The organism is Nonomuraea sp. NPDC003804 (assembly GCF_040610675.1).
Taxonomy (GTDB): Bacteria; Actinomycetota; Actinomycetes; order Streptosporangiales; family Streptosporangiaceae; genus Nonomuraea.
On sequence record NZ_JBEXMT010000004.1, the window covers coordinates 84916 to 141737 of the forward strand.

The 56822-nt window shown below is 71.4% G+C and carries 53 protein-coding genes (1 of these 53 running past the window's edge); 23 read left to right on the forward strand and 30 right to left on the reverse strand.

The features are described 5' to 3' along the window. Positions 1-149: 149 nt before the first annotated feature. The 4 genes from ABZX22_RS06615 to ABZX22_RS06630 all read right to left on the reverse strand — a co-directional run bounded on the left by ABZX22_RS06615 (position 150) and on the right by ABZX22_RS06630 (position 3381). Positions 150-1442 carry a hemolysin family protein gene (locus ABZX22_RS06615; RefSeq protein WP_354906585.1) on the reverse strand — a complete coding sequence of 431 codons (1293 nt, stop codon included), beginning with the start codon at positions 1440-1442 and terminating at the stop codon, positions 150-152. Further along, positions 1439-1915 carry an rRNA maturation RNase YbeY gene (ybeY, locus tag ABZX22_RS06620; protein ID WP_354906586.1) on the reverse strand — a complete coding sequence of 159 codons (477 nt, stop codon included), beginning with the start codon at positions 1913-1915 and terminating at the stop codon, positions 1439-1441. Before ybeY ends, ABZX22_RS06615 begins: the two co-directional genes overlap by 4 nt. After that, the gene (locus ABZX22_RS06625) at positions 1912-2946 is read right to left on the reverse strand and encodes a PhoH family protein (protein ID WP_354906587.1); all 1035 of its coding nucleotides are present in this window, start codon (positions 2944-2946) and stop codon (positions 1912-1914) included. The genes ybeY and ABZX22_RS06625 overlap by 4 nt, the downstream gene beginning before the upstream one ends. A gap of 90 nt (positions 2947-3036) precedes the next feature. Continuing rightward, entirely contained in the window at positions 3037-3381 is a 345-nt protein-coding gene (locus ABZX22_RS06630; protein ID WP_354906588.1) for a histidine triad nucleotide-binding protein, read from the reverse strand. 300 nt (positions 3382-3681) lie between these two features. Between ABZX22_RS06630 and ABZX22_RS06635 the strand changes: the two genes are divergently transcribed. Both ABZX22_RS06635 and ABZX22_RS06640 read left to right on the forward strand, forming a co-directional pair. Then, positions 3682-4161 carry a SigE family RNA polymerase sigma factor gene (locus ABZX22_RS06635; protein WP_183660508.1) on the forward strand — a complete coding sequence of 160 codons (480 nt, stop codon included), beginning with the start codon at positions 3682-3684 and terminating at the stop codon, positions 4159-4161. Then, positions 4158-4778, forward strand: a complete 621-nt coding sequence (locus ABZX22_RS06640; protein ID WP_354906589.1) for a hypothetical protein — start codon at positions 4158-4160, stop codon at positions 4776-4778. The genes ABZX22_RS06635 and ABZX22_RS06640 overlap by 4 nt, the downstream gene beginning before the upstream one ends. A gap of 2 nt (positions 4779-4780) precedes the next feature. Here ABZX22_RS06640 and ABZX22_RS06645 read toward each other — a convergent pair whose 3' ends face one another. From ABZX22_RS06645 to hrcA, 3 genes are all read right to left on the reverse strand, one after another. Further along, the gene (locus ABZX22_RS06645) at positions 4781-5512 is read right to left on the reverse strand and encodes a 16S rRNA (uracil(1498)-N(3))-methyltransferase (protein WP_354906590.1); all 732 of its coding nucleotides are present in this window, start codon (positions 5510-5512) and stop codon (positions 4781-4783) included. A 126-nt stretch (positions 5513-5638) separates the two neighbouring features. Next, a complete protein-coding gene (gene dnaJ, locus ABZX22_RS06650; RefSeq protein ID WP_354906591.1) occupies positions 5639-6775 on the reverse strand; it encodes a molecular chaperone DnaJ in 1137 nt (378 codons plus the stop codon). A gap of 11 nt (positions 6776-6786) precedes the next feature. Beyond that, positions 6787-7791, reverse strand: a complete 1005-nt coding sequence (hrcA, locus tag ABZX22_RS06655; protein WP_354906592.1) for a heat-inducible transcriptional repressor HrcA — start codon at positions 7789-7791, stop codon at positions 6787-6789. 243 nt (positions 7792-8034) lie between these two features. Here hrcA and ABZX22_RS06660 point away from each other — a divergent pair, with 243 nt between their 5' ends. Together ABZX22_RS06660 and ABZX22_RS06665 are read left to right on the forward strand one after the other, a co-directional pair. After that, positions 8035-8841: a DUF3097 domain-containing protein gene (locus tag ABZX22_RS06660; RefSeq protein WP_354906593.1), complete on the forward strand. Its 807-nt coding sequence runs from the start codon at positions 8035-8037 to the stop codon at positions 8839-8841. Then, positions 8838-9653: a DUF4870 domain-containing protein gene (locus tag ABZX22_RS06665; RefSeq protein ID WP_354906594.1), complete on the forward strand. Its 816-nt coding sequence runs from the start codon at positions 8838-8840 to the stop codon at positions 9651-9653. Before ABZX22_RS06660 ends, ABZX22_RS06665 begins: the two co-directional genes overlap by 4 nt. A 327-nt stretch (positions 9654-9980) precedes the next feature. On the opposite strand, the gene hemW is transcribed toward ABZX22_RS06665, so the two are convergent. After that, complete coding sequence (gene hemW, locus ABZX22_RS06670; protein WP_354906595.1) at positions 9981-11201, reverse strand: radical SAM family heme chaperone HemW; 1221 nt, start codon at positions 11199-11201, stop codon at positions 9981-9983. A gap of 125 nt (positions 11202-11326) precedes the next feature. On the opposite strand from hemW, the gene ABZX22_RS06675 reads away from it, so the two are divergent. Continuing rightward, positions 11327-12574, forward strand: coding sequence for a glycoside hydrolase family 18 protein (locus ABZX22_RS06675; protein ID WP_354906596.1), 1248 nt, complete (start codon positions 11327-11329; stop codon positions 12572-12574). Positions 12575-12962: 388 nt separating this feature from the next. Here the strand turns inward: ABZX22_RS06675 and ABZX22_RS06680 are convergent, their stop codons facing one another. Further along, positions 12963-13271 carry a hypothetical protein gene (locus tag ABZX22_RS06680; RefSeq protein WP_354906597.1) on the reverse strand — a complete coding sequence of 103 codons (309 nt, stop codon included), beginning with the start codon at positions 13269-13271 and terminating at the stop codon, positions 12963-12965. 485 nt (positions 13272-13756) lie between these two features. After that, a complete protein-coding gene (gene lepA / locus ABZX22_RS06685; RefSeq protein ID WP_354906598.1) occupies positions 13757-15586 on the reverse strand; it encodes a translation elongation factor 4 in 1830 nt (609 codons plus the stop codon). Between the two features lie 56 nt (positions 15587-15642). On the opposite strand from lepA, the gene ABZX22_RS06690 reads away from it, so the two are divergent. The 4 genes from ABZX22_RS06690 (at position 15643) to ABZX22_RS06705 (ending at position 19158) form a co-directional block, all read left to right on the forward strand. Continuing rightward, on the forward strand, positions 15643-16683 hold the full coding sequence (locus ABZX22_RS06690) for a hypothetical protein (protein WP_354906599.1): 1041 nt from the start codon (positions 15643-15645) through the stop codon (positions 16681-16683). A gap of 160 nt (positions 16684-16843) precedes the next feature. After that, entirely contained in the window at positions 16844-17116 is a 273-nt protein-coding gene (rpsT, locus tag ABZX22_RS06695; protein ID WP_354906600.1) for a 30S ribosomal protein S20, read from the forward strand. Positions 17117-17540: 424 nt separating this feature from the next. Further along, positions 17541-18470: an ABC transporter ATP-binding protein gene (locus tag ABZX22_RS06700; protein WP_354906601.1), complete on the forward strand. Its 930-nt coding sequence runs from the start codon at positions 17541-17543 to the stop codon at positions 18468-18470. Beyond that, on the forward strand, positions 18460-19158 hold the full coding sequence (locus ABZX22_RS06705; RefSeq protein ID WP_354906602.1) for an ABC transporter ATP-binding protein: 699 nt from the start codon (positions 18460-18462) through the stop codon (positions 19156-19158). The genes ABZX22_RS06700 and ABZX22_RS06705 overlap by 11 nt, the downstream gene beginning before the upstream one ends. Here ABZX22_RS06705 and ABZX22_RS06710 read toward each other — a convergent pair. Next, the gene (locus ABZX22_RS06710) at positions 19115-20287 is read right to left on the reverse strand and encodes an MFS transporter (protein ID WP_354906603.1); all 1173 of its coding nucleotides are present in this window, start codon (positions 20285-20287) and stop codon (positions 19115-19117) included. The two genes, ABZX22_RS06705 and ABZX22_RS06710, sit on opposite strands and share 44 nt — an antisense overlap. 121 nt (positions 20288-20408) lie before the next feature. Between ABZX22_RS06710 and ABZX22_RS06715 the strand changes: the two genes are divergently transcribed. Beyond that, complete coding sequence (locus tag ABZX22_RS06715) at positions 20409-20816, forward strand: MarR family transcriptional regulator (RefSeq protein ID WP_354906604.1); 408 nt, start codon at positions 20409-20411, stop codon at positions 20814-20816. Positions 20817-21296: 480 nt separating this feature from the next. On the opposite strand, the gene holA is transcribed toward ABZX22_RS06715, so the two are convergent. Then, the gene (holA, locus tag ABZX22_RS06720) at positions 21297-22235 is read right to left on the reverse strand and encodes a DNA polymerase III subunit delta (RefSeq protein ID WP_354906605.1); all 939 of its coding nucleotides are present in this window, start codon (positions 22233-22235) and stop codon (positions 21297-21299) included. A 466-nt stretch (positions 22236-22701) separates the two neighbouring features. Next, positions 22702-23640 carry an AraC family transcriptional regulator gene (locus ABZX22_RS06725; protein ID WP_354906606.1) on the reverse strand — a complete coding sequence of 313 codons (939 nt, stop codon included), beginning with the start codon at positions 23638-23640 and terminating at the stop codon, positions 22702-22704. A 70-nt stretch (positions 23641-23710) separates the two neighbouring features. Here ABZX22_RS06725 and ABZX22_RS06730 point away from each other — a divergent pair, with 70 nt between their 5' ends. Further along, positions 23711-24595: an NmrA family NAD(P)-binding protein gene (locus tag ABZX22_RS06730; protein WP_354906607.1), complete on the forward strand. Its 885-nt coding sequence runs from the start codon at positions 23711-23713 to the stop codon at positions 24593-24595. Between the two features lie 497 nt (positions 24596-25092). Next, a complete protein-coding gene (locus ABZX22_RS06735; protein WP_354906608.1) occupies positions 25093-25533 on the forward strand; it encodes a nuclear transport factor 2 family protein in 441 nt (146 codons plus the stop codon). A gap of 13 nt (positions 25534-25546) precedes the next feature. Here the strand turns inward: ABZX22_RS06735 and ABZX22_RS06740 are convergent, their stop codons facing one another. Next, entirely contained in the window at positions 25547-27712 is a 2166-nt protein-coding gene (locus ABZX22_RS06740; protein WP_354906609.1) for a ComEC/Rec2 family competence protein, read from the reverse strand. A gap of 24 nt (positions 27713-27736) precedes the next feature. Here ABZX22_RS06740 and ABZX22_RS06745 point away from each other — a divergent pair, with 24 nt between their 5' ends. Continuing rightward, on the forward strand, positions 27737-27934 hold the full coding sequence (locus tag ABZX22_RS06745; protein WP_354906610.1) for a hypothetical protein: 198 nt from the start codon (positions 27737-27739) through the stop codon (positions 27932-27934). Between the two features lie 508 nt (positions 27935-28442). Here the strand turns inward: ABZX22_RS06745 and ABZX22_RS06750 are convergent. After that, positions 28443-29126 (reverse strand): ComEA family DNA-binding protein, encoded by a 684-nt coding sequence (locus ABZX22_RS06750; protein WP_354906611.1) that lies wholly within the window; start codon positions 29124-29126, stop codon positions 28443-28445. Between the two features lie 495 nt (positions 29127-29621). Here ABZX22_RS06750 and ABZX22_RS06755 point away from each other — a divergent pair, with 495 nt between their 5' ends. Further along, positions 29622-29876 carry a hypothetical protein gene (locus ABZX22_RS06755; protein ID WP_354906612.1) on the forward strand — a complete coding sequence of 85 codons (255 nt, stop codon included), beginning with the start codon at positions 29622-29624 and terminating at the stop codon, positions 29874-29876. A 750-nt stretch (positions 29877-30626) separates the two neighbouring features. Here ABZX22_RS06755 and ABZX22_RS06760 read toward each other — a convergent pair. The 4 genes from ABZX22_RS06760 to ABZX22_RS06775 form a co-directional block, all read right to left on the reverse strand. After that, a complete protein-coding gene (locus ABZX22_RS06760) occupies positions 30627-31445 on the reverse strand; it encodes a DegV family protein (RefSeq protein WP_354906613.1) in 819 nt (272 codons plus the stop codon). Between the two features lie 13 nt (positions 31446-31458). Then, positions 31459-32667, reverse strand: a complete 1209-nt coding sequence (gene hutI / locus ABZX22_RS06765) for an imidazolonepropionase (protein ID WP_354906614.1) — start codon at positions 32665-32667, stop codon at positions 31459-31461. A gap of 430 nt (positions 32668-33097) precedes the next feature. Further along, positions 33098-34543 carry a GTPase HflX gene (gene hflX / locus ABZX22_RS06770; protein WP_354906841.1) on the reverse strand — a complete coding sequence of 482 codons (1446 nt, stop codon included), beginning with the start codon at positions 34541-34543 and terminating at the stop codon, positions 33098-33100. A gap of 117 nt (positions 34544-34660) precedes the next feature. Further along, complete coding sequence (locus ABZX22_RS06775) at positions 34661-35359, reverse strand: DUF4097 family beta strand repeat-containing protein (protein ID WP_354906615.1); 699 nt, start codon at positions 35357-35359, stop codon at positions 34661-34663. Positions 35360-35491: 132 nt separating this feature from the next. Between ABZX22_RS06775 and aceB the strand changes: the two genes are divergently transcribed. Genes aceB through ABZX22_RS06800 form a run of 5 tightly spaced genes read left to right on the forward strand, consistent with a single transcriptional unit; the run spans position 35492 to position 41757 of the window. Next, a complete protein-coding gene (gene aceB, locus ABZX22_RS06780; protein WP_354906616.1) occupies positions 35492-37069 on the forward strand; it encodes a malate synthase A in 1578 nt (525 codons plus the stop codon). 48 nt (positions 37070-37117) lie between these two features. Further along, a complete protein-coding gene (locus tag ABZX22_RS06785) occupies positions 37118-38560 on the forward strand; it encodes an FAD-linked oxidase C-terminal domain-containing protein (RefSeq protein ID WP_354906617.1) in 1443 nt (480 codons plus the stop codon). Then, positions 38560-39750, forward strand: a complete 1191-nt coding sequence (locus tag ABZX22_RS06790; RefSeq protein WP_354906618.1) for an FAD-binding oxidoreductase — start codon at positions 38560-38562, stop codon at positions 39748-39750. The genes ABZX22_RS06785 and ABZX22_RS06790 overlap by 1 nt, the downstream gene beginning before the upstream one ends. A 4-nt stretch (positions 39751-39754) precedes the next feature. Beyond that, positions 39755-41011, forward strand: a complete 1257-nt coding sequence (locus ABZX22_RS06795) for a heterodisulfide reductase-related iron-sulfur binding cluster (RefSeq protein WP_354906619.1) — start codon at positions 39755-39757, stop codon at positions 41009-41011. Next, the gene (locus tag ABZX22_RS06800) at positions 41008-41757 is read left to right on the forward strand and encodes an IclR family transcriptional regulator (RefSeq protein ID WP_354906620.1); all 750 of its coding nucleotides are present in this window, start codon (positions 41008-41010) and stop codon (positions 41755-41757) included. Before ABZX22_RS06795 ends, ABZX22_RS06800 begins: the two co-directional genes overlap by 4 nt. Before the next feature lie 9 nt (positions 41758-41766). On the opposite strand, the gene ABZX22_RS06805 is transcribed toward ABZX22_RS06800, so the two are convergent. Further along, positions 41767-42660, reverse strand: a complete 894-nt coding sequence (locus ABZX22_RS06805; RefSeq protein ID WP_354906621.1) for an SPFH domain-containing protein — start codon at positions 42658-42660, stop codon at positions 41767-41769. Positions 42661-42734: 74 nt separating this feature from the next. On the opposite strand from ABZX22_RS06805, the gene ABZX22_RS06810 reads away from it, so the two are divergent. Beyond that, on the forward strand, positions 42735-42947 hold the full coding sequence (locus tag ABZX22_RS06810) for a DUF2277 family protein (protein WP_354906622.1): 213 nt from the start codon (positions 42735-42737) through the stop codon (positions 42945-42947). A 31-nt stretch (positions 42948-42978) separates the two neighbouring features. Next, positions 42979-44883, forward strand: coding sequence for a hypothetical protein (locus tag ABZX22_RS06815; RefSeq protein WP_354906623.1), 1905 nt, complete (start codon positions 42979-42981; stop codon positions 44881-44883). A 93-nt stretch (positions 44884-44976) separates the two neighbouring features. Here the strand turns inward: ABZX22_RS06815 and ABZX22_RS06820 are convergent, their stop codons facing one another. From ABZX22_RS06820 to ABZX22_RS06850, 7 genes are all read right to left on the reverse strand, one after another. Next, positions 44977-45636 carry an HNH endonuclease family protein gene (locus ABZX22_RS06820; protein WP_354906624.1) on the reverse strand — a complete coding sequence of 220 codons (660 nt, stop codon included), beginning with the start codon at positions 45634-45636 and terminating at the stop codon, positions 44977-44979. Between the two features lie 366 nt (positions 45637-46002). Beyond that, complete coding sequence (locus ABZX22_RS06825) at positions 46003-46761, reverse strand: glucose 1-dehydrogenase (RefSeq protein WP_354906625.1); 759 nt, start codon at positions 46759-46761, stop codon at positions 46003-46005. Continuing rightward, on the reverse strand, positions 46762-49044 hold the full coding sequence (locus ABZX22_RS06830) for a tetratricopeptide repeat protein (protein ID WP_354906626.1): 2283 nt from the start codon (positions 49042-49044) through the stop codon (positions 46762-46764). A gap of 19 nt (positions 49045-49063) precedes the next feature. Next, positions 49064-49819 carry a hypothetical protein gene (locus ABZX22_RS06835; protein WP_354906627.1) on the reverse strand — a complete coding sequence of 252 codons (756 nt, stop codon included), beginning with the start codon at positions 49817-49819 and terminating at the stop codon, positions 49064-49066. A 55-nt stretch (positions 49820-49874) separates the two neighbouring features. After that, on the reverse strand, positions 49875-50681 hold the full coding sequence (gene dapF, locus ABZX22_RS06840) for a diaminopimelate epimerase (protein ID WP_354906628.1): 807 nt from the start codon (positions 50679-50681) through the stop codon (positions 49875-49877). Next, positions 50678-51571: a tRNA (adenosine(37)-N6)-dimethylallyltransferase MiaA gene (gene miaA, locus ABZX22_RS06845; protein ID WP_354906629.1), complete on the reverse strand. Its 894-nt coding sequence runs from the start codon at positions 51569-51571 to the stop codon at positions 50678-50680. The genes dapF and miaA overlap by 4 nt, the downstream gene beginning before the upstream one ends. A 65-nt stretch (positions 51572-51636) precedes the next feature. Beyond that, positions 51637-52161, reverse strand: a complete 525-nt coding sequence (locus ABZX22_RS06850; RefSeq protein WP_354906630.1) for a methylated-DNA--[protein]-cysteine S-methyltransferase — start codon at positions 52159-52161, stop codon at positions 51637-51639. 148 nt (positions 52162-52309) lie between these two features. On the opposite strand from ABZX22_RS06850, the gene ABZX22_RS06855 reads away from it, so the two are divergent. Both ABZX22_RS06855 and ABZX22_RS06860 read left to right on the forward strand, forming a co-directional pair. Next, on the forward strand, positions 52310-52618 hold the full coding sequence (locus ABZX22_RS06855) for a hypothetical protein (RefSeq protein ID WP_354906631.1): 309 nt from the start codon (positions 52310-52312) through the stop codon (positions 52616-52618). Between the two features lie 352 nt (positions 52619-52970). After that, on the forward strand, positions 52971-53867 hold the full coding sequence (locus ABZX22_RS06860) for a ribonuclease Z (protein ID WP_354906632.1): 897 nt from the start codon (positions 52971-52973) through the stop codon (positions 53865-53867). Between the two features lie 237 nt (positions 53868-54104). Here ABZX22_RS06860 and ABZX22_RS06865 read toward each other — a convergent pair whose 3' ends face one another. From ABZX22_RS06865 to ABZX22_RS06875, 3 genes are all read right to left on the reverse strand, one after another. Next, complete coding sequence (locus ABZX22_RS06865; RefSeq protein ID WP_354906633.1) at positions 54105-54785, reverse strand: hypothetical protein; 681 nt, start codon at positions 54783-54785, stop codon at positions 54105-54107. Positions 54786-55220: 435 nt separating this feature from the next. Continuing rightward, positions 55221-55955, reverse strand: a complete 735-nt coding sequence (locus ABZX22_RS06870; RefSeq protein ID WP_354906634.1) for an isocitrate lyase/phosphoenolpyruvate mutase family protein — start codon at positions 55953-55955, stop codon at positions 55221-55223. A 299-nt stretch (positions 55956-56254) separates the two neighbouring features. Continuing rightward, on the reverse strand, positions 56255-56822 hold the 3' portion of the coding sequence (locus tag ABZX22_RS06875) for a hypothetical protein (RefSeq protein WP_354906635.1). Its footprint extends 26 nt past the window's final position; 568 of the gene's 594 nt are visible here — the last part of the coding sequence; its start codon lies off the right edge, out of view; the stop codon is at positions 56255-56257.

Genomic DNA, 56822 nt, shown 5'->3' on the forward strand with positions numbered 1-56822 from the left:
GGGTCCGCGCAGTGTCGGTGATGCGCCGGGTCCGCGCAGTGTCGGTGATGCGCCGGGTCCGCGCAGTGTCGGTGATGCGCCGGGTCCGCGCAGTGTCGGTGATGCGCCGGGTCCGCGCAGTGTTTCATGCGCCGGGTCCGCGCGGTGGGTCAGTCGTGTTCGGCGGCCGCGACGACGGCCTCGTCCTCGGGCGGCGCCACCCGCCGGACGACCACCGTGCTGATCCGGTTGCGCCGCCCCGCCAGGCTCTCGGCGGTCAGCCGCAGCCCGGCCACCACCGCCTGCGACCCCGCGATCGGCACCCGTCCCAGCGCGTGCGCCAGCAGCCCGCCCACCGTCTCGACGTCGTCGACGTCGATCTCGGCGTGGAACAGCTCGGCCAGCTCGTCGACCGGCATCCGCGCGGTCACCCGCATGCCCCCGTCGGGCTGCGCCTCGACGCGGGGCGCCTCCTGGTCGTACTCGTCGGTGATCTCGCCGACGATCTCCTCGAGGATGTCCTCGATGGTGACGAGCCCGGCGGTGCCGCCGTACTCGTCGATGACGATGGCCAGGTGGATCTGGCGCGCCTGCATCTCGCGCAGGAGCTGGTCGATCGGCTTGCTCTCGGGCACGTACGTGGCCGGACGCATGATCGACTCGACCTTCGCGCCCGCGTCGCCGGACGACTCCTGCACCCGCCGCGCGATGTCCTTGAGGTAGGCGATGCCGATGACGTCGTCCTCGTTCTCGCCGACCACCGGCACCCGGGAGAAGCCGCTGCGCAGCGCGAGCGAGAGCGCCTGGTTGAGCGTCTTGCCGCGCTCGATGAAGACCATGTCGGTACGGGGCACCATGACCTCGCGCACCAGGGTGTCGCCGAGCTCGAACACCGAGTGGATCATCTCGCGCTCGTCCGGCTCGATCACCCTGCGCTCCTCGGCCAGGTCGACCAGGTCGCGCAGCTCGGCCTCCGAGGTGAACGGCCCGTCGCGGAAGCCCTTGCCGGGGGTCAGCGCGTTGCCCAGCAGGATCAGCAGCTTGGGCAGCGGCCCGAAGATCCTGGTCAGGCCGTAGACGAGGGGGGCGGCGGCCAGCGCGATCGGTTCGGCGTGCTGGCGGCCGAGGGTGCGCGGGGAGACGCCGACGATGACGTAGCTGACCACGATCATGACGGCGGCCGCGGCGGCATAGGCCCACCCCTGGTCGCCGAGCAGGTCGATGAACAGCAACGTGGCGATCACCGTGGCGACCAGCTCGCAGCTCAGCCGGAGCAGCAGCAGGAGGTTGAGGTAGCGGGGCGGGTCGGCGACGATGGCCTGCAGCCGCTCGGCTCCTCTCCGCCCCTCACGCACGAACTCCTCGGCGCGCACCCGGGAAATGCGGGACAAGGCCGTCTCGGCACTGGCGATCAGGCCTCCGATCACCACGAGACCGACGGCCGACAGCAGCCACGCGTTCACCGCTGGGTGCGCACCTCCCGCCACGACTCCAGGAGCTGGGCCTGCAGGCCGAACATCTCCTTGTGCTCCTCCGGTTCGGCGTGGTCGTAGCCGAGCAGGTGAAGGATGCCGTGCGTGAGCAGCAGGTCGAGCTCGTCGGCCGTGCTGTGGCCGGCGGTGGTGGCCTGCTTGGCCGCCACGTGCGGGCACAGCACCACGTCGCCGAGGAGCGCGGGATCGGGGCCGTTGTCGGCGTCGCCCCGCGCCCCGCCGCCGGGGCGCAGCTCGTCCATCGGGAAGGACAGCACGTCGGTGGGGCCGGGCTCGCCCATCCACTTCTCGTGCAGCTCGGCCATGACCCCCTCGTCGACCACGAGGATCGACAGCTCGGCGAGGGGGTTGACGCCCATCTCCTGCAGCACGTGCCCGGCGAGGGCGGCGAAACCCTGCTCGTCGACCTCGACGCCGGACTCGTTGTTGACCTCGATGCTCACGGTCGCTTCCCTCGTCGCTGCTGGTGGATCTGCTTCGGCTCCTGGAGCGCGTCGTAGCGCCCGTAGGCGTCGACGATGTCGCTGACCAGCTTGTGGCGCACCACGTCGGAGCTGCTCAGCCGCGCGAAGTGGATGTCGGGGATGCCGTCGAGGATCTCCTGCACCACGCGTAGACCGCTGACCGTGCCGGTGGGCAGGTCGACCTGGGTGACGTCACCGGTCACGACGATCTTGGAGTTGAAGCCCAGTCGCGTGAGGAACATCTTCATCTGCTCGGCCGAGGAGTTCTGCGCCTCGTCGAGGATGATGAAGGCGTCGTTGAGCGTGCGACCGCGCATGTACGCCAGCGGCGCGACCTCGATCGTGCCCGCGGCCATCAGCTTGGGGATGGACTCGGGGTCGACCATGTCGTGCAGCGCGTCGTAGAGCGGGCGCAGGTAGGGGTCGATCTTCTCGTAGAGCGTGCCGGGCAGGAAGCCGAGCCGCTCCCCCGCCTCGACCGCGGGCCTGGTCAGGATGATCCGGTTGACCTTCTTCTCCTGGAGCGCGCGTACGGCCTTCGCCATGGCGAGATAGGTCTTGCCGGTGCCGGCGGGGCCGATGCCGAACACGACCGTGTGCTTGTCGATCGCGTCGACGTAGCGCTTCTGGTTGACGGTCTTGGGCCGGATGGTGCGCCCGCGCGAGGAGAGGATGTCGAGGGACAGCACCTCGGCGGGGCGCTCGGAGGTCATCTTCAGCATGGCGATGCTGCGCTCGACGGCGTCGGCGGTCAGCTCGCCGCCGCTGCGCAGCACCTCGACCAGCTCCTCGAACAGGCGCACGACGGCGCCGCTCTCGTCGGGGCTGCCGGTGACGGTGATCTCGTTGCCGCGCACGTGGATGTCGGCGCGGAACGCGCCCTCGATGACGCGCAGCAACTCGTCGCGGGAGCCAAGGAGGGTGACCATCGGATATTCGTCCGGAATCAGCACCTTTGCCTGAGTGCGCGAGGGTGGTGCTGTTCTACGGGATTCGTTTAGCTCAGACATGGGCAGGCCTGTCGGCCTGATGCCTCCCGGTCTCGGTAGGGTGTTCTCACTTCATGGTAGCCGGGCACCCCCACCCGGCTCGCGTCAATATCAGCCGGGCGGCCAGGACAGCGCGCGCCCACCCAGAACATGCGCGTGCACGTGGAAAACGGTCTGGCCCGCGCCCGGTCCGGTGTTGAAGACCACGCGATAGCCACCCTCGGCCACACCCTCCTGCGTCGCCACGGCGTGCGCGCTCTTGAGCACGTCGTCGGCCAGGCCGTCGTCGGCCTGGGCCAGCGCGGCGGCGTCGGCGTGGTGAGCCTTGGGGATCACCAGCACATGCATGGGCGCCTGCGGATTGATGTCGCGAAAGGCCAGCGTCCTGTCGGTCTCGTAAACGATCTCGGCAGGAATCTCCTTCACCACGATCTTGCAGAAGAGACAGTCGGTCACGGTGGAACCCTATCGTCACTCGAGAGAAAGGAGGGGACCCGCTGTTGCCAATCGGTAATCCGTCATACCGTGCGCACAAAGATCCCCGCGGTTAGGGTGTGTGTGCGACAATCCACCGAAAACTAAGACGATTCAGGGTCGGGCGAGGCCACCTGGCGAGGACACGACTGGGTCATGCCCCCTAAGGAACCGCAAGAGCGTAAACCGCCCGGGAAGGCTGAGCGTCCCACTGATGTGACCACCGAAACCCTTCTGGCCGACAGGTCGTTAGGGGCGGTGCCGGTCGGGTGGGATGCCGACATGGCCGTGACTGCGCTCTACAGCGCCCACTTTCGGTCATTGGTGCGTCTCGCTGTGTTGCTGGTACGCGACATAGCAACCGCGGAGGAAGTCGTGCAGGACGCGTTCGTCGCCATCCATGGCGCCTGGCGCAGACTTCGCGACCCCGACAAAGCACTCGCCTACCTACGTCAGTCTGTCGTCAACCGGTCCCGTTCCGTGCTGCGTCACCGCGCGGTCGTCGAAAAGTACGCTCCCAAAGGCCTGCCCGACGCCCCGAGCGCCGAGAACGGCGCGATCGGCGAGCTTGAACGCTCGGCCGTCATCGAGGCACTGCGGGCCCTGCCCGCGCGACAGAGAGAGGCGCTCGTTCTTCGTTATTACGGTGACCTGTCCGAGGCCGAGATCGCCCATGCCATGGGCATCAGCAAGGGCGCCGTCAAGAGCCACACGGCTCGCGGCATGGCGGCCCTGCGTTCCGTTCTGGAGAAGATGTCATGACCCTGCCACCCGACGAGCACGGCGAGATCCTGCGCCGGGTGCTGCGCGCGGAGGCGGACGCGGTCGTGCCGTCTCCCGAGGGCTTGGAGATCATCCGCGCCCGCATCGAAAGGCGCGGGCTGCGGGGACTGTTCTGGTGGCGGGCGGGCGCCGCGGCGGCGGGCGCGGTTCTCGTGGCGGGGACGATCGTGATGGTCGTCCCCGACCTCCGCAACATGGTGATCGTCCCCGCGGTCCCCGTCGACAACGGCACCGAGCTGCCCCCCGACAACTCCTCGACCACCCGCCCGCCGGCCAAGCTGCCGCCGACGCGGCGCACCCAGCCCGCCGTCCCGCCGCCTCCCGTGACCCACTCACCGGCCACCGAGACCTCCGCGACGCACGCCCCGGTCAAGAAGACCCCGACGCCGACCCCCACCCCGACGCCGTGCGCCAAGGAAAGCGCGCAGCCGCGTGCGGAGGAGTGTCTCGACGCCACCCCGACGCCGACCCCGTCGGCCACGCCGTCCGAGACGACCCAGAACCCCGACAACCCCGACTGCAGCGCCGAGCAGTGCTCGCCCGAGGACCCCGCGCCCTCACCGAGCGAGATCGCCACCCCGCTGTCCAGCCCCTAGCGTCACCAGCGCCCCGTACGCGCCTGCACGACGGCGGCCGCCGCGACCCCCGCCGTGGAGGTGCGCAGCACCGTCGGCCCGAGCAGCACCGGCACGGCCTTCGCCGCCGTGAACCTGTCGAGCTCGTCCTCTGAGATCCCGCCCTCGGGCCCCACCACGAGCACGATGTCGCCCGCCACCGGCAGCTCGACGCTCGCCAGCCCCTCCTCCGCCTCCTCGTGCAGCACCAGCGCCAGCGCGGCCCCGGCCAGCAGCTCGGCCACCTGGGCCGTCGAGTGCTGCGGCGTCACCTGGGCGGCGTGGAACCTGCGGGCCTGCTTGCCCGCCTCCCTGGCCGTCGCCTGCCACTTCGCCAGCGACCTGGCCGCCCGCTCGCCCTTCCACTGCGTGACGCTGCGCGCCGCCGACCAGGGGACAATCACGTCGACGCCCGCCTCGGTCATCATCTCCACGGCCAGCTCGCCCCTGTCGCCCTTCGGCAGCCCCTGCACCACGACCAGCCGCGGCGACGGCGCGGGAACCTCGAAACGGCGCAGGACCTCCACCCGCAGGCCGTCCTTGAGCACTTCGACGGCCACACACTCGGCGACCGCGCCCGCCCCGTCGGTCAGGTCGATCCGCTCGCCCGCCCGGATACGCCGCACGGCCGCCGCGTGCCGCCCTTCGGGGCCGCCGAGAACGAACTGCGCACGGCCGAGATCAGCCGCGTCGGCGAGGAACACGGGCACGGTCACAGGAGCCTCCCCTGGGCGGGCGACGTAACGGCGGCCGGCCGGAGTCCCGCTGGAGCAGCGTGATGGACGGGCCCCGGCCGCGTGACCGCGGTAGGGCCGAGCCGGCCTGCCGTACCGGACGGTGGACTAACGGCCGTTGAAGGCGTCTCTCAGCCGGGAGAAGAACCCCTGCTGGCCGGGGGCGAACTTGCCCGGCGGACGCTCCTCACCGCGCAGCTTGGACAGCTCGCGCAGCAGGTCCTCCTGCGCCTGGTCGAGGCGGGTGGGCGTCTCCACGTTGACGTGGATCAGCAGGTCGCCGCGGCCCGTCTCGTTCAGGCGCTGGACGCCCCTGCCGTACATGGTGATGACCTGGCCCGACTGGGTGCCCGGCCGGACGTCGATCTCCTCGGCGCCGTCGAGCGTCTCCACCGTCAGCGACGTGCCGAGGGCCGCCGCTGTCATCGGGATCTGCACGGTGCAGTGGAGGTCGTCGCCGCGCCGCTCGAAGATCTCGTGCGGCTTCTCGACGATCTCCAGGAACAGGTCTCCGGGAGGGCCGCCGCCGGGGCCGACCTCGCCCTCGCCGGCCAGCTGGATGTGGGTGCCGTCCTCGACGCCCGCGGGGATGCGCACCTTGATCGTACGGCGGGTGCGGACCCGGCCGTCGCCCGAGCACTCCTGGCAGGGGTGGCGGATGATCGAGCCGAAGCCGCCGCACTGGGGGCACGGCCGCGAGGTCATGACCTGGCCCAGGAACGACCTGGTGACCTGGGAGATCTCACCGCGCCCCTGACACATGTCACAGGTGTCGGGGTGCGTGCCGGGAGCGGCGCCCGAACCGGAGCACACCTCGCACAGCACGGCCGTGTCGACGTTGAGCTCCCTGGTGGTGCCGAACGCCGACTCGCGCAGGTCGAGCTCGACCCTGATGGTCGCGTTGCGCCCTCTCCTGGCGCGCGAGCGGGGGCCTCGGGCGCCGCCCGCCGTGCCGAAGAAGGCGTCCATGATGTCGCTGAAGGGGAAGCCTGCGCCGAATCCGCCGGCTCCGGCACCCGCGCCCGCGCTCGCGAAGGGGTCGGCGCCCAGGTCGTACATCTGGCGCTTGTTGGGATCGGACAGGACCTCGTAGGCCTGCGTGATCTCCTTGAAGCGCTCCTGCGTCGCCGGATCGGGGTTCACATCGGGGTGCAGCTCGCGCGCCAGCCGACGATACGCCTTCTTGATCTCGTCCTGACTGGCGTCACGGCGCACCCCGAGGGTGCCGTAGTAGTCGTTTGCCACTTATCGACCTCTTATGATGCAGCCAGGATCTGGCTGACGTAGCGGGCCACCGCGCGTACAGCGCCCATCGTCACGGGGTAGTCCATCCGGGTGGGACCGAGCACGCCGAGGCGGGCCCCGGAACCGTACCCGGTGGCGACGAGGGAGGTGCCACGCAGTCCTGTGTAGGGGTTCTCCGAGCCGATCCTGACGGTGAGCGTGGTCGGCATGTCGGAAGTCTCGCCGAGCAGGCGCATGAGCACGACCTGCTCCTCCAGCGCCTCGAGCACGTCGCGCAGGCCCGTGGTGAAGTCGGCGCCCGCCAGGTTGGCCGCCCCGGCGAAGACGATCTTCTCGTCGTGGCGGTCGACCAGGGTCTCCAGCAGCACCGACAGGATCGTCGCCGCCGCCGGCCGGTCCTCGACCGGCAGCCGCTCGGGCAGGTCGGCTACCTGCTCGGGCACCTTGTTGAGCCCGCAGCCGTCGAGGCACGCGTTGAGCACCGCGCGCAGGTGCGCGACCCTCGACTCCTCGATCGGCTCGGGTAGCTCGATGACGCGCTGCTCGACCCGGCCGGTGTTCGTGATCAGCACGAACATCACCCGCCTGTCGCTCAGCGGGACCAGCTCCAGATGACGGACCGTCGACTGCGACAGCGTCGGGTACTGCACCACCGCCACCTGCCTGGTCAGCTGCGCCAGCAACCGAACCGTGCGGGTGACCACGTCGTCGAGGTCGACCGCACCGGCGAGGAACGTCTCGATCGCCCTGCGCTCGGCGGCCGAGAGCGGCTTGATCTGCGACAGCCTGTCCACGAAGAGCCGGTAGCCCTTGTCCGTCGGCACCCGTCCGGCGCTGGTGTGGGGCTGGGCGATGTAGCCCTGCTCCTCCAGCGCCGCCATGTCGTTCCTGACCGTGGCCGGGGAGACGTTCAGGTTGTGGCGCTCGGCCAGCGCCTTCGAGCCCACCGGTTCGTTGGTGGACACGTAGTCCTCGACAATGGCGCGGAGCACCGCAAGCTTCCGATCATCGAGCACGTGCTCACCTCCCTGCCTGTTGAGGAACGACAGGTCTAGCACTCTGTGTTCCCGAGTGCCAAGTGTACGGCTCTCGCCCACAAGGTGCGATGACACGCGGAGTCAAGCCGGCCGCAAGCCGTACGCCGACAATACTGTCCATGACCGACGTTCCACCGCCCCCCTGGCGGTACCCCGAAGAGGGGCCCTGGCGTCCTTCTCGTCGCGCGCCGCTGCCACACGACGATTTGCTACGGTCCCCCCATGTACGAGCGTGACGTCCTTGCGGGGAACTGGCGGCGCCCCGGCAAGGGGAAGATCCCGGTCGTGCCGGCCGAACGCGACCTGGTCGTGGAGGACGCCGACAGCGGGTTCTGCGGCGCGGTGGTGGCCTGCGACAAGGAGGCGGTCACGCTCGAGGACCGCTTCGGCAAGCGGCGGCTGTTCCCGCTGGCGCCCGCCGCGTTCCTGCTGGAAGGCAGGCCCGTGACCCTGGTACGGCCCGCCGCCGCCCCCGCCGGTCCCCGGCGCAGCGCCTCCGGCTCGATCGCCGTCGAGGGGCTGCGGGCCAGGGTCGCGCGGGAGAGCCGCATCTACGTCGAGGGCGTGCACGACGCCGCGCTCGTGGAGAAGATCTGGGGCCACGACCTGCGGGTCGAGGGCGTGGTCGTGGAGTACCTCGAGGGCGTGGACGACCTGCCCGCCATCGTGGCCGAGTTCGCGCCGGAACCGGGGCGCAGGCTCGGCGTGCTGGTCGACCACCTGGTTCCCGGCTCGAAGGAGAGCCGCATCGCCGCCCAGGTCACCTCCCCGCACGTGCTGGTCGTCGGGCACCCCTTCGTCGACATCTGGCAGGCGGTCAAGCCGTCCGTGCTGCGCATCCCCGCGTGGCCGGAGGTGCCGCGCGGACTACCGTGGAAGGAGGGCGTGATCGCCGCGCTGGGCTGGGGACTCGAACCGGCCGACGCGTGGCGCAGGATCCTCGGCGCCGTGTCCACCTATGCCGACCTCGAGCCGTCCCTGCTCGGCCGGGTCGAAGAGCTGATCGACTTCGTGACGGAGACATCATGAGCGAGAACCACCCGCAGCCGGACGGCGACGCCACCAGACGCGTCGAACGTTCCGACCTGCCGGGCTCCGGCCCGCAGCCCGGCGGCCCGCCCTCGGAGGGTCACGGCCTTCCCCAGGGTCACGACCAGGCGGGCGGCTACGGCCAGCCCTCCGGCGGGTATGGCCGGCCCTCCGGCGGGCACGCCCAGCCGCCCGGCGCTTACGGCCAGCCTTCCGGTGGGTACGGCCCGCCGCCCGGCGGTCACAGCGCACCCCAGGGTCACGGCACCCCCTCAGGCGGTTACGACCCCTCCCAGGGTTACGGCTCCGCCCAGAATTACGGCCCGCCCCAGGGTTACGGCCCTTCGCCCGGCCACGGCCCGTCCCAGGGTTACGGTCAGCCCTACGGCGCGCCCCAGGGCTACGGCCAGCCGCCCGGCTACGGCTCGCCCGGATACGGCCCTCCCGGCTACCCGCGCCCGCCGCATGTGCCCGGCCAGTTCGGCCCGCGGCCCGGCAGCGACGACACCAGCATGGCGATGCTCGCCCACCTGCTCGGCATCCTCACCGGCTTCGTCGGTCCGCTGATCCTCTACTTGGTCAAGCGTGACGAGTCCCCCTACGTCCGCGACCAGTCGGCGCAGGCGCTCAACTTCCAGATCACCGTGTTCATCGGGTACATCGTCTCCATCGTGCTGGCGTTCCTGCTGATCGGCTTCCTGCTGATGTTCGTGCTGTGGATCGCCTCGCTGATCTTCGCGATCATGGCGGCCATGGCGGCGAACCGGGGCGACAAGTACCGCTATCCCATCAACATCAACTTCGTCAGCTGACGCCGCGCCGGGCCCCTCGGCGACCGGGTGGGCAGGCATCGGTGTCCAGTGGGGCCTTCTCGTCCTCACACGGGCTTCCGAGCCTGCTCCACGGGCCGGTCGCAACCGGCCCGAACCGGCGCGCGGCATCCGACCGGCATCGACCACCCGGCACCGCCCGCACCAGACCGGCCTCGACGACCCGCACCTGACCGACCGACCTGGACCGCGCAGACCCGGCCCTCCCCCGCCGGCACGCAAGGCACGCGGCGCAGACCCGGCCCTCCCCGCCGGCACGGAGGGCATGCGACGCGGGGGATGGCGTGTGACGCGGGCTCGCCGCGCGGATCACATGGTCAGGTCGCGGATCAGGGCGTCGGCCAGCAGCCGGCCCCGCAGGGTGAGCACCATGCGCCCCGCCTTGAAGGGCTCGGTCTCCAGCAGCCCGTCACCCATCGCCCTGGCCACGGCCGTACGGGTGTTCGCGGCCACGTCGGCCAGCGGATAGCCGGAGGCCAGCCGCAACTCCAGCATCAGCCGCTCCACCTCGCGGTCGTCGGCGCCGAGCACCTCCCGCGCGTGCGCCGGTGAGGTGCCCGCGGCCAGGCGCTGGGCGTAGGCGGCCGGGTGCTTGACGTTCCACCAGCGGGTGCCGCCCACGTGGCTGTGCGCGCCGGGCCCGACCGCCCACCAGTCGCCGCCGGTCCAGTAGAGCAGGTTGTGCCGGCACCGGCCCGCGTCGGAGGTGGCCCAGTTCGACACCTCGTACCAGGCGAAGCCCGCCTCCGACAGCATCTCGTCGGCGATGACGTAGCGGTCGGCGGCCACGTCGTCGTCGGGCATCGGCAGCTCGCCGCGCCTGATCCTGGCCGCCAGCCTGGTGCCCTCCTCGACGATGAGCGAGTAGGCCGACACGTGGTCGGGCTCGGCCTCGATCGCCGCCCGCAGCGAGGCCCGCCAGTCGTCGTCGCTCTCTCCGGGGGTGCTGTAGATCAGGTCCAAGTTCACGTGGTCGAACCCGGCCCGCTTCGCCTCCTGAACGGCCTGCGCCGCCCGTCCGGGGGTGTGGTGCCGGTCGAGGACCTTCAGCACGTGATCCCTGGCGCTCTGCATGCCGAAGCTGACCCGGTTGAAGCCGCCCTCGCGCAGCCGTTCCAGGTAGGCGGGGTCGACGGACTCGGGGTTGGCCTCGGTCGTCACCTCGGCGCCTGCGGCCAGGCCGAACTCCTCGTCGATCGCGCGCAGGATCCTGGCCAGGTCCGCCGCGGGGAGCAGGGTGGGCGTGCCGCCGCCGAAGAAGACGGTCTCGACGGGCAGGTCGGCGTCGCCGAGGACGCGGCGGGCCAGCCGTACCTCCTCGATGGCGGTGTCGGCGTAGTCGCGGTGGGAGGCACCCGGGCCCAGTTCGGCGGCGGTGTAGGTGTTGAAGTCGCAGTAGCCGCAGCGCGTCACGCAGAAGGGGACGTGGACGTAGAAGCCGAAGGGGCGCTCGCCCAGGCCGTTCAGCGCGCTCGCGGGCAGTTCGCCTGACGCGGGCGCGGGGTCGCCGTCGGGAAGGGTGGATGGCACGCTTCCAGTCTGCCGTGCCCCGCGCACCACCCTGGCCCACCCCATTGACGGGCCGATCGCACCGGCCTACGATCCGGGTCAACTTAAAGGAAAGTTTCCTATAAGTTAGCCGACTGGAGACGCCTGTGAAGAGAGTCCTCGTCGTCCTTTCCTCCTTAGTCCTGGGCCTCACGGCGGTGGCGCTGCCCGCCGAGGCCCGCGGCGGGTTCAAGCGGGTCGCCTACTTCATCCAGTGGGGCGTCTACGGCAGGAACTTCCACGTCAAGGACATGGACACCAGCGGCGCCGCCGCCAAGCTGACCCACATCAACTACGCCTTCGGCTTCGTCGGCGCGGACGGCACCTGCGTCTCGGCCGACCCCTGGGCCGACTGGCAGCGCCCCGTCCCCGCCGAGCAGAGCGTGGACGGCGTCGCCGACGCGCCCGGCCAGGCGCTCAACGGCAACCTCAACCAGCTGCGCAAGCTCAAGGCCAAGCACCCGAAGCTGCGCGTGCTCCTCTCCCTCGGCGGGTGGACGGGCTCCCGCTACTTCTCCGACGCCGTCCTCACCCCCGAGTCGCGCGCCAAGCTGGCCACCTCCTGCGTCGACATGTGGCTGAAGGGCGACCTGCCGGGCCTCGAACCGGGCGCGGGCGCCGGTGTGTTCGACGGCCTCGACCTCGACTGGGAGTGGCCGGGCTCCGAAGGCGCTCCGGGCAACGTGATCAGGCCCGAGGACAAGCGCAACTTCACGCTGTTCCTGGCCGAACTCAGGTCGCGGATGGCCGCGCACTCCCGCTCCGCCGAGCTCACCGCGTTCCTGCCGGCATCGGCGGCGAAGATCGACGCCGGGTTCGAGGTGCGCAAGGTGTTCAGGCTGCTCGACTTCGCCACCGTCCAGGGATACGACCTGCGCGGCTCGTGGGAGTCGCGGACCGGGCACAACGGCAACCTCCTCACCGACCGGCGCGACCCGAACCCCGTGCGGTACAGCGTCGACCAGACCGTGCGCGACTACCTGTCGCGCGGTGCGCCCGCCCGGAAGATCGTCGTCGGCGTGCCCGCCTACGGGCAGGGCTGGACCGGCGTCACCGCGGGCGGCGACGGCCTGTACCAGCCCGCCTCGGGACCCGCGCCCGGCAAGTGGGCGGCGGGCAGCGAGGACTACAAGGACCTCGCGAGCAAGCCCGGCAAGCGGTACCGGGACCTGCGCACCGGCACCGTGTGGCTGTACGACGGCAACGAGTTCTGGTCGTACGACGATCCCGCGGTGATGACGCAGAAGGCCGCCTACATCCGACTCAAGGGGTTGGGCGGGTCGATGATGTGGTCCATCGACCAGGACGACGCCAAGGCCTCGCTCACCTCGGCGCTGTACCAGGTGCTCCGTTGACGGCGCCGCCACGGTAGGCGCTTCGGGGGGTTGTCTCGTGGGGACGGCGCAGGCGTTCGCACCGTCCCCACGCCCCGCTCCCCCGTTCCCCAGGACCAGCCCTTTCACCGACCGGGCCCATGCCTCTTCCCCGAGCGCACCCCTCCCACCCCGACCTCGCGACTCTTGCGCTTCCCCCGACGGCCCCGCTCCCGTACGGCGGAAGCCCTCGCTTCCCGGCCCGACCTCGCGACTCTTGCGCTTCCCCCCGACGGCCCCACTCCCGTACGGCGGAAGCCCTCGCTTCCCGGCCCGGCTTCCTTCTCCCCTTCCCGCGTTCTCGCGCCAAGGAGGAGTGCCCCCGCACACGGTCGTACCGCGTTGCCGGGTAGGAACCGGGGAGGCGAGGTCAGCAGGCCCGCCGGTGCAACGGCGACTCCTCGTCGAACCCGGCCAGCTGTAACAGGCTGTCCAGCGCGGCCTGCCGCATCTCCTCGACCGAGGACCCCTTCTCCCCGAAACACTCGGCCGCCACGTCGAGCACCGCCTCCACCACCGCCGAGTCGGGATACGGCACCTCGACGTGCACCCTTCCGTCGGATCCCACCTCGCTCGGCGTGAAATGCAGCCGCAACAGCCGCCGGGTCTCCTCGGCCACCGCCACACCCAGCACGGCGGCCTTGACGAACCGCTCGGACTCGACGATGTCGCCGTCCATGCCACCTCCACAGTCGGACATGTGTTCGATCCGAGAAGAAGCTACGGCACCGCACCGACAAAAACCGGCCGCCACGATCCACCCGCTCCGGCGGCCGGCCCCACCCCGGCAGCCAATCCCGCCCCGCGACGAGCTCGGGTCGGCAACGGGATCAGCCCCGCGCCACCGAGCCGACGGGTGGCCGGACCGACTCCTCGGACAACGAACCAGGCCACCCCCCCACGCGGGACCAACACGGAACCAACACGGAACCCACACGGAACCCACCGGTGCCACCGACCCCGCACCCCGCGTGCCCCTGTTCCCGGAAACACCGCGGACCCCTGTTTCCGGAAGCACCGTGGACCCCTGTTTCCGGAACACTGCGGACCTCTGCTTCCGGAACACTGCGGACCTCTGCTTCGGGAAACACGACAGGGCCCGGTGCTCCAGCGGGGAGCTCCGGGCCCTGGTGCGGCGACTACCTCGGTGACGACTTCAGGCAGCTACTTCTTGGCCTTGTCCGCGCTCGACTCGGTGGACAGCGCGGCGACGAAGGCCTCCTGCGGCACCTCGACCCTGCCCACCATCTTCATGCGCTTCTTGCCTTCCTTCTGCTTCTCCAGCAGCTTGCGCTTACGCGAGATGTCACCGCCGTAGCACTTGGCGAGGACGTCCTTCCTGATCGCCCTGATGTTCTCGCGGGCGATCACGCGCGCGCCGATGGCCGCCTGGATCGGCACCTCGAACTGCTGCCGCGGGATCAGCTCGCGCAGCTTCTTGGCCATGTCGACGCCGTAGCCGTACGCCTTGTCCTTGTGGACGATCGCGCTGAAGGCGTCGACCGGCTCGCCCTGCAGCAGGATGTCGACCTTGACCAGGTCGGCCTCCTGCTCGCCGGCGGGCTCGTAGTCGAGCGAGGCGTAGCCGCGGGTACGCGACTTGAGCTGGTCGAAGAAGTCGAAGATGATCTCGCCGAGCGGAAGCGTGTAGCGGATCTCGACGCGGTCTTCCGACAGGTAGTCCATGCCCTGGAGCTGGCCGCGCCTGCCCTGGCAGATCTCCATGATCGCGCCGATGAACTCGGCGGGCGCCAGGATCGTCGACTTGGTGACCGGCTCGAAGACCTGAGCGATCTTGCCGCCGGTCGGGAACTCCGACGGGTTGGTGACCGTGATCTCCTTGCCGTCCTCCATGACGACCCGGTAGACCACGTTCGGCGCGGTGGAGATCAGCGACAGGCCGAACTCCCGCTCCAGCCGCTCGCGGATGATCTCCATGTGCAGCAGGCCGAGGAAGCCGACGCGGAAGCCGAAGCCGAGCGCGGCGGAGGTCTCCGGCTCGTAGACCAGGGAGGCGTCGTTGAGCTGCAGCTTGTCGAGCGCCTCGCGCAGCTCGGGATACTCGTCGCCGTCGATGGGGTAGAGCCCGGAGAACACCATCGGCCTGGGGTGGTCGTAGCCCGCCAGCATCTCGGTGGCACCACGCGCGGCCGAGGTGACGGTGTCGCCGACGCGCGACTGGCGCACGTCCTTCACGCCGGTGATGAGGTAGCCGACCTCGCCGACGCCCAGCCCCTTCTCGGCCACCTTCGGCTCGGGCGAGATCACCCCGATCTCGAGCGTCTCGTGGGTGGCCTGCGTGGACATCATGGTGATGCGCTCGCGCTTGCCCAGGTGGCCGTCGACGACCCGGACGTAGGTGACGACGCCCCTGTAGGTGTCGTAGACCGAGTCGAAGATCAGCGCGCGGGCCGCCGCGTCGGCGTCGCCCACGGGGGCCGGAACGGTCTCCACGACGTGGTCGAGCAGCTCCTTCACCCCGATGCCTGTCTTGCCCGAGACCCTCAGCACGTCGGAGGGGTCGCAGCCGATGAGCCCCGCGAGCTCCTCGGCGAACTTCTCCGGCTGCGCGGCGGGCAGGTCGATCTTGTTGAGCACCGGGATGATGTGCAGATCGTTGTTCATGGCCAGGTAGAGGTTGGCCAGCGTCTGCGCCTCGATGCCCTGTGCGGCGTCGACCAGGAGGATCGCGCCCTCGCACGCCTGCAGCGACCGCGAGACCTCGTAGGTGAAGTCGACGTGGCCCGGCGTGTCGATCATGTTGAGGACATGGCCGTTCCACGGCAGCCGCACGGCCTGCGACTTGATCGTGATGCCGCGTTCGCGCTCGATGTCCATCCTGTCGAGGTACTGCGCGCGCATCGAGCGATCGTCGACCACGCCGGTGATCTGCAGCATCCGGTCGGCAAGCGTCGACTTGCCATGGTCGATGTGCGCGATGATGCAGAAGTTGCGGATCAACGCGGGGTCGGTCTGGCCAGGCTGATTGCGCACCGAAGTCCGTTTCGACAAGGGTTGAGGTCAAGCGTCTTTCATGGTGACATGCCCGGGTGGTTGCCCGAACCGTCATCCGCCACGGTCTGCGCGTACTGGCGCTGGCCCTGGCCGTCTTGGTCGCGCTCGCCGCCCTCCTGGCGACGGCACTTCGGCTCCAGTTTACCGGGGCGCCGGAGGCCTGGGCGAAGAGCACGGGCAACGATGCGCTGTGGCTCGGGCACGCGTGGGTCGACGGCCGCCGCACGGAGCGCGACGTGGAGGCGATGGCGGTACGGCTGCGCGGCACCGGCATCAGGGACGTCTACGTTCATTCCGGCCCCTTCGAATGGGATGGCAGCCTCAACCCCGCCAAGCACCCCAATGCCGGAAATTTTCTGAAGTGGTGGCGGAAACATCTGCCTGATGTGCGGGTCTCGGCCTGGCTCGGGCAGGCCGTCAAGAACGGCCTCGACCTCGACGACCCCGCCGCCCGTGCCCGCGTCCTGGCGGGGGCGAAGCACATCATGGACCTCGGGTTCGACGGCATCCACTACAACTTCGAGCCGATCGGCGACGGCGACACCGACTTCCTCGACCTGCTGGACCGCACCAGGCCGCTGACCAGGCTGCTGTCGGTCTCGACGCCGCAGATCGAGCCCTATCCGCTCATGCGGCCGGCGACCCGGGCGATCCTCGGCCACGACAAGTACTGGTCGCAGGGCTACTACCAGGAGGTCGCCGGCCGTACGGACCAGGTGGCGATCATGACCTACGACTCCGGCCTTCCGCTGCAGTGGCTGTACGGCGGGTACGTCGTCCGGCAGGCGGGTCTCGCGCTCGACCTCACCCCCGCCGCCACGTCGATACTCGTCGGCGCGCCCGCCTACCACGACCACGGCGTGCCGTACGGCGACGCGGCGGAGAGCGTGGCACTCGCGGGTGAGGCGGCCCGGTTGGCGTTGTCGTCGTACGGCAGGCGGGAGGGCTTCGGGCTGGCGCTGTACGTTGACTTCGCGGCGACGGAGCAGGACTGGAAGGAATACGCCGACCACTGGACCCGGCCGGCGCCCTCGCCCGGGAGAGAACGGCGAGGTGGGCGCGCCGGGAGGCCGTGAGGAGTGAGGTCTGGGGAGTCAGCCCGTATGCTGGTGAGGCGCAGGTCGTCGATTTGAGCGGCGACCTGAATTATTGGTAACCTGTTCAACTGCGTGTGGCGCGCCCTCTCATCGAGCCCGCGCGCCCCATCCGATTCCTGACCTTCACCGAGGCTTCTTCGTGGCGAACATCAAGTCCCAGATCAAGCGCAACAAGCAGAACGAGAAGGCTCGTCTGCGCAACAAGGCTGTCAAGTCTTCCCTGAAGACGGCGATCCGCAAGTTCCGCGAGGCCGCCGAGCAGGGCAACGTCGACGAGGCCGTGGTGCTGCAGCGCGCCGCCGCCCGCCAGCTCGACAAGGCCGCCAGCAAGGGCGTCATCCACAAGAACCAGGCCGCCAACCGCAAGTCGGCGATCGCTCAGCGCACCGCCGCGCTGCAGGCTGCCAAGTAGTCGCAGACGCTCCAGCGACGCCGCACTCCGGATGACGGGGTGCGGCGTTTCCGTGTGTCCGCGACCTGCCGCGGGCCCGCATACCCCGACCTGCCGCACGCCGGTGACCGCAGCTGCCGTAGACCCCGCGCGCCTGCGGCCTGCCGCACGCGGGTGCGCTCGCGACCGGCCCCACGCCTGTGCGCCTGCGGCGTCCCCCATGCCAGGAAATATCCGGACCGCATGGAGAATGTGTCACAGTTCGGACATCACCCCGGCGTTTCGGCTGTGTCACCATTGAGAAGATCCACTTGCCGTGACCCATGACCATCCCCAAGGGTTCAACAGAGCACCGTCCTCGCCGCTCTCACGGCCGTCCGGGAGATCTCCCCATGATTACGATCACCGCCCAGGCAGCCCTCGGCTCCGCCCCAGAGGGTGACCGGTGACCAGCACGCCCACCATCTCCGACCTCGAGGCGCGGGCCGCGCGGGAGCGCCCCGTCTTCGGCGCCGACGCGCACATCGTCTGCGACAACCTGGTCCGCATCTACAAGACCGAGGGCGTCGAGGTGGTCGCCCTGCAGGGCCTCGACCTGCTGATCCAGAAGGGCGAGCTGATCGCGATCGTCGGCGCGTCAGGCTCGGGCAAGTCGACGCTGCTGAACGTGCTGTCGGGCCTCGACGTGCCGACGGCCGGCGTGGCAAGGGTGGCGGGCATGGACCTGCTGTCGATGACGGCCAAGGACCGGCTGCGCTACCGGCGCGAGGTGGTCGGCTTCATCTGGCAGCAGACCGCGCGCAACCTGCTCCCCTACCTGACCGCGCGGGAGAACGTCGAGCTGCCCATGAAGCTCGCGGGCACCAAGGACAGGAACCGGGCGATGGAGCTGCTGGCCCTGCTGGGCGTCGGCTCCTGCGCGGGCAGGAAGCCGTCGGAGATGTCGGGCGGCGAGCAGCAGCGCGTCGCGATCGCCGTGGCGCTGGCCAACTCGCCGCAGCTCATCCTGGCCGACGAGCCGACCGGCGAACTCGACAGCGAGACCTCCGAGGAGGTGTTCGACGCGCTGCGCAGGGCCAACCGCGAGCTCGGCGTCACCGTGGTCATCGTGACGCACGACGCGCTGGTCTCCGAGCAGGTCGACCGGACGATCGGCATCCGCGACGGCCGTACCAGCAGCGAGACGCTGCGCCGCGAGGGCGCCGAGGGTCAGATCATCGCCGAGGAGTACGCCGTCCTCGACCGCGCGGGCCGCCTGCAGCTGCCGCGCGACTTCATGAACGCCCTCGACATGGAGCGCAGGGTGCGCCTCGAACTGGAGTCCGACCACATCGGGGTGTGGCCGTCGCGTGAGGAGCCCGCGGATGAGCGCTGAGCCGCTGGTGGTCGTGGAGGGCCTGCGCAAGGTCTACCGGACGGGGCCCAAGGAGGTCGTCGCGCTGCGCGAGGTGTCCTTCGCGGCCTTTCCCGGCGAGCTGGTGGCGATCACCGGCAGGTCGGGTTCGGGCAAGACCACGCTGCTGAACCAGATCGGCGGGCTGGACCGGCCCGACGCCGGACGCGTGGTGGTGGCCGGGCAGGAGGTCACCTCGCTGCCCGAGGACCGGCTGCTGGCGCTGCGCAGGGACGTGGTGGGTTTCGTCTTCCAGTCGTTCGGCCTGATCCCGGTGCTGTCGGCGGCCGAGAACGTCGGCGTGCCGATGCGCCTGGCCCGCACGCCCGTCGACGAACGCGACAAGCGGGTGCGCGTGCTGCTGTCGCTGGTCGGACTTGAGCAGCACGCCAACCAGCGCCCCTACGAGCTGTCAGGCGGCCAGCGCCAGCGGGTGGCGATCGCCAGGTCGCTGGCCAACCGGCCGCGCCTGCTGGTGGCCGACGAGCCGACGGGTCAGCTCGACTCGCAGACCGGGCGGCAGATCATGCAGCTGATCAGGGCGCTGGTGCGCAGCGAGGGCGTCACCGCGCTGGTGGCCACCCACGACCAGAGCCTGATCTCGCTGGCCGACAGGGTGCTGGAGATCAGCGACGGGGTGCTGCGAGAGGCCGCGGCGCAGGCGTCCTGACCTCCCGTACGGCCAGCACGCTCAGGCTCGCCGCGGCCACCGCGACCGCCGCGACCCACAGCGGCACCGCCGTACCGGCCCATCCGGCCAGCGGGGCGGCGACGGCCAGGCCGAGCGGACGGCTGGCGAACGAGATCAGCGAGTCGAAGGAGCGCACCCTGCCCAGCGCCTCCACCGGGATCCTGTCGGCGACCACGGTCTCCCACAGCGGCACGAGCACGCCGAGCCCGAACATCGCCACGCCGTAGGCCACCGCCACCGCCCACCCGTTCAGCGGCACGGCGAGCGCCGCCAGCGGCACGGCGTAGAGCGAGGCGCCCACCGCGCAGCCGACGAGCGGGCTGCGGACCGGCAGGCGGGGCGCGACGAACACGCCCGCGAGCATGCCCACCGTGCCGCACTGCACGATGATCACCCACATCGTCTCGCCACCGCGGACGGTGATCAGCGGGCCGAGCGTGAGGAACAGTCCCGCGCAGAAGTGCCACACGCCGTGGCCCAGGACGCTGACCAGGAACCACGGGCGGCGCCTGATCTCCTGCCAGCCCCTGGCCAGCGAGTGCTTGCCGGTGGGGGCGGCCGTGGCCGTACGGACGCCGCCCAGGGTGAAGGCGGAGGCCGCGAAGAGCACGGCGGTGACCAGCGACGCCCAGCCGGGGCCCGCGCCCAGGACGAGCGCCCCGGCGAGGGCGGGCGCACCCACGGCCGACAGGCTGGTGGCCAGGCTGATCCGCGCGTTGGCGCGCAGCCGCGCCGGTCCTTCCACGGTCGCGGCCACCAGCCTGGGTACGGCAGGCGTGCCGAACGCCACCGCCGCTCCCGTGATCGCGGCGAGCACTGCCAGGTCGGCGATCCTCTCGACACCGGCCAGCAGTTCCACCCCGATCGCCGCCTGGGCGGCGCACCTGGTCAGGTCCGCGAGCAACGCGACCCGCTCGGGCGGGAAGCGGTCGGCGAGCACGCCGCCGAACGGCAGCAGCACCAGCATCGGCACCAGCTCGCACGCCAGCACGAGGCCCAGGTCCGCGGCGTCACCGGTGACCCTGAGCACGACGAGGGTCAGCGTCGTCGGGATGAGCGCGGTCGCCAGGGCGGACAACGCCCGGCCGATCACTAGTCTGGTCAGCATGGGACGGGAGAATAGTTCGCCAGCGAATGTTTCGTCAACGTATGACTCTGTCGACAAGCACCTGGCGCGCTGGCGCGGCAAGGCGCCCTACGACGAGCGAGCGGAGGCGATCATCACGCGGATGCAGCTGCTGGTGAAGCACGTCCGCCTCGCCAAGGAGGCGGCGCTGGCCGAGGTCGGGATGCAGGACTTCGAGTTCGAGACGCTGCACCGGCTGGCCTCCCGCGACTCCCGGCAGGCCACGCCGTCCGAGCTGGCGGGCGAGCTGATGCTGTCACCCGCGGGGATGACCGGACGCATCGACACACTGGAGAAGGCCAGGCTGGTGCGCCGGATCCGCAGCGAGGAGGACCGGCGCAGGGTCGACGTGGCGTTGACGGACAAGGGACACGAGCTGTGGTCGGCGGCGATGCAGGTCAGAGCGAGAGCGGAGAAGGCGATGGTCGCCGTCCTGGACCCGGACGAACAGGAGGTCCTCGACGGGCTCCTCAAGCGCCTCCTGACCAGCGTGGAATCAGCCCGAGGCTGACACCGGGACACCCCCCGGTCCGTGATCGTGACGGCACGAAACATCGACCCCGGCCAGCCGCCCTGACCACCGAACCTCGATTCGACCCCGGCCTACCGCCTGACGGGCTCCAACCCCGACCCCGACCCACCGCCCCGCCAGACACCAACCCCGACCCCGACCCACCGCTTTTGGCGACACAGGCCGAAAGCCTTGGACTCAGCGGCCCGCCCGCATGACACGAACCCGGCCCGGGTGACCCGGATCCGGACCGAGTGATCCCGAATTCGGCGCACGACGCCGACGACGCGAGGCCCGAGAGACCGCCCGCCTGGGCGGGACCCGCCCCACCGTCCGGCAGGACCCGGACAACCGCCGACCTGCAACGGCCGGACGCGCCGTTCAGTGGCCGGGCGCGCCGCTCAACGGCCAGACGCGCCGTTCAGTGGCCGGGCGCGCCGCTCAACGGACAGACGCGCGTTCAGTGGCGGGGCGCGCCGTTCAGCGGCCGTTCCTGGCGGCGACGATCGTCTGGATGGCGTGCTCGAGCGCGTAGGCCGGGTCGGCACCACCGCCCTTGACCTGCTCGTCGGCCGCGGCGACCGCCATCAGCGCCGCCGACAACCCCTCGGGACCCCACCCCCGGAGCTGCCGCTTGGCATTGTTGATCTGCCACGGGGCCATCCCGAGCTGCGCGGCCTGCACGTTGCGCCCCGCCCCGCCCACCTTGGCCAGCGACCGCAGCGACCTGGCCAGCGCGCTGACCAGCAGCACCGGCGCGACCCCCGTGCTCAACGCCCAGCGCACCTGCTCCAACGCATCCGCCAGGCGGCCCTCGACCGCCGAGTCCGCCACCGTGAACCCGCTCACCTCGGCTCGGCCCTTGTGGTAGCGGGCGACGGCGTTCAGGTCGATGCTCTTGCCCTCGGTGTCGAACACCAGCTGGCTACAGGCCGCGGCCAGCTCGCGCAGATCGTTGCCCACCGCGTCGAGCAGCGCCTGGGCGGCATCCCCAGTGATCGTCCGGCCCGCCCGCTTGATCTCGCTCTTGATGAAGTCGAGCCGCTCGGCGGGCTTGGTCAGCTTGCTGACGGTGACGACCTCGGCCTTGGTCTTCTTGATGCCGTCGACCAGCGCCTTGCCCTTGGCACCCCCCGGATGCACCAGCACCAGGACGGTGTCGTCGCCCGGGTTCTTGGCGTAGCCGACGACCTCGGTGATCACGTCCTTGGACAGGTCCTGCGCGGACCTGATGACCACCACCGACCTGTCGCCGAACAGCGAGGGCGAGGTCAGGCGCGTCAGCTCACCGGGCTCGACCTTGCCGCCGACCAGATCGTGCACCTCCGCGCCCGCACCCTGCGCCCTCACGGCGCCGACCACGGCGCCGACCGCCCGCTCGGCCAGCAGTTCCTCGTCCCCGACGACCAACGTCACCATGCGGTCAATTCTCCTGTACGGCAAGCACCCGATAGGCCACCGCGGTCACCGGTGACCGCCCGTCCATCACGCTACTGCGGGCCCACGGGGCCGGCCCCCGTAACGCCGACCCACCAACGCCACCCTCCCCTTGGCCCGACTCCTCGGCCTGCCAACCCGACCGACCGCCCGCCCCGCCATTCCATCCCCATCCGCCCCTCCACCAACGAGCGACACCAGTCCAGGAGGCTCCCGCACCCACTCCGCACCTCCCCGACCCACACCGCCGAACCACCGATCGCCAACCGCCTCCACCGCCGAGCCGACCCAAGCCCGAAGCCGCGCCCACCACCGCCACGCAGGTCTCCGCCACCAGTCGCCAACCGCCTCCACCACCAAGCCGACCCGAGCCCAACCACGCCCGCCACCGCCGCCACGCCCGCCTCCGCCACCGGACCGCCGCCGCCGGACCGCTGCCTGGCCACGGTCAGCGCGCGACCGGCCGCGCCCCTCCCGAACGCCTGTACTCCCCCGGCGTCTGCCCGCACCACTGACGAAAGGCCAGGTGGAAGCCCACTTCCGACCGATAGCCGACCCGCTCGGCGATCCGGCTCTGCGGCAACGCCGACTCCTTCAGCAGCCGGGAGGCCTCCTGCATCCGGCGCGCCATCAGATGCCGCATCGGTGCCTCCCCCACCAGCTCACGGAAGCTCGCCGCGAACGCCGATCGTGACAGCCCCGCCTCCCCCGCCAGCGACGCCAGAGTCCACGGCTCGGCGAACCTCGTCTGCACGGCCAGCAGCGCCCGGCTGATCCCCGGATGCCGCAGAGCATGGAGCACCGGCTTGTCGAGATCGCGCAACGCCACCCGCAGCGCCAGCACGAACACGAGCTCGAACGCCCGCAACGCCACCAGCACCCCGCCGGGCTCACCGCCCTGCCACTCCGCCGCCAGGAGGTCGAGTGTGCCCGACAGCAGCGGCTGGCTTTCGAGCAGCTTCCTGTCCAGGACGAGCACCGGTGGCAGCGCCTGGTACAGCGGTGCGGCGGCGGCCCCGTCGTAGTGCAGGCCGCCGCACAGCATCGTCGTGGCGGCGCCGGGACCGTCGATCTCCACCGTGCGGGCACCGCCGGGCTCCCGCTGGGGCAGCACCGCGGCGAGCGGCACGGTCGCGCTGCCAGGCCGATCAGCCAGGCGATGGGCGGCGCCATGCGGGAAGACGGCCAGGTCGCCCGCGCGCAGCCGTACCGGCTCGGGCAGTTCAGGCATCTCCACCGTGCACTCGCCCTCCTGGACGTAGTGGAGCAGCGCGCAGTGCTCGCGCTCGCCGGCGATCCCCCACGGGGCGCGCGCCGACCACCGGCTGTGGAAGACGCCGTGCAGCCGCAGCGGCGTCAGCAGCTCGCTCAGCAGATCCTCATTCACGGACGATCCTTAAAGCTTTGAAGACTTGCCTTTATCGATCGTAGCCACAGTGATCAGCAGGCTGGACGGCATGAACATTCTCGTGATCGGTGCCAGCGGGGCCCAGGGCGGCGCGGTGGCTCGACGTCTCGTCGGTTCGGGACATTCGGTGATCGGGCTTACCAGAACGGGCGCGGGCCTGCCCGACGACGTGAAGCCAGTGATCGGCGACCTCGCCGACGCCTCCGCCGTACGGGCCGCGTTCGACGGGGTGACGCACGCCAGCGTGATGCTGCCCATGGTGTACTCAGCCCCGGTCGTGGACTTGTATGTGCGCAACATCGCCACGGCGGCGGCCGAGGCGGGCGTGCGCCGACTGGTCCTGAACACCGGCACCCGCATCCCTTCCGAGCCGACGACGGTGGCGGCCTTCGAGACGCGCCGGACGGCGGCGGCGACCCTGGCGGCGAGCGGGGTGCCCACCGTGGTGCTGCGCCCGCCGGTGTACCTGGACAACCTGTGCGCGCCGTGGGTGGCGGGGCCACTCGTCCACGAGGGCGAACTGCGCTACCCGCTGCCCGTTCATGCCCGAGTCGCCTGGCTCTGCCACGACGACCTCGCCACCGCCACCGTCGCCGCCCTCACCCAACCACTGACCACCCCGTCCGCCCTCTCCCTCGACATCGGAGGCCCCGACGTGGTGACCGGGCCGATGCTCGCCGCCGCCTTCGCCACGGTCCTCGGCCGTCCCGTCCGGTTCGTCGCCCAGGACGTCGACGAGTTCGAGAAGGCCCTGACCCACGCGCTCGGAGCATCCACCGCGAAAGGCGTCGCCGGGACCTACCGCTGGGTCGCGGAGAACGACGGCGACGTCTACGGCCTCAACCCCGCCGAACTCGAAGCCGCCCTCGACATCCGCCTCACCCGGCTCCACGACTGGATCGCCGCCCGCCCCTGGCACGACCTCGCCCTCTGACCGCGGCTCCCTCCCGCTCTCTTCGACGGGTTGTCACCGGGTATGCGGAGGATGAGACCGCTGCGCTCCTTGTCACTGGGTCGGCGGAGGAGGAGACCGCCGCGCACTGCCACCCACGGCTGCGGGAACGTCCGGCCGCCCCACTCCTGAGTACGGCAGGCACATGCAACCGCCCTGCGCGGAGACCAAGACGGGTGTGGAGGCGGCCGGGGACGCCTACTGGCGGCGCGCGCTCGACGGCCTGCCCGACCGGCTCGACCTACCGGCCGACCGGCCGCGGCCGCCGGTGCGCGCTGCGCTTCAGTACGTCGCACTCCGGAACCCCATGTTTCGAGACGCCGCCCCAGGGACGCCCGCAGTCCTGCTGACCACGTCCCCCGTCCTGTGGCCCCTGCCTGCTCCTTTTGCTGACCAACCTGCCCAACAGCGGTCCTACCGCGACGGCCGACCGACTCATGAAGATCAACCGACCCACTACCGCGAAAGCCGAGACCAGTATGGAATCCGACACGACCCCGGACCCCGCCTCCTCCGCACTCCGTCTGGAAGCGACCCTGGAGGCGGCCAGAGCCGAGGTCGAGCGCCATCACGAGGTCATCGAACGCTGGCTCACCGGACGTGGCCCGCGCACCGACCTCGACGCCTTCGCCTCCGCCCACACACCCGACTTCACCTTCGTCACCCCGGACAGTGAGACGCTGACCATGCCTCACCTGCTGGCCGTGATCGAACCCGCGCACGGCGCCGCGCCCGCCCTCACGATCGAGATCCGGAACGTCACGGTGGTGGCCGACGCCGGGACCGTGGTGGTCGCCACCTACGACGAGCACCACCTCGGACCCGATCCGCGCGACCGCCGTGCCACCGTGGTCCTCGTCCGTGACGCCGCCGCTCCTCACGGCCTGCGCTGGCGGCACCTCCACGAGACCTGGATCTAGCAGAAGCCGCAGGTCATCCATCGGGCCGCCCCTTGGACACCACCGCGAGGCGGCCCGACTGGTCGATGACCGCCAGGGCGCCCGACTGGTCGGTCCGGTGGACACGCATGCCGAGCCGATGCAGCAACCCCACCGTGCGCGGGGACGGATGCCCGTACCCGTTGTCCGACCCCACGCTGATCAACGCCGCCCTCGCCCCGATGGCCGCGAGGAAGCGAGGGTCCTGCCGTACCGAACCGTGGTGGGGGACCTTGATGAGGTCGGCGCGCGGCAGTCCCGCTCGCAGCAGCTGCACCTGCGCCTCCGTCTCGACGTCACCGCTGAGCAGCATGGAGCCCGCCGCCCAGCGCACGAGGAGAACCACGCTCTCGTTGTTGATCACGCTCCCTTCGCCCGGCCCGCTGGGCAGGGAGCCAGGAGCGGGGCCGAGCACGTTCAGCTCGGAGGGACCGAACCGCCAGCGGGCGCCCGGTGCCGCGACCCATTCGGGGATGCGGCGCCTGCTGAGGTCCCTCGAGATGCGGGCGGACTCGCCGACCGGAGCGCGACCGGGGCTGACGATGACCGCGCCGACGCGCCGTCCCGACCTGAAGACGCCGTCGAGACCGCCGACGTGGTCGCGGTGCGGATGGGTGAGGATGAGGAGCGGTATCTCCCGGACCGCCAGGTCGCGCAGGCAGCGGTCGACCAGGGTGGGATCAGGTCCGGTGTCGATGACGACGGCTCGTCCCTGGCCCGCGGCGACCGCGAGGGCGTCGCCCTGCCCGACGTCGCATGCCACGAACAGCCAGCCCGGCGGCGGCCACGGGGCGATCACCGGCCCGGCCACGAGCACGGCGGCCAGGCCCGCCGTACCCATGACCAGGACGATGCTGCGCGTCCCCGCGCGCCGCAGCAGCGGTATCGCCACCGCGGCGGCCCCACCGAGCAGCAGCAGACCGGCGAGGCCGCCCGGCCACGGCAGTTCGGCCAGTGGAAGCCGGGCGGCGTGCTCGGCCACGGCGATGATCCAGCCGACCGCGTAGCCCGCGGGGAGCACGAGGAGCCGCGCCAACTCCATCGAGACGGGCGCCACCAGCGCCGCCGCGAACCCGATCACGGTCGCCGGTGCCACCGCGGGCCCCGCCAGCAGGTTGGCCGGAACCGCGGCCAGCTGCACCTGCCCGGCCATGAGCACCAGCACGGGGGTCACCGCCGCCTGCGCCGCCGCCGGTACGGCCACGGCCTCGGCGACCCAGCGCGGCATCCTGACCGACAGCCGGTCTCGCCAGCGGGGGGCGAGCAGCAGGATGCCGCCCGTGGCGCAGACCGACAGCGCGAAGCCGTACTCGCGGGCCAGACCGGGATCGAACATGATCAACAGCAGCACGGTGCCCGCCAGCGCCGCGACGCCGTCCCGCGCGCGACCGGTGCCCAGGGCGATCGCTCCGACCAGCCCCATCAGCAGCGCCCGCAACACGCTCGGCGAAGGGCGGGCCACGACCGCGAACGCGAGCATGGCGATCGCCGCCAGCCCCGCCCGTACGGCAAGCGGCATCCCGGCGAGCCGGGACAGCGCCACCACGGCGCCCGACATGATCGCGAGATTGGCTCCGCTGACAGCGGTCAGGTGGCTGAGCCCGGCGTCCTTGAAGTCGGCGCTGACGTTCGGGTCCATGCGCGACTCGTCACCCACGACGAGCCCGGGAAGCAGGCCACGCTGGTCGGGCGGCAGCACGTCCGTCGCACGTCGCAGGCCCGCACGCAGGTCACCGGCCACTGTCTGCAGGGCCGATGGCGCGGACAGGACCACCGGCGGGCCCCGGACGAGCAGCACCGCGCCGACCAGCTCGCCCGGTTCGGCGGTGCCCAGCCTGCCCGTCACGCGCAGGCGCTGGCTGGGCAGAAGCGGCCGCCACGCGCCGCCCGATCCGAACACCACGACAGGGCTGTGGACGGCGAGCCGTCCTGCCGGGGTGTCGAGGGATTCGATCGTGGCCTCGACCACCACACTGTCGCCGTGGAAGGCGGCTTTGGCGCGTCGCACGCGGGGATCACCGGTGAGCACGATGTCGGCGTGGACGGTCGCCTCCTTCGCGGCGAGCTCGGCCACCGGGCCGGTGGTGACGGCGTGCACCCGGAAGGCGACGCCGGCACTGGTGGCGGCGACGCAGCCGAGGACGGCGATGGCGACATTCATCCAGATGCGCTGGGGGTCCTTCCTGTGGCGGTGGTTCGCCGGCTGGCGGGCCCGGCGCGTCCAGAGTTGCCGGGCGAGGGTGAAGAGGGTGTGCTGATCGCCGACATGGCGCTGAACTGGCGGACCAAGGCGTTGATGCTGTGCACCCTCTGCCGGACCGAGAGGTGGGTGTGGTCCATGCTCCGGCAAACCAAGGGGTTGATGCTGTACGCCCTGTGGTGAACCCAGAGGCCGGTGTTGTAGGAGCTCTGGCGAGGCAAGGGGCTGACGCTGTGCGCCCTCTGGCGGACCCAGAAGTGGGTGTTCTCGGAGGCCTGGCGAGGCAAGGGGCTGACGCTGTGCGCCCTCTGACTGGCCAATGCGGGGGTGTTGTGCGTCCTCGATCCTGGCGACGTCGTCGAGGTGCGGACGCCGGCGGGTGCGCAGGAAGGCAAGGGTGAGAGGAATCGCCGCGGCGCCCAGCGCGGCGGCCACCGCGCAGGCCCAGCCCACCGGTGCGGGGCAGCCCAAGAGGACCAGTGCGGTCGCCCAGGAGGCGAGCGCGGGCGGGACCAGGACCGCCGAGAAGGTGGCTGACCTTTCAGGACGGGGGTCCTCTGGCTGGGGGGCTGAATCTTCATGGGGCCTCCTTGCCGGCTGGCCGTTTTGAGCGCTCTGGACTGGCGACCACAGCGCGGTCCATTTCGATGGCGGCATGTCGTTTCGTCACCTCCGGGCCGCCCGAACGGCGTCAGACACGGACCTTGTCCTTCAAGTCGGCGTACTTTCTCTCGCCGATGCCGGTTACCTCCTGCAGCTGGTCGACGCTGCGGAATCCGCCGTGAGTCGCACGGAACTCGGCGATCCTGGCGGCGAGCACCTCGCCCACTCCTGGTAACTGCTCCAACTGGTCGGGGGTGGCGGTGTTCAGGTCGAGCAGGTCCGAGCCGGGTGGGGCGGCGACCGTGCCGCCCTGGCTGACGCTGCCTGGGGCGCCGACGACGATCTGTTCGCCGTCGACCAGGCGTCTGGCGAGGTTGACCGACGCGGTAGCGGTGTCGGTACGTGCGCCGCCCGCCGCCTCGACGGCGTCGGCGACACGCGAGCCGCCGGGGAGGGTATAGACACCGGGCTTACGTACCTTGCCCGTGACGTGGACCAGGACCGACGAGGTGGGCGTGGGGCTGACGACGGCGGCCGGGGGCGCGGCGGAGCCGCTGATCGGGGGTGGGGCGGCGAGGGGTTCCGGGGTGGGGCTGGAACGCCAGGCGTAGATCCCGCCGGCGACGGCGGCGAGGAGACCGAGAACGAGGAGGACGCGCAGGCCCGGACGCCCGGGGTCGAGGGCGGGTGCCTGCGCGGTGACGGCGGCGCGGAAGGCGGCGAAGGAGGACGGGACGGGCGGGGAGATGCTGTCAGAGTCGGTCTGGACCATTCGTGGGGCGGGATCCCGGTCGTTGTGGTGTCCGCGGTCGACGGTGGCGGGTGGGTGAAGGAACTCGTCGGGCCCCTCGGGGGCGGGGATGGTGAGGTCATCCGGTGTTCTGCCGCTTGGCCGGCGGACGACTCGGCGGTCGTAGGGGTGCACCCGGGCATCGGCCGGCTTCTCCCGTGGAAGCGGGTTGTCGTCCGGTGCTGAGAGGCGGCCGTCCGGTACTGAGAGGTGGCCGTCCGGTGCTGAGAGCGAGAAGACCGCGGGGTGCAAGTAGTGCCGGTCGTCGCCGCTCGCGTGGTCGAGACCAGGGGTGGCTGGGATGCCATGTGCGGCGAGTTGGGCATCAAACGGCTTCCGGTGGGAGGCGAAGGTGGCGGTTGACTCACCATCCCGGTCTGCCGCGCGCTGGTCGATGGAGACCCCGGCTAGGTCAATATCGCCGGCTGTCCGCCGGCGGCCAAAGGGGACAGCGATCGACTCGACAACGCCGCCCGATTGGCGCGGGTTGACGGACACCGTGGTCAGATCGGCGACTCGCGCTGGCCGGTGGTGATCGACGGGGGCAGGAAGCGGCCTGACATCGCCACGCGTCCCGCGCGCGTCGAAGGCGGCCGAGGCCAGACCGGCATCTCCCACCGCGCGGTGGAGGCCGACGGCGGGCAACGCGTCACCCGCTGCCCGAGGGTGCCCACCGACGGCAGGAAGCGGCCCGGCGTCATCGCGTGCTTCGCCCGGCTCCGAGAAGGCTGAGGTCAGATCGGCGTCTATGGGTGCTCGGTGGCGGCCGAAGGGGGCAGCGATCGGCTCGGTGTCGTTCGTTGCTCGGTGAGGGGCAAGGGGGGCCGCTGAGGGCAGAGCGTCGCCAGGTGTCCGGCCTGGGACAGAGGCAGAGGCCAGGACATCGCCAGGCGCGGGCGGCGCGAAGGCACCCGGGTGTAGCAGGACATCGCCCCTGGGGCCGATGGATTCGGTGGACGCCACAACGCCGGAGCTGGAGTCGAAAGCGGCAGAGGAAGGCAGGGCGAGGCCCGCCGCCCGACGAGAGCCCGAAGGGTCCGAAGGGGTGGGTGGGATGCCGGCTGAGGGTAGCGCGTTTCCCGCGCGGCTCTGAGGGACGCGCATGCCGGAGGAGGGCATCGAGGTGGCCCGCCGTAGCCGGCGTGCGGCCACTGCCCGCTCCACGTTCTCCTCCGAGTTCCGCACAACTCGAGAAGGTAGGCCCGGCACGCCCTCAAGCCGCTCACCGAACCTGGTTCTGTGGACAACACGGTCAGTGAGTCGAGACGCCTGTGGACGACCAGGCCGAGACGCCGAACGCCCGCGGGCTCCGGATCAGACGGCGGGATGTCTGGAAACGCAGGTCGAGAAGACGAACGCCGCTGTGCCGCCGGGTCAGACGGCGGGGCGGCTGGACACAACCCGGCCGAACCGCCCAACGCCGCCACACACCCGTGTCACAAACCAGAAAACCCCGGCGCAACCAGGCCGAGACGCCTCGGGTCACGAGGTGGGCGACACCGTGATGCCCAGTGCGCCCGGCCCCACGTGGACCCCGATCACCGCTCCCACCTCGACCACGCTCATCCGTACCAGCCGCTGCAACCGCTTCGTCAGCCGCTCGGCCAGCGCCTCCGCGCGTCCCTGGGCCGACAGGTGCTGGACGGCCACGTCCACCGGCTCGGTCCCGGCCGTCTGCACCGCCAGGTCCTCCAGTCGGGCGATGGCGCGCGCCGCCGTCCGGACCTTCTCCAGCGGCACGATCCGGCCGCCCTGCAGGTGCAGCAGCGGTTTGATCGCCAGCGCCGAGCCGACCAGTGTGGCCGCGGCTCCGATGCGTCCGCCGCGGCGCAGGTACTCCAGCGTGTCGACGTAGAAGTACGTCTGGGTGCGCGCGGCCGACCTGGCGGCCACCTGCGCGACCTCGTCGAGGGGCTGCCCCGCCGCGGCGGCCCTGGCCGCGGCCAGGACGGGGAAGCCCAGCCCCATGGCGATGGACCTGCTGTCGACCACCTGGACCGGCCCTGCGGCCTCGGCGGCGGCGAGCCTGGCCGCCTCGGCCGTACCGGACAGGTCGCCGGACAGGTGCACGGAGACGACCCCGGGGGCGCCGGCGGTGAAGGCCGCCGCGTAGGCGGCGGCGAAACGGTGGGGCGCGGGCCGGGAGGTGGTCACTGGGGTCCACTCGCCGATGCCGGTCTGCGTGCCCTCGTCGTACGGCCGGCCGCCCACGATCACCTGGAGCGGCACCACCGTCACCCCGGGCGGAACGGCGGGCAGGTAGGCCGTGGAGTCGGTGACGATCGCGACGGGGGGCGGCATACCCAGAGAGTAGCTACTGGACCGGCGTGCCGCCCCGCCAGACCCGGCGCGGCTTCAGCCCGAAGGACCAGGCGAAGGCGCCCTCGTGGTCGGCGTCCCACTGCACGATGTCGGCCAGCCGTCCGGGCGCCAGCACGCCCCTGTCGGGGGCGCCGAGCACGGTGGCCCCGCCGAGCGTGGCCGCCCGCAGCGCGTCGCCGACGCTCATGCCGAACGCCGCCACGGCCAGGCTGATGACCAGCGACATGGAGGTGATGCCGCAGTGGCCGGGGTTGTGGTCGCTGCCGAGCGCGATGGTGACGCCCTGGGAGATCATGCGGCGGACCGGCGGGAGGCTGCCGCGCTGCATCGCGGTGGCGGGGCAGAGCACGGCGGGCACGCCGTAGCGGGACAGGACCGCGATGTCCTCGTCGGAGGTGTGGTGGAGCAGGTCGGCGGAGGCGCAGCCGAGCTCGGCGGCCAGCTGGACGGCGCCGCGGCGGCTGAAGGCGCCGGCGTGGACGCGCGGCAGCAGCCCGACGTTGCGGCCCGAGGCCAGCACCCAGCGCGACTCCTCGGTGGTGAAGTGGCCCTCGTCGCAGTAGACGTCGACGCTGTCGGCGCCGGCCGCGGCCGCGTCGGCGCACCACGCGCCCACGGCCTCGACGTAGTCGCGCTGGCGGCCGAAGTATTCGGGCGGCACGACGTGCGCGGCCAGGAAGGTGACGTGCACGCGCGGCATCATCGGTTCCTTCTCCAGCTCGCGCAGGAGCCGCACGTCGGCCAGCTCGCCGTCGCGGGTGAGGTGGTAGCCGGTCTTGGCCTCGACGGTGGTGGTGCCGCTGAGCAGCCAGGAGCGCAGCCGCTCGCGCACGCCGTTGCACAGCGTCCACGGGTCGGTGCCGCGGGTCACGGTGACGGTGGAGCCGATGCCCCCGCCCGCCGCGTTGATCGCCGAGGCGGAGGAGCCGCTGGAGCGCATGGCCATCTCGGCGTAGCGGTTGCCGGCGTAGACGGGGTGGGTGTGCGCGTCGATCAGGCCGGGGGTGACGAGCGCTCCGCTGAGGTTCTCGACCTGGTCGACGTCGACGATGTCGTCGACGACGCCGGGGACGCTCTGCGGGAGGTCGGCCGCACGGCCCACCCAGGCGATGCGGTCGTTGTGAACGAGGAGGGCCGCATTGCTGATGACGTCGTTGCCCGTCCACATGCGGCCGATGTTGGTGAGCAGCCGAACGGTCATCGCACCACCCCGCACACAGGCAGCGGAGAGCGAGCGGCGGCTACCGCGCCCACTGAGTCCGCTCCGGGTCCGGCCGACATCGGGGGTCTCCTGCTCTCATCCGCAGCGATCGTGCGGTGACCGGTCGCCGGGCTCATGATCCGGCGATTTCAGTTCAGTTACGTTATTTCACAGGTCGGCTTGCTGTACAGGGTTATTCGGAAGAAAGCCCGCGCATCACAACGGCGTCTGCGCCTCTTGGAGCAGCTCGGCCCCGTCCGTCCCTTTCGGCCCCCGCAGGTGACATCACTCGCAGCAGCCATCTCGATACCCGCGCCATCAGTGTCGGTAAGGCTTGACTTATGGTAGCAATCCAAACGTTCAAGGACCACCGTGGTTTTGCCCGAGAATGTGAGAATCGCGCGGGGAATCCCCGCGCGATTCTCGCAGCTCAGACCCGTTCGACGGGCTTGCCGACCTCCACCAGTTCGTGCAGGAGGCTCGACGGCACGCGAGCGTGGAGGACGGTGCCGTCGCCCACGTGCTCGACGGAGATCACCTCACCCTCCGTGTGCGCGCGGGAGATCAGGTCCCCCCTGCCGTACGGCACGAGCAGGAACACCTCGTGGTCGAGCACCGGCAGCTGACTCTCGATCATGGCCGTCAGCTCGCCGATCCCCTCGCCCGTGCGGGCGGAGACGACGACGCTGTTGCGCTCGGCCCTGACCAGCCTGTCGAGCACGTCCTGGTCGGCGGCGTCGGCTTTGTTGATCACCACGATCTCGGGCACGTCGAGCGCGCCGTCGATCTCGGAGAAGACCTGGCGGACCGCGCTGAGCTGGCCCTCCGGGTCGGGGTGCGAGCCGTCGACGACGTGGAGGATCAGGTCGGCGTCGGCGACCTCCTCCAGCGTGGAGCGGAACGCCTCGACCAGCTGGGTCGGCAGCAGCCGGACGAAACCGACGGTGTCGGCGATCGTGAACAGCCTGCCCTCCGGCGTGCGCGCCCTGCGCACGGTCGGGTCGAGGGTGGCGAACAGCGCGTCCTCGACCAGCACGCCGGCGCCGGTGACGCGGTTGAGCAGCGAGGACTTGCCCGCGTTGGTGTAGCCGGCGATGGCGACGGCCGGGACCTCGCGGCCCGAGCGGTGCGCGCGCATGGTCTCGCGCGCGGTGGACATGCCGGCGATCTGGCGGCGGAGCTTGGCCATGCGCTCGCGGATGCGGCGCCGGTCCAGCTCGATCTTGGTCTCACCGGGACCGCGACCGCCGATGCCCACGCCGCCGGCGGCGCGACCGCCGACCTGCCTGGACAGGTTGCCGCCCCAGCCGCGCAGGCGCGGCAGCAGGTACTGCAGCTGGGCCAGCTCGACCTGGGCCTTACCCTCGCGGCTCTTGGCGTGCTGGGCGAAGATGTCGAGGATCAGCGCCGTGCGGTCGATGACCTTGACCTTCACCACTTCCTCGAGCTGGCGGAGCTGGCCGGGGCTCAGCTCGCCGTCGCAGATCACGGTGTCGGCGCCGGTCGCCTCGACCACGTCGCGCAGCTCGAGCGCCTTGCCCGAGCCGATGTAGGTGGCCGGGTCGGGGCTCTGCCGCCGCTGGATGAGGCCCTCGAGGACCTCCGAGCCGGCGGTCTCGGCCAGGAGCTTGAGCTCCAGGAGCGAGTTGTCCGCCTCGGCCGCGGTGCCTGAGGTCCACACGCCCACGAGGACGACCCGCTCCAGCCGTAGCTGGCGGTACTCGACCTCGGTGACGTCCTGGAGTTCGGTGGACAGGCCCGCCACACGGCGGAGCGCATGGCGCTCTTCCAGATCCAGCTCGCCGACCTCGACGTCGTCGGTGGCGAAGGTGGCGGCGGAGTCACGCGTGTAGCGAGTACGGGAGTCGTTGTGCATTCGTGTCATCTCTAGAAGGCAACGTTCGGACGTCTCAGAATCATCCCCGACGGCCGGCCGGTCAGTCACCTGGTTAACTGACGAGGCAGGCCGACGTCGACGAGACTGCAAGGCTGGTCAACGAGGCAGGACGCGCGCGTCGCCCGAGCCCGTGCGGACGCTGACCTTGCGCGGCGAGCTCGAGTCGTCGGTCACCTTCACCTGGGCGTCGCCGGAACCGACCTCGGTGACGACGTCGTAGGGGACGTTGGGCAGGTAGAGCGTGACGTCGCCGGAGCCGGCCTGCGCCTCGACGCTGTCGGGCGGGTTGGTGAACCTCAGCTCGACGCCGCCCGAGCCGGTCTCCGCGAGGACGCGCTTGCCGCCGAGGTTGTTGGCGTCGATCGTGCCCGAGCCCGCCTTGGCCTCGACCTCGCCCGTCAGGGAACGCATCGTGACGTCGCCCGACCCGGCCTCGGCCGCGATCCGCAGGCCCTTCGGCACCTCGATCGTGTAGTCCACCCAGCAGCTGTCGCCGCGCGCGCAGTCGTAGCGCAGTTCAAGGGTGTCGCCCTTCACCTCGTGCGTGGTCTCGGGCTCGTGGTCTCGCCAGTGCTGCTTCTCGGTGACCTTGATCCCGGTCCTGCCGGTCTCGTTGATCACGATGTCGCCGGCGCCGCTCATCACGTCCAGAACCGCGACCTTGTCTTTCACCTCGTAGGTCTCGGTCTTCTCGTCGGCGGGCCCGCTCATCGCCATGAATCCACTGCCGCAGCCGGTCAACGCGGTCGTGGCCAACACCAGCGCACCCAGGGCCACCAGGCCTTTCGTCCTCATGTCTCCATGCTGCTCCGGCGATGGGAAAGGCAGCATCGGGGATCGCCCTTACCTTGTCCCGGACCAACCCTGTGAAGTAGCGTCACTTCCATAATCCAGAACTTGTTTTCCACAATGCGGAAAGAGGCTCCTATGGAGATCACCGGCCCCATGCACGACCGGTTCGAGGAGATCCTCACGCCGGAGGCGCTGGCCTTCGTGGCGGAGCTCCACCGGAAGTTCGACGCGAGGCGCCTGGAGCTCCTCGAGGCGCGGCAGGCCAGGCAGGCCGAGCTGGCGGCCGGCGGCACGCTCGACTTCCTGCCCGAGACCAAGCAGGTCAGGGAGGGCGAGTGGCGGGTCGCGCCGCCCGCCCCCGGCCTGGAGGACCGCAGGGTCGAGATCACCGGGCCGGTCGACCGCAAGATGACCATCAACGCCCTCAACTCCGGCGCCAAGGTGTGGCTGGCCGACTTCGAGGACGCCAACTCCCCGCTCTGGGACAACTGCGTCAGCGGGCAGCTCAACCTGCGCGACGCGCTCGACCGCACGATCGACTTCGAGACCGGCGGCAAGAGCTACGCCCTCAAGCCCGACGCGGAACTGGCCACGATCGTGGTGCGGCCGCGCGGCTGGCACCTCGACGAGAAGCACGCCCTGGTCGACGGGCAGCAGGTCTCGGCCTCGCTGTTCGACTTCGGCCTGTACTTCTTCCACTGCGCCTCCAGGCAGCTGGCCAAGGGCAAGGGGCCGTACTTCTACCTGCCGAAGATGGAGTCGCACCTGGAGGCCCGCCTCTGGAACGACGTCTTCGTGCACGCCCAGCGCGCCCTCGGCCTGGACAACGGCACCATCAGGGCGACCGTCCTGATCGAGACCTGTCCGGCGGCCTTCGAGATGGAGGAGATCCTCTACGAGCTGCGCGACCACTCCGCCGGACTCAACGCCGGACGCTGGGACTACCTGTTCAGCGTCATCAAGAAGTTCCGCACCAGGGGCCGGGAGTTCCTGCTGCCCGAGCGCAACGCCGTGACGATGACCGCCCCGTTCATGCGCGCCTACACCGAACTGCTCGTGCGCACCTGCCACAAGCGCGGCGCCCACGCCATCGGCGGCATGGCGGCCTTCATCCCCAGCCGCAGGGACGCCGAGGTCAACGCCGTGGCGCTGGACAAGGTCAGGGCCGACAAGACGCGGGAGTCCGGCGACGGCTTCGACGGTTCGTGGGTGGCCCACCCCGACCTGGTGCCGATCTGCCGCGAGGTCTTCACCGCGGTGCTCGGCGACCGCCCCAACCAGCTCGACAGGCTGCGCGAGGACGTCGAGGTCTCGGCCGCCGACCTGCTCAACGTCTCCGCCACTCCCGGCGACATCACCGAGAACGGCCTGCGCAACAACGTCGACGTCGCCCTGCGCTACCTGGCCGCCTGGATGGGCGGGCTCGGCGCGGTCGCGATCCACAACCTCATGGAGGACGCCGCCACCGCGGAGATCTCCCGCTCGCAGATCTGGCAGTGGATCCACAACGGCATCACGCTCGCCGACACCGGACAGCCGGTGACCAAGGAGCTGGTCGAGCGGATCATCGCGGAGGAGCTCGCCAAGATCGCCGCCGAGCCCGGCTACGACGAGCACCTGTACGGCCAGGCGGAGGCGCTGTTCAAGGAGGTCGCGCTCGACGACGACTTCGCCGAGTTCCTCACTCTCCCCGCTTATGCCCGCATGCCGTAGCTTTCTGCATCGGGGCCGGCGTCGGCGACCGGTCCCGGGGAGGTGACCATGATCTCGACCGCGCTCACCGAGGACCTGCGCGCGCTGCTGCCCGCGGACTCGGTGATCACCGACCCGGTGCGGCTGCGCACCTACGAGTGCGACGGCCTCACCTATCACCGGGCCATGCCCGGCGTCGTCGTCCTGCCCGAAAGCGCCGAGCAGATCGCGGCGGTGGTCAGGCTGTGCAACGAGCACGGCGTGCCGTTCGTAGCGCGCGGCTCGGGCACCGGCCTGTCCGGCGGCGCGCTCCCCCGCACCGACGGCGTGCTGATCGTCACCTCGAGGATGCGCGCCATCCTCGAGATCGACCTGCCCAACCGCCGGGCGGTCGTGGAGCCGGGCGTGACGAACCTGGCGATCACGGAGGCCGTCCGCGACCATGGCTACTACTACGCGCCCGACCCCTCCAGCCAGCAGATCTGCTCGATCGGCGGCAACGTGGCGGAGAACTCCGGCGGCGCGCACTGCCTGAAGTACGGCTTCACCGTCAACCACGTCGAGGCCTGCGAGATCGTCACGCCCGACGGCGACATCGTGGTGCTGGACCGCCGCGACCCCGGCTACGACCTGCTCGGCGCATTCATCGGCTCGGAGGGCACGCTGGGGATCACGACCAAGGTCACCGTACGGCTCAGCCGCGCCCCCGAGACCGTGACCACGGTGCTGGCCGCCTTCGACGGCATCGAGCGCGGCGGGGAGGCCGTCTCGGCGATCATCGCGGCGGGCATCGTGCCGGCCGCCATCGAGATGATGGACGCGCTGGCCATCGCCGCCGCCGAGGCCGCCGTGGCCTGCCGCTACCCGGAGGGCGCGGGCGCGGTGCTGATCGTGGAGCTGGACGGGCCGCAGGTGGAGGTCGACAGGCAGTTCGAACAGCTGGAGAAGATCTGTTCGGGCGCCTTCGAGCTGCGGGTGGCCGCGGGGCCCGAGGAGCGGGCGGCCATCTGGAAGGGCCGCAGGTCGGCGTTCGCCGCCGTCGGGCGCATCAGCCCCGCCTACATCGTGCAGGACGGGGTGGTGCCGCGCACGGCGCTGCCCGAGGTGCTGGCCGGCATCGACAGGCTCTCCCGCGAGCACGGCATCAAGGTCGCCAACGTCTTCCACGCCGGAGACGGCAACCTGCACCCGCTGGTGCTGTTCGACGACGCCGAGCCCGGGGCGGGCGAGCGGGCCGAGATCGTCTCGGGCCGGATCCTCGACCTGTGCATCGAGCACGGCGGCTCGATCACCGGCGAGCACGGCGTCGGCGTCGACAAGGCCAGGTACATGCCGCGGATGTTCTCGCCGGAGGACCTCGACACCATGCAGCTCGTCAGGTGCGCCTTCGACCCGCGCGGGCTGTCGAACCCGGGCAAGGTGTTCCCCACGCCGCGCCTGTGCGGGGAGGTGCCGGGCGTGCGCAAGGGCGTGCACCCGCTGGTCGAGTCGGGAAAGGCGGAGCAGTGGTGATGCCGAGCGGGGTCACCGTCAGGCAGGCGGACCCCGGCGACGAGGTGGCGGGCGTACGCCCGCGCTGGGTCGCGCTGCCCGAGACGACCGAGGAGGTCGCCGCCGTCCTGAAGGCGGCCGCCGCGGACGACCTCGCGGTCGTGCCCGTCGGCGGGGGCTCCAAGCTGCACTGGGGGCCGCCGCCCGAGCGGTGCGACGTGCTGCTCGACACCTGCTGTCTCAACCGGGTGGTCGAGCACGCCTCCGGCGACCTGGTGGCGAAGGCGCAGGCGGGCGTCACCATGGACGCGCTCGCCGACGTCCTCGCCGCGCGGGGTCAGGAGCTGGCGCTCGACGTCCCGGTGGCGGGCGCCACCGTGGGCGGCACCCTCGCCACCGCGACGGCCGGGCCCCGCGCCTTCCGGTACGGCACCGCCCGCGACCTGCTCATCGGCATCACCGTCGTGCTGGCCGACGGCACCGTCGCCCACTCGGGCGGCAAGGTGGTCAAGAACGTCGCCGGCTACGACCTCGGCAAGCTCTTCACCGGCTCCTACGGCACGCTCGGCGTGATCGCCGAGGCGACCTTCCGGCTCCACCCGGTCGCCGCCGAGCGGCGCTGGGTCCGCTTCCCCGCCCCGCGTGCCGGACAGGGCGCCGATCTCCTCCGGTCCCTGGCCGCCGCCCAGGCCGAGCCGGCGGCCATCGAGGTCGACCGGGCGGGCGACGAGGCGGCGGCCGAGCTGGCGGTCCTGGTGGAGGGCACCGCGGCCGAGCCCCGCGCGCGGGCCGTCGCGGCCCTGGTCGACGGCGCGACCTCCGGCGGCACGGCCGTGGTCGAGGACCGCGCCCCGTCGTGGTGGGGTGCGCTGCCCGACGACGAGGTGCTGCTGGAAGTGCGTTTCCCGGCCTCGCGCGCCGACGAGGTGCTGAGCGCGACACTCGGTCTCGGCGCGACGGCTCGCGGCTCGCTGGCCTCGGGGGCCCTGTGGCTCGGTGGCGGCGAGCGGCTGGCCGCGGCCGTGGCGGCGCTGCGGGAGCGGCTGGGGACGTGCGGCGGCAGGGTCACGGTGCTGGCCGCGCCGCCGTACCAGGGCCAGGACCTGGACCGGTGGGGTGAGATCAGCGCGCTGCCGCTGATGCGCCGCGTGAAGGAACGTTTCGATCCCGGGCGCAGGATGTCTCCCGGCAGGTTCGTGGGAGGGATCTGAGCGGATGGACCCCGAGCTGATCAAGGATTGCGTGCACTGCGGGTTCTGCCTGCCGACGTGCCCGACCTACGTGCTGTGGGGCGAGGAGATGGACTCGCCCCGCGGCCGGATCCACCTGATGGGCCAGCACGTCGAGGGCACCGCCCTCACCCCGGCCATGGCGGGCCACTTCGACGCCTGCCTGGGCTGCATGGCGTGCGTGACCGCGTGCCCCTCCGGCGTCCAGTACGACAGGCTGATCGAGCGGACCCGCGCCGTGGTGGAGCGCGAGCACGTGCGCGACCCGCAGGAGCGGGCGGTGCGCGGGCTCGTGTTCGGCCTGTTCCCCTACCCCCGCAGGCTGCGCGCGCTGCGGCCGACGCTCGGCCTCGCCAGGCGGCTGCAGCCGCTGCTGGACAGGGCGCATCCGAGCCTGGGCGCGATGGTCGCCCTCGCGCCGCCGCCGGTCAGGCGGCAGCGGCTGCCGCGCCGCGTCACGGCCGTCGGGCCGCGCAGGGCGGTGGTCGGGATGCTGACCGGCTGCGTGCAGGGCGAGTTCTTCCCCCAGGTCAACGCGGCCACCGCGCGGGTGCTGGCGCTGGAGGGGTGCGACGTGGTGATCCCGCCGCGCCAGGGGTGCTGCGGCGCGCTGAGCGTGCACTCCGGGCGCCCGGACCAGGCCAGGCGCTTCGCCAGGCGGACGATCAGGATGTTCGAGCGGGCCGGGGTGGACACGGTGGTGGTGAACGCGGCGGGCTGCGGCTCGTCGATGAAGGAGTACGCGGAGCTGCTCGGCGACCGGCCGGAGTGGGCCGCCAGGGCACGCGCGATCAGGACGGTCGACCTGGCCGAATGGCTGGCCGAGCTCGGGCCGGTGGCCAAGCGGCATCCGCTGCCGGTGACCGTGGCCTACCACGACGCCTGCCACCTGGCGCACGCCCAGGGGATCAGGAGGCAGCCGCGGGAACTGCTGCGCGGCATCCCCGAACTGTCGCTGCGGGAGATCCCCGAGTCGGACCTGTGCTGCGGGTCGGCGGGGACCTACAACATCTTCCAGCCCGCGGCGGCGCGCGACCTCGGCGACAGGAAGGCGGCCCGGGTGCGCTCGACGGGAGCCGAGCTGCTGGTGTCGGCCAACCCGGGCTGCACGATGCAGATCGCGGCGGCGATGCGGCGGCGCGGCGAGCAGATCAGGGTGGCGCACACGGCCGAGGTGCTGGACGCCTCCCTTCGCGGCGTGTCGCCCTCGGTCCTCGGCGCTCCCGCAGGGAGGCGCGCGTGAGCGTGCAGTCGGTCGACCGGGCGCTGGACGTCCTGGAGGCGCTGGCCGCGCACGGCGGCGAAGCGGGCCTGTCGGAGATCGCCGCCCGCACCGGCCTGCCGTACGGGACGATCCACCGGCTGCTGCAGACGCTGCTGGTCCGCGGGTACGTGCGGCAGGAGTCGGACCGCAGGTACGCCCTGGGCGGCGCGCTGGTACGGCTGGGCGGGGTGGCCGAGCGCATGGTGGGGGTGTGGGCGCAGCCGTACCTGGCCAAGATGGTCGAGCTGTCCGGCGAGACCGCCAACCTCGCCGTCCTGGAGGGCGACTTCATCGTCTACGTCGCGCAGGTCCCCTCCCCGCGCCGGCTGCGCATGTTCGCCGAAGTGGGCAGGCGGGTGCTGCCGCACAGCACGGCCGTGGGCAAGGTGCTGCTGGCCGACCGCCCGGACGGCGAGGCCATGGCCGTCTTCGAGCGGACCGGCATGCCCAGGCGCACGGCGAACACCATCACCGACGCCGGGGCGATGCGCGCCGAGCTGGCCACGGTCAGGGACCGGGGCTACGCCATGGACCTCGGGGAGGAGGAGCTCGGCGTGCACTGCCTGGCGGTGCCGGTGAACGACGGGGCCCGCGTGGTGGCCGCCATGTCGGTCTCGGGCCCCGCCGAGCGCATCGAGGCCCTCGACCGCGACGAGCTGGCCGAGGGCATGCGGAAGATCGCCCTCGACTTCGGCCGCGAGCTGGGCTCCTCCAACGGCTGGTGAGGTCCCTCCTCAGCGCTTCGGCGTGATGTTGATCGTGCCGTTCTGCGGCACGGGCACCACGTCGACCTTGCCGTCCTGGATGGCCTTCCACAGGATCGCGCCGTTCGGCCCGAGCACCCTGACCAGGTCCTGGATCGACTCCAGCTCGGTCTTCACCTTGGCGTTGATCTGCTGCTGGGCCAGGTTCTGCTGCTTGGCGGCCTGCTCGGCGGCCAGGGCGTTGATGAGGGTGTCCGGCGGCTGCGGCTTCTGGATGGTCAGCACCACGTCACCGCAGTCGCCGGCACCCGCGTAGTTGGGCTGGCAGAAGTACTCCGCGCCCGCGGTCTCCTTGATGAACTGCCGGGCCAGCTGGCCGACCCGCTGCTCCCACTGCTGCTTGACCGTGGGGTCGTTGAACAGCTTCTTCCACTCGAACTCCTGCGAGGCGGCGTCCATCGCCCGGTCGAGCGGCTGCTTGAAGTAGAAGTTGAGCATCTTGGTCCAGCCGCGCGACTCCCCGTCGTCGAAGTAGGCGCCGAACTTGCGGCCGATCTTCTCGTGGAACTGCTGGAGGACCTTGCAGTCGGTGTTGAGCGTGAAGGTCGCCGAGCCCGAGACCTTCATCTCGACGTTGTCCTTCGACACGATGCTGATCCCGCCGGACTCCGCCTCGTCCGATCCGGAGAAGTCGAAGGTCCGCTGGCCGAAGGGGTAGTGGTAGTCGGTGTCACCAGGGCCGAGCCAGGTGGCGCCGCTGGAGGGGTTGATGCAGCGCTCGAACTTGATCGCCTCGAAGGTGCCGCCCGCGTAGTGGAGCACGACCTCGTCGGGTTCGGTGCTGACACGGGAGAAGCCGGTGGCGACGACGATCAGGGCGACGAGCGCGGCGCCCACTGCGGCGATTAACAGTCCCTTTCTCACGCGGCGAGATACTAGCGGGCCGTGCTCACGATCCGGCCCCGAGAACGTCGGTCGGGGAAGGTAGCGTGCGAGTCATGTGTAGAAGCATCAAGACGCTGCGCCCGCCGTACACGGAGGACGTCACCGAGGAGGACGTGCGCGCCGCCGCGCTGCAGTACGTCAGGAAGATCTCCGGCTTCCGCGCGCCCGCCGCCCACAACGCCGCGGCCTTCGAGGCCGCCGTCGAGGCCGTCACCAAGGCCTCCGAGGAGCTGCTGGCGAGCCTGCGGGTGCGCGGCGCCCATTGACAGCCGCACCGGGCGGGGGAATGTTCCTCGTATGCCCCCCATCAGCGGCCTGTATCGCGGCCACGACCGCGAGTCCCAGCTCGACCTGAGGGTCGACGTCGACGGAGCGCGACCGACGGGACGGCTCAGCGGTGACCTGTTCACCACGACCGGCGCGACGACCGCCTACCAGGGCTCGTTCGTCGTGCACCCCACCACCCGGCAGGGTGACAGGATCGAGGGGCAGGGCGCCTTCACCTTCACAGCTCCCGACCGGCACGTGACGGTCACCGTCACCGCCGAGGCGGCCACCGCGACGGTCGCGGGCAGGACCTACCCGCTCGAGCGTGTCTCGCCGTACTTCAGGAGCGTGCTGCTGGAGCAGGACTCGGTGGCGGGGGCGGTGCCGTTCGTGTCCTACGACACGGGCTCGCTGCCGACCCCGTCGGGCCGGCGGGTGCTGAGCGTGGCGGAGGCGTACACCGAGGCGGGCGTGGAGCTGCGCGTCGCCGAGCCGGGCGTCATCCCCGTGGACGGCGCCGGCGAGGATCTGGCGTGGGACGACGCCGAGCTGCACAACGCGATGACCCGGCAGTTCGCCTCGTTCGGCGACGAGGCCGCCTGGCGGGTGTGGCTACTGGTGGCGAGCAGGCACGTCGGCGGCTTCCGCGGCATCATGTTCGACTACAACGACGCCTGCCAACGCCAGGGCGCGGCCGTCTTCCACGACGCGATCAAGGGCGACTCGCCGCAGGCGCAGCGCGCCCAGCTGCGCACCTACGTGCACGAGCTCGGCCACGCCTTCAACCTGCTGCACTCCTGGCAGAAGAACCTGGCCCGCCCGCCCCAGCCGCTCGGCCCGCACGGCGGCTTCGGCGACCTGTCGTGGATGAACTACGTGCAGAACTACGTGCCCGGCGGCGAGCGCGCCTACTGGCAGGCCTTCCCGTTCCAGTTCACCGACGCCGAGCTGATCCACCTGCGCCACGGCTTCTTCCGCGACGTGGCCATGGGCGCCAACGCGTTCGGCACGGGCGCCGCCGAGATCGACCCGTTCGAGCAGCCGGTGGCCGACCGCTCGGGGTTGCGGCTGGAGGTGCGGGCGAAGGAGTCCTTCGGCTTCGGCGAGCCGGTCGTCGTCGAGCTCAAGCTGTCGGCCACGGACGAGCCGCGCACCACGCACGGCCACCTGCATCCCGACACCGAGTTCACCCAGATCGCCATCACGCAGCCGTCGGGCAGGACGGTCCTGTACCACCCGATGATGCGCCACTGCGTGGACGACTCACCGCAGATCCGGCTGGACGCCGGCAACCCGGCGATGTACCGCAGCGCCTACATCGGCCACGGCCGCGACGGGCACTACTTCCAGCAGCCCGGCGACTACCAGGTGCGCGGGCAGTACGTCGGCGCCGACGGCTCGCGCATCGTCTCGGCCGCCTGCCTGGTGCGGGTGCGGCATCCGGTCACCACCGACGACCACCAGGTGGGCGAGCTGATGCTGGGCGAGGAGCAGGGCAAGCTGTTCTCGCTGCTCGGCTCCGACTCCCCCGCGCTGCGCTCGGGCAACCAGGCGCTGGAGGAGGTCATCGACAGGTACGGCGACCACCCGCTGGCCGTCTACGCCCGGATGGTCAAGGGTCTGAACGCCGAACGCGAGTTCAAGGACGTCGGCGCGGACAAGAAGCTGCACGTGCGCCCGCCCGACACGGCCGAGAGCATCGCGCTGCTCGGCGCGGTGACCAGGGAGGCGACGATCGACAACATCACCCTCAACATGGTGACGCGCCGCCTGGCCCGCGCCGTGGCACGCAGGGGCGACCTCGATCGGGCGTTCGGGCTGATGGACGACATGGTGTCCAGGTTCGCGGCGAAGGGCGTCAACCCCGTCGTGCTGGGCCAGATCAGGCAGCAGGCGAGGCTGACCAAGCAGGCCCTCAGCGCCGAGACGGCATGACGGTCCGGCCCCGCCCGGCGCGTCAGGTCCCAGCCGGCCCGGCACGTCAGGTCCCAGCCGGCCCGGCGCGTCGGGTCCGGCCCCGCCCGGCGGTCAGCAGGCGGACAGGATGTCCTTCATCGCGGCCTTCTCCGCCGCGGTCGCCCACAGCGCGTACTTCCTCTTGACCTGGATCTGCCGGACGATGTACGCGCACCGGTAGGCCTTGCGCGGCGGCAGCCACGTCGCCGCGTCGGCGTCGCTCTTCTGGCCGTTGAGCGGACCGTCGACGGCCAGCAGGTTCAGCGGGTCGTTGGCGAACTCCTTGCGCTTGTCCTTCGACCACTGCTGCGCGCCCTTCTGCCAGGCGTCCGACAGCGGGATCAGGTGGTCGATCTGCACCTCGGAGCTGGTGTCCTGGCCGCGCCTGAACGTGATCTTCTTGCCCGAGTAGGGGTCGTCGAGGACGCCCGTGAGCACGATGCAGTCGTGCGTGCCCGGCTTGAACGTCTCCTCGCGCAGGTCCCGCTTGAGGATGTCGTTGCGGGTGTCGCACCCGTTGTGGTCGACGTCCGCCCACGCGGGACCGAACTTCTCCCGCTCGAATCCGGTCTTCGGCGCCCGTCCCTTGACCTCGAGCTTGTCGAGGTCCTTGCGCGCCTGGGCGACGTCGCCCGAGGCGGCCTTCTGGGGTTCGGTGTCGACGTCGGCCAACGTGCCGCACCCCGTCACCATCGCCGTCGAGGCCAGCACAACCGCCAACATCCGCTTCATTCGTAAAATTCTAGGATTAAAGCGGTCAAGACCTCGACTATCTGGTCAGTCAGGTATCAAACGCAGGGAGATCCCCGACGCGACTCCTCAGCGGACATGCTGCGGCGCCTCCGGCACCGGGCAGCCGAGCAAGGCATCGCCACCACCGTGTTTCACCAGCGCATGGAGACCCTGAACCTGCCCCGCAACTACCAGGCGATCAGCGGCCGGCCTGACCGTGACCGCGGTCACCGATCCGCACGGCGAGCGGACCCCCGCCGACCTGCACGTCCGACTCCAAGCCGCCCCCTGACCACTCCGCCCCGGCGCATGGTCAATTGAGCAGGCCCAGGGGCCGACCGGGCTGGGCGGGCAGTCCCGGCTCGGTCAGGTGATGAGCAGACCCCCGTCGACCGGCAGCACCACGCCGGTGACGTAGGAGGCGGCGTCGCTGGCCAGGAAGACAGCCGCGGCGACCAGCTCGGCGGCCTCGCCCACCCGCTTCATCGGCACGCGCGCCTCCAGCATCGCCTCCACGTAGCCGGGCGGGTACGCCTCGGTCATCTCCGAGTGGAAGAAGCCGGGCTCCAGGCAGTTGACCCTGATGCCCTTGCGGCCCGTCCACTGCTGGGCCAGGTCGCGGGTCAGCCCGACGACCGCCGCCTTCGAGGCGCTGTAGGCGGCCTGCGGCAGGCCCGCGGTCGTCTCGCCGAGGATGCTGCCGACGTTGATGATCGACGAGCCGGGACGCATGACCCGGCCACAGGCCTGCGCCATCCAGTAGGTGCCGTGCAGGTTGATGTCGACGACCTGGCGGAACTGCTCGGGCGTCTCCCGCGTGGCGGGCACCGCCGTACCGATGCCGGCGTTGTTGACCAGGACGTCGACGGCGCCGAACGCGGACATGGCGGCCTCGACCAGCGCGTCGCAGTCGGCGACGACGGTCACGTCGGTCGGTACGGCCACGCACCGCCGCCCGGTCTGCTCGACCAGCCGTCGCGTCTCCTCCAGCCGGTCCTTGCGACGGGCGCCGATCACGATGTCGGCGCCCGCCTCGGCCAGCCCCCGCGCGAAGGCCACGCCCAGCCCCGAGGAGGCACCGGTGACGATCGCGACCTTCCCGCGCAGGCTGAACCTGTCGAGCATCTAGAGTCCGTACTCCTTCACGATCCGCTCGTGGCGCTCCACCTCGACGTCGACCTCCCTGGCCAGGTCGAGCCAGGCCAGCGGGTGGACCCACCGCTCGGTGGCGTCGTCGAGGAGGGCGTCGACCTCGACCGCCGACACGTTGGGCGGCACCGCGACCCAGCCGAACACGCCGGGCAGCTGCTCGCCGGTCGTCGGGTGGGTGACCTGGTAGGTCTCGTCGCTGTAGACCCACATCGGCCAGCCGCGCTCGGCCATGACCTCGGTGAACTCGGCCCAGTCCTCCTCGCTCGGCGCGGCGCCGTCGAAGAAGTAGCTGGTGTAGCCGCCGGGACGGAGCATGCGGACCGCCGCGAACGGGGGCACGAAGTTCTGCTGCTCCTGCGGGTCGTCGGGAACCGGCTCGAGCAGCTGCGGGTCGAAGACGACCAGGTCGCCCGCGTTGTACTCCATGCCGCGCGGCTGCGGCAGGGCGAGCCGCGCGGTGGCCGGACCGGTGCGGATGGACAGCACCTGGCGCTGGCCGCCGTCGGGCGCCGGCAGGATGATCCTGACCAGGCCCAGCTCCTCCTCGATCGGGCCCTCGGCCGACTTGACCGGCATGCCGATCTTCTTGGCGCCGACGCGGACGGTCTCCCAGTCTTCGGCCGAGGTCGCCATGACGATCATGCGCCAGACGTCCTCGTCGGTGATGTCGTCGGTGTCGAGGGCCTCGCGCAGCACCTGGGCGCCCTTGGCGTCCTGGTCGAGCTGCTGGCTGGCGCCCGCCAGCGCGCGCCGCGCCTCGATGCCGGCACCCGCGGCCAGCGCCTGCTCGGCCTCGGCGACGGCCGGCTCCCACCGCTCGCGGGCGATGTGGAGCCTGGCGAGCGCGAGGTGCTTGAGCTTGCCCGGCAGCAGCTCGGCCATCTGCTCCAGCCGCTCGTCCTGGCGGGCCTCGACGAGCAGGTTGGTCAGGAAGTCGACGTCCTGCGGGTCGGCGGTGGCCGCCCCGCCGGTGTCGACGAGCATCTTCCAGTAGATGTCGGCGCCGGTGGCGGGGTAGCCCAGGAAGCCGAGCGTGGTGGTGTGCCGGCGAGTGGCCTCGATGTCGGTGCCGGACAGCGGGGCCAGCCAGCCGACCCACTCCTCGGGGTTGGCGTTGATGCCGTCGGCGGCGTCGAAGTAGGCGACGCGCTCCTCCAGCGGGCTCGTGGCCTCGGGCGGCGTGGTGGCCGCGGCGGCGGCGCGCAGGGCGGCGACCCGCTCGGTCACGTCCTCGGCCGCGCGCAGCTCGGCCGAGGCCTGCTCGGCCAGGTCGGCCAGCAGCTCGGCCTGCCAGACGCCCTTCCTGTCGACGGCGAGGTCGCCGGCCACCAGGGCCAGCTCGACGCGGGCGCGGTAGCCGCCCATCATGCCGAAGTAGTCGATCCACTGGCGGAGCACGCGCCCGAGCTGCCAGGTGTTGGTGATCTGCGCCGAGCCGGCCAGCTTGGCGACGGCCTGCGCCCACTCGACGAAGTCGCGCGGGTGGTTGCCGACGACGTCGAGGTCGGGCAGCGCGTCGACGGCCTCGGTGGTGCGCCCCAGCGTCGCGAGGATCAGCGCACGGCGCACGCCCTCGCGGTGGGGCTTGGCGACCGGGTCGTCGGGCTTGAAGTCGGCGGCGGACTGGATGGCGGCCAGCGCGTCGTCGGCGCGGCCCGCGGCCAGCAGCGCGCGCGAGCTCTCGGCCCCGAGCTCCCAGCCGGCCTCGCGGCTGACCGCGCCGAGGCGCTGGATGGCGGCCTCGGCGTAGGCGACGGCCTCGTCGGCCCGGCCGGCGTCGGTCAGCGCCGCGACGTACTGCGTGATCAGGCCCGAGTAGGCGGGGTCGGTCGGCTCGACCGCCTCGATGGCCGGGCCGAGGGCGGCAAGGCGCTCGTCGGCGTAGCCGGGGCCGTCGGCGTTGGCGAGGGTGATCGCGTACGCCTCCACGGCCGCGGGCGCCGACGGGCAGTCACGCACGTCTTCGCGCTGGGCGAACGCCCGCAGCGCCTCGGCGTCGTCGATGGCGACCGCGCCCTGGGCCCTGTCGCCGATGCGGCCGACCAGATGCCAGTAACGGGCGTAGAACTCGAGCCACGGCAGGCCGAGGCTCTCCGCCTGCTGCGCGATGGCCGGGGCCATCACGTCGAGCTGCGGGTATCGACCCTCGTAGGCCTGAGCAGGCAGGTCGCCCAGCGCCATGGCGAACGGGGCGTTACCCGCCTCGGAAAGCTGCTGCTGGGTTTCGCCGACCCAGGCCCAGATGTCCACGTCCATGGGCAGCCAGTCTGCCAGGTCAACGGACGTGCCCCAAACGCATCAAGGTGACGAGCTCGTCGCGTTCCGCGTCGGTCAGGACGGCGAAGGCGGGCGCCATCAGCTCGTCCGTCAGCTCCTCCGCCTCCCGCCGCCGGGCGACGACCGGCTCGGCGACCGCGGGGTACGGCTCGGGCCAGGTGATGAAGCGGGCCATGTCCTGGCCGGACGACAGGCCCAGCGGCGTGCCCTCGTGGTCGGTGGCGAGCGCCGCGGTCAGCGGATCGAGCCCCATGGCCAGGACGGCGACGGCGTGCAGGCCGCCGCGCAGTTCCCTGACCACGTGCATGAGCTGGGTGGCCCTGGCGACCGGGTCGTCGGGCAGCGGCACCGCCCGCCAGCCCGCGAACAGCGGGGATCCCAGGACGGAGGCGGCGCCGGCGACCTTCTCCAGGAGGTGGGCGATGCGGTCGCAGCCCTCGACCGCGCCGAGCTTGCGGCGGCCCCAGGCGTGGCAGGCGCCGGTGTAGAGCGCGACGGCCTCGTCGACGGGGAGCTTGCGGCCGCCCTCCCAGCTCTCGCGCACGTGCTCCGGCGGGAAGAAGACCACGACGGAGGTGACGACGTCCGCGTCGACCTCGCCGAGGACCCCGCACCTGCCCCTGAAGTAGAGCTCGCGTGGACCGAGGCCGGTCCGCGCGCACAGCTCCTTGGCCTCGCGGGAGATCATGAAACCGCCGCCGAGCCTGCCGATGGTGCCCTTCACCGCCGCCGCGGCGCCCTTGGAGTCGACCATGCGGCAAGCATCACCCAACAGAACATCGTTCTGCAAGGGCTCTCCGGGATGCGGGTCAGATCGTCAGTTCCCCCGACGCGATGATCACGGCGGGCCCGGCCAGGTAGCTGGTGTCCTCGTCGAGCGTGACCGTCAGGATCCCGCCGGGCACCTCGACCGTCCAGGTGCCGGTGCTCTCCCCGGCCAGATGCGCCGCGGCGACCGCCGTGGCGACCGCGCCGGTGCCGCACGAGCGGGTCTCGCCCGAGCCGCGCTCGTACACCCGCATCAGCGCCCTGCGCGGGCCCACCGCGTTCAGCAGCTCGATGTTGACGCCGTTGGGGAAGACCGCGGGGTCGAAGGCGGGCTGGTAGGTGAGGTCGAGCTGCACGACCGGGTCGCCGATGGCGCATGCCAGGTGCGGGTTGCCCATGTCGACGTGCAGCCCCTGGTACTCCTGACCGTTCACGACGGTGACGCTCGAGCCCAGCACGACCGGCTTGCCCATGTCGACGGTCACATCGCCGTCGGCGGCCAGCCGGACGCGCTTGGTGCCGCCCCTGGTCGCCACGGCGAACTCGCCCGGCTCGGCCAGCCCCGCGTCGACCAGGTAGCGGGCGAAGACGCGCACGCCGTTGCCGCACATCTCGGCGAGGCTGCCGTCGGCGTTGCGGTAGTCCATGAACCATTCGGCGTGGTCGGCCTGGTCGGCGACCTCCGGGCTGAGCTTGGTCCTGACCGCGTGGAGCACGCCGTCCGCGCCGATGCCAGCCCTGCGGTCACACACCGCCGCCACCCTGGCCGGAGGCAGGTCGAGCGCTCCGTCGGGATCGGGGAGGATGACGAAGTCGTTGTCGGTGCCGTGCCCCTTGAGGAATCTCATGCCTCAACCCTATCCAGGGCCTGCTGGAGCAGGTCCGGCGCGTCGAAGGGCAGCCAGACCACCCTCGGGTCGCGGCGGAACCACGACTCCTGGCGCCTGGCGAACCTGCGCGTGGCCCTGACCGTCTCCTCGAAGGCCTGCTCCTCACTCCACTCGGCGTCCAGGAAGCGCAGCACCTGCGCGTACCCCAGGGCCCTGCCAGCCGTACGGCCCAGCGCCAGGCCGAGCGGGAGCAGCCCGCGCACCTCGTCGACGAGCCCGGCCTCCCACATGCGCCGGACGCGCAGCTCGATGCGCTCGTCGAGCACCGGCCGCGGCACCTCGACGCCGAGTTGGACGCTCGGGTAGACGGCGTCGTAGGACGGCATGGTGGCCGAGAAGGGCCGTCCGGTCAGCTCGATGACCTCCAGGGCGCGCACGATCCGGCGGCCGTTGCTCGGCAGGATGGCCGCGGCCGCGGCGGGGTCCTTCTCCCGCAGCCGCGCGTGCAGCACCCCGGATCCGCGCTCGGCCAGCTCGGCCTCGAGGGCCGCCCTGATGCCGGCGTCCGTGCCTGGGAACTCCAGGTCGTCCAGCGCCGCCCTGACGTACAGGCCCGAGCCGCCCACCAGGATCGGTACGTCGATGCGGTCCATCAGCGGCCGCACCAGCCGCTGGTACTCCGCCACGCTCGCCGTCACCGTGACGTCCCAGATGTCCAGAAGATGATGTGGAACGCCGCGACGTTCGGATTCATCGAGCTTCGCGGTACCGATGTCCATCCCCCGGTACAGCTGCATGGAGTCGGTGTTGATGCACTCCCCGCCCAGCCGGAGCGCCAGATCCACGGCGAGATCGGACTTTCCGGCCGCGGTCGGTCCGACGACGGCGATCACAGGCTGCTTCCCCACACCGACAAGTGTGACAAGCCGCGAGGTGTGGCCGGTCCACCCGCGAGACCGCGCGGACCGCCCGGCTAGAGGTCGAGCAGCGTCGGCTGCAGGTAGCCCTCGTGGGTGAGCAGCCACCGCTTCGTCTCGACGCCCTCACCGCCGCTGAACCCGCCGAGCCCGTTACCCGCCACCACACGGTGGCACGGCACCACGATGGGGATGGGGTTGGCCCCCATGATCGAACCGATCCCCCGGGCGGGCACCCTCGACTGCGCCCTGCGGGCCAGCTCCCCATAGGTGACGACGGTGCCGTAGGGCACCTGGTGCAGCGCCTGGAGCACCTGGCGCGGCGTCGGGGCGATGAACCGCCAGTCGACCGGCGTCTCGAACACGCGCCGCCGTCCCGCGAAATATTCGGTCAACTCCGACACGATGCCGGCCGTGCGATCCGGGTCGTGAACCTCGACCAGGTCCTTCAGACGCGGGCGCGAACCCCAGCCGGCCGCGACCAGCCCCACCTCCGTGACGGCCAGCGTGAACCTGCCGACGGGCGTCGGGACCTCGGCGTACGCGACCGTGACCGCCTCGGGGCTCGGGTGGGAGGTCATCGTGTCCTCTCGCGAACTCGTGGTGCTCGGCTCATAGACACCGTAACCACAACGGATAGAAATTTCTTTCGAGTACCCCCAGACTACGAGCCGGCGATGACGTGCAGGGCCGGGGAGAACCGGGCAGACTGGAGGAGTGAATCCCCGGTTGCGATACGTCATCCATCGGCCGTACGTCGTGCCTGTCGGTCTCGAGGAACTGGCCGGGCCTACCACCGGGGTGGTCGAGCTGCCCACCCATCTCGATTGGTCGGAGCAGCGCGTCTACGACGTGGATGACGACGCCCAACTGGGCCTGATGTACGAGCGGGTCATCCGGGAGGCGGCTCGGGTCGAGGATCTGCGCGCCTATGTGAACGCTTCGATTCTGATCCGCATCTGGCCGAGGCTCTACCTTCCCGTTCAGGTCAGGCAGGCCTGGGAAGCCCGATTCCGTGACCTGGCGCGGGCCGCGTAAGACCATGGACCCCCTCCACGAACGAGTCGCGAAGATCGGCTTGGCGGCTACCGAGCGTTCGATGTGAACGCGGTCCTGTGCAGCGGCCACCACAAACGACCTCACACGCCTGGCCTCTGACGCAGATCCGGGCTTTGACAAGGCCATGTTCGCCGCGGCGCTGTCCGCTCTCAGTCGTATACCTGATCTGGCGCTGGCCCATCATGGCCTGACGCCTGACGATATCGCGGCACTTCGTGATCGATTCCAGCGCTGGGAGCGGTCTGTCGACTCAGTGGGGCCATGATGCGGCACGAACTCAATCGTCGGCCCGAAACGCCGACGCCCGCGCCGAACGCCTACTATCGCGCTTGTGTCAGAGCGCGAACTCGTGGTGCTGGGCACCGCCAGCGCGGTGCCTACCAGACACCGTAACCACAACGGCTACCTTCTGCGATGGGACGGCCAGGGCCTGCTGTTCGACCCCGGCGAGGGCACCCAGCGGCAGATGGTGCACGCGGGCCTCAGCGCGCACGACATCCACTGGATCTGCGTCACCCACTTCCACGGCGACCACTGCCTGGGCGTGCCCGGCGTGGTGCAGCGCATCGCCCGCGACAAGGTCAGGCACGAGGTGCGCGCGGTCTTCCCCGCCTCCGGCACCACCTACTGGCGCAGGCTCAGGCACGCCGCCGCCTTCGCCGACACCGACCGGATCACCGAGCATCCCGTCACGGGCGAGACGGCCGTGGTGGGGCGGCTGACCGCGCGCCGCCTGTCCCACCCCATGGAGTCGTACGGCTACCGCCTGCAGGAGCCGGACGGCCGGCGCATGCTGCCCGAACGGCTCAAGGCGTTCGGCATCAAGGGGCCGGAGATCGGCGAGCTCCAGCGGACCGGCTCCCTACGCGGTGTCACCCTCGAGCAGTGCAGCGTGCCCCGCCCGGGGCAGTCCGTGGCCTTCGTCATGGACACCCGGCTCTGCGACGCGGTCTTCGAGCTGGCCGAGGGTGTGGACCTGCTGGTGATCGAGTCGACGTTCCTGTCGGCGGAGGCGGCGCTGGCCAAGGAGTACGGTCACCTGACCGCCTTCGACGCCGGGATGGTCGCCGCCCGCGCGGGCGTCAGGCGGCTGGTGCTGACCCACTTCTCCGAGCGGTACAGCACGGCCGACGAGCCGGCCTTCCTGGAGGAGGTGCGGCGCAGCTACGCCGGCGAGGTGGTGCTCGCCCGCGACTTCACCACCGTCCCCGTGCCCCGGCGACGCTGAGCCCCTCACCACGTCGGCGCCTCTGATGCCACGGGCCACCGTGAGCGCCGACCACGCAGGCGGCCCGGTGCTCCGGCGATGATGGACGGCCTACGCCCGGCACCTCCGTCATGCCGACGGCACCGAGCGCAGGCCCCAGCCGACACCTCCGTAATACCCACGGCGCCGAGCGCAGGCCCCGGCCGACACCTCCGTCGTACCGACGGCGCCGAGCGCGGGCCCCGGCCGGCGCCTTCGTCAGGCCCAGGTCGCTACGAAGTAGCCAACTCCGTAGGGCGCGATGCTCTCCAGCAGCCGCGCCCCCCGGGGTGCGGTGCCCTCCGCCGCGCCCGCCAGCACCTGGAACGCGGCCCTGCCCGCCACCCACAGCCCGGCAGCCTCGTCGTGGTCGAGCGCGGCCAGCGCGCCGGCGTCACCCGCACCCAGCGCCGCCGCGATCGCGTCGTTGTACGGCTGCGCCGCGGGGTCGAGGTAGCCGGGCGCCTTCTCGGTGAGGCAGGCCGAGCCGTCGCCCATGACCAGCAGCGCCGTACGCCCCTCCGCGACGAGCCGCTCCCCCAGGCGCAGGCACTCGCCCGGCTCGGCGTCGAACGCGATCTCGTGGAAAGCCGCCCTCTCCGCCACTTCGTCGCCCAGCAGCCAGCGGCCGATGGTCAGCGACAGCGGCAGGACGGGGTCGCCCTCGCCCACCCTGACGTCGACACCCCAGGGGCGCAGCGTCCCCGCCGGCTGCCCGCCGTACGCCGTGGTGGTCTGGCCGCCGCCCACGACCACCAGCCTGTCGTGCTCGACGGCGAGCGTCGCCTCGACCGCGGCGGCGCAGGCCGCGCGCAGGCCGTCGAGCTCGGGGGCGGCGGCCCCGGCGAGCGCGGGCACGAGCAACGGCGGATGCGGGCACACCGCGGCGGCGACAAGCACCGGACCAGGCTAACCGAGCCGCCGCCACACCCGGATGTCGCGTGTGCCATCGACCACGGCAGGCGTCACGCCCGCGCGCAGTCCCCCTGGTACAGGCCCCGAGCACGGGCCACCGGCCTGGACCCACGAGCACGGCCCCCCAAAATGGGGGCCTGCTGGAATCACCTCACACGGGCACAACCCCACAGGTGCAGCCGCCTCATAGGCGTGGCCGACGAGCGCGGCCCCACAAGCGCGGCCCTACAAGTGGCGCCCCACACATGCGGACCCACAAGCGCCGCCCTACAAGTGGCGCCCCACACATGCGGACCCACGAGCGCGGCCCTACAGGTGCCGCCCCACACATGGCGGCCCTGCATGCGCCGAACCCACGGGTTCGGCCTGTAGGTACGGCCCGCGGGCACGGACCCGCGGGTGCCTCCCGCGAGTACGGGTCTACTGGTATGGGTCGCGGCCTTCGGCGACGGCCACGAACAGGCTCGTGGCGTAGGCGTGGGCGGCCCGGTGCAGGCCGTGGCCGTAGCTCACCCTGGCGACGCCGAGCGCGGCCAGTTCGGACAGCGAGGGGACGCCGGGACGGAAGTAGACGTTGATGGGCAGTTCGGCGGCCAGCGTCCTGATCTCCTCGGCGTCCGCGACGCCGATCGGGTAGACGCAGTCCGCGCCCGCCTCCAGGTAGCGGCGGCCCCTGCGCAGGGCGTCCGCGGTGCTGCCGTCGCCCGCCACGTATGTGTCAACGCGCGCGTTGACCACGAGATCGTCGCCGGCCGCCGCCTTCACCGCGGCGAGGAAGTCGGCCTGCTCCTCGGGGTCGATCAGCACGCCGTCGCGGGAGTCCTCCAGGTTGCAGCCGACCGCGCCCGACTCGGCCAGGCGCTCGGCCAGTTCGGCGGGCTTGAGCCCGTAGCCGCGCTCGACGTCGGCCGTCACCGGGACGCCGACCGCCCTGGCGATCCTGGCGATGGCGGCGAACATCTCCCCCGGCGGCGTCCGCTCGCCGTCCTCGTAACCGAGCACCGCCGCCACCGCCGCGCTGCCCGTGGCCACGACGGGGAAGCCGGCCTGCTCCACTGCTCCGGCCGACGCGGCGTCCCACGCGTTGGGAAGGATCAGCGGGCTCCCTTTCACGTGAAGGGAACGCAGGCGGGCGGCGGCAGTCGCGATCGTCATGCCGCGGACCCTACGCACGCCTCCCGCGCGGTTGAAGGGCCACTCCGCGACGAAACCCCTGAGCCACCCTGAGGGTCACGAGCCCGTCCACGCGCCGTGAAGCCCACGGCGCGTGACCGCGGGCGCCACGGGTCCTGATGGCGAGCCGGGACCGACCGTGAACCGGTGGGCGCCACGGCCCCGGGGGTGAAGCCGGGCGCGACCGTGGAACACGCGGCGACTGTGAACCCGCGGACATGTCCGCGGAAGCTACGAAGACCGTAGGCGCGACCGTTGGGGCCGCGGGGCCGTACCCCCGATCAGCAGCCGTTCTTCGCGCACTGCCCCGGGACGGCGCCCGGAGGGCCGTCGGCCGGGCCGGGCTCGGCGGGCTCGGACGGCCGGTCGGTGCCGCTCGAGGAGCCGCTATCGTCCTGCCGGTCGGTGCCGTTCTGGGAGCCGCCGGGCTCGTCCTCGGAGCCGTCGCCGCGGCTCGCGGGGCCCGCCGACCCGGAGTCGGAGTCGCCGGCGGGCCCGTCGGCGGGAGCGGGGTCGCCCCCGGCCGACTCGCCGCCCTCCTCGGGAAGCGTGGCGTCGCCCTCGGCGCTGTCGCCCGGATCGCCGAGGTCCTCTCCTGGCCCCTCGCTGTCCTCCTCGGCCGCGCCGGCGCCCGCCGGTCCCGATCCCTGCCGGGCCTCGTCGCCGGGCTGCGAGACCGACGTGCCCTTGCCATCGCCGCCGGCGCCCAGCACCGCGAACCCGACCCCGCCCGCCGCGAGGAGGGCGACGAGGGCGGAGGCGGCGATGACGACGCCCTTCCTGCTCCTGCGCGGTCGTGGATCGTGTCCAGGCCCGGAGAGGATCTCCACTCCGTGGTCAGGCTGGCCC

Excerpts from the sequence above, each read along its gene's own strand:
- ABZX22_RS06790 (WP_354906618.1), top strand. The coding sequence starts at position 38,560 with ATGCCGAGCGGGGTCACCGTCAGGCAGGCGGACCCCGGCGACGAGGTG.
- ABZX22_RS06730 (WP_354906607.1), top strand. The coding sequence starts at position 23,711 with ATGAACATTCTCGTGATCGGTGCCAGCGGGGCCCAGGGCGGCGCGGTG.
- ABZX22_RS06815 (WP_354906623.1), top strand. The coding sequence starts at position 42,979 with ATGCCCCCCATCAGCGGCCTGTATCGCGGCCACGACCGCGAGTCCCAG.
- ABZX22_RS06825 (WP_354906625.1), bottom strand. The coding sequence starts at position 46,761 with ATGCTCGACAGGTTCAGCCTGCGCGGGAAGGTCGCGATCGTCACCGGT.
- ABZX22_RS06785 (WP_354906617.1), top strand. The coding sequence starts at position 37,118 with ATGATCTCGACCGCGCTCACCGAGGACCTGCGCGCGCTGCTGCCCGCG.
- ABZX22_RS06665 (WP_354906594.1), top strand. The coding sequence starts at position 8,838 with ATGAGCGAGAACCACCCGCAGCCGGACGGCGACGCCACCAGACGCGTC.
- ABZX22_RS06795 (WP_354906619.1), top strand. The coding sequence starts at position 39,755 with ATGGACCCCGAGCTGATCAAGGATTGCGTGCACTGCGGGTTCTGCCTG.
- ABZX22_RS06850 (WP_354906630.1), bottom strand. The coding sequence starts at position 52,161 with ATGACCTCCCACCCGAGCCCCGAGGCGGTCACGGTCGCGTACGCCGAG.
- ABZX22_RS06740 (WP_354906609.1), bottom strand. The coding sequence starts at position 27,712 with ATGAATGTCGCCATCGCCGTCCTCGGCTGCGTCGCCGCCACCAGTGCC.
- dapF (WP_354906628.1), bottom strand. The coding sequence starts at position 50,681 with ATGAGATTCCTCAAGGGGCACGGCACCGACAACGACTTCGTCATCCTC.
- hflX (WP_354906841.1), bottom strand. The coding sequence starts at position 34,543 with ATGCACAACGACTCCCGTACTCGCTACACGCGTGACTCCGCCGCCACC.
- holA (WP_354906605.1), bottom strand. The coding sequence starts at position 22,235 with ATGGTGACGTTGGTCGTCGGGGACGAGGAACTGCTGGCCGAGCGGGCG.
- ABZX22_RS06760 (WP_354906613.1), bottom strand. The coding sequence starts at position 31,445 with ATGCCGCCCCCCGTCGCGATCGTCACCGACTCCACGGCCTACCTGCCC.
- ABZX22_RS06715 (WP_354906604.1), top strand. The coding sequence starts at position 20,409 with ATGCAGCTGCTGGTGAAGCACGTCCGCCTCGCCAAGGAGGCGGCGCTG.
- ABZX22_RS06775 (WP_354906615.1), bottom strand. The coding sequence starts at position 35,359 with ATGAGGACGAAAGGCCTGGTGGCCCTGGGTGCGCTGGTGTTGGCCACG.
- hutI (WP_354906614.1), bottom strand. The coding sequence starts at position 32,667 with ATGACCGTTCGGCTGCTCACCAACATCGGCCGCATGTGGACGGGCAAC.
- ABZX22_RS06735 (WP_354906608.1), top strand. The coding sequence starts at position 25,093 with ATGGAATCCGACACGACCCCGGACCCCGCCTCCTCCGCACTCCGTCTG.
- ABZX22_RS06750 (WP_354906611.1), bottom strand. The coding sequence starts at position 29,126 with ATGGTCCAGACCGACTCTGACAGCATCTCCCCGCCCGTCCCGTCCTCC.
- ABZX22_RS06705 (WP_354906602.1), top strand. The coding sequence starts at position 18,460 with ATGAGCGCTGAGCCGCTGGTGGTCGTGGAGGGCCTGCGCAAGGTCTAC.
- ABZX22_RS06680 (WP_354906597.1), bottom strand. The coding sequence starts at position 13,271 with ATGGACGGCGACATCGTCGAGTCCGAGCGGTTCGTCAAGGCCGCCGTG.
- ABZX22_RS06820 (WP_354906624.1), bottom strand. The coding sequence starts at position 45,636 with ATGAAGCGGATGTTGGCGGTTGTGCTGGCCTCGACGGCGATGGTGACG.
- ABZX22_RS06830 (WP_354906626.1), bottom strand. The coding sequence starts at position 49,044 with ATGGACGTGGACATCTGGGCCTGGGTCGGCGAAACCCAGCAGCAGCTT.
- ABZX22_RS06640 (WP_354906589.1), top strand. The coding sequence starts at position 4,158 with ATGACCCTGCCACCCGACGAGCACGGCGAGATCCTGCGCCGGGTGCTG.
- ABZX22_RS06870 (WP_354906634.1), bottom strand. The coding sequence starts at position 55,955 with ATGACGATCGCGACTGCCGCCGCCCGCCTGCGTTCCCTTCACGTGAAA.
- ABZX22_RS06835 (WP_354906627.1), bottom strand. The coding sequence starts at position 49,819 with ATGGTCGACTCCAAGGGCGCCGCGGCGGCGGTGAAGGGCACCATCGGC.
- ABZX22_RS06635 (WP_183660508.1), top strand. The coding sequence starts at position 3,682 with ATGGCCGTGACTGCGCTCTACAGCGCCCACTTTCGGTCATTGGTGCGT.
- aceB (WP_354906616.1), top strand. The coding sequence starts at position 35,492 with ATGGAGATCACCGGCCCCATGCACGACCGGTTCGAGGAGATCCTCACG.
- ABZX22_RS06660 (WP_354906593.1), top strand. The coding sequence starts at position 8,035 with ATGTACGAGCGTGACGTCCTTGCGGGGAACTGGCGGCGCCCCGGCAAG.
- ABZX22_RS06710 (WP_354906603.1), bottom strand. The coding sequence starts at position 20,287 with ATGCTGACCAGACTAGTGATCGGCCGGGCGTTGTCCGCCCTGGCGACC.
- ABZX22_RS06810 (WP_354906622.1), top strand. The coding sequence starts at position 42,735 with ATGTGTAGAAGCATCAAGACGCTGCGCCCGCCGTACACGGAGGACGTC.
- ABZX22_RS06625 (WP_354906587.1), bottom strand. The coding sequence starts at position 2,946 with ATGTCTGAGCTAAACGAATCCCGTAGAACAGCACCACCCTCGCGCACT.